The following is a 41,515-nucleotide window of genomic DNA, read 5'->3' on the forward strand; positions in this document are numbered from 1 at the left end:
CGAAGGTCGCGAATCCGGGTGACCTGTCCGAGGACGGGTACACGTTCGGTGGCTGGTACGAGGATCAGGCGTGCACCGACAAGAAGTGGGATTTCGCCAAGAACACGATGCCGGCCGAGAACCTGACGCTGTACGCGAAGTGGACGGCGAACACGAACACCGCGTACAAGGTCGAGCATTACCTGCAGAACGTGGACGACGACCTGTATCCCGCCAAGCCCGATGCCACTGATCCGATGACGGGTACGACGGATCAGGATACGGCCGCGGCGGCGAAGACGACCTATACGGGTTTCACCGCCGGCACGGTCACGCAGCAGAAGATCAGGGGCGACGGCACGACGGTGGTGAAGATCTACTACGAGCGTGACAAGCATGATGTGACCTTCAATGCGAAGGGTCACGGCACTACGCCCGATAAGCAGGAGTCCGTCAAGTACGGTGCGAAGGTTACGAATCCTGGTGATCTGTCCGAGGATGGTTACACGTTTGGTGGCTGGTACACGGATGAGTCGTTCGCTGGCAACACGAAGTGGGATTTCACTAAGAGCACGATGCCGGCCAATGATCTGACCCTGTACGCCAAGTGGACGGCGAATACGGACACGAAGTACACGGTCGAGCATTACCTGCAGAACGTGGACGACGACCTGTACCCGGCCACGCCTAAGGACGTTGTCCCGATGACGGGCACGACGGATACCAAGACGGCCGCGAAGGCGAATGAGTACGAGGGTTTCACCCCCGTTGACTTCGCTCAGGAGAATATCGCCGGTGACGGTAAGACGGTGGTGAAGATTTACTACACGCGTGACAAGCACAATGTGACGTTCGACGCGAAGGGCCACGGCACCACGCCCGATAAGCAGGAGTCCGTCAAGTACGGTGCGAAGGTCGCGAATCCGGGTGACCTGTCCGAGGACGGTTACACGTTCGGCGGCTGGTACACGGATGCTTCGTTTGCCGACGAGAAGAAGTGGGATTTCTCCAAGAGCACGATGCCGGCCAATGATCTGACGCTGTACGCCAAGTGGACCGCGAACACGGATACGAAGTACACGGTTGAGCATTACCTGCAGAACGTGGACGACGACCTGTACCCGGCCACGCCTAAGGACGTTGTCCCGATGACGGGCACGACGGACACCAAGACCGCCGCGAAGGCAAACGAGTACGAGGGTTTCACCCCCGTCGACTTCGCCCAGGAGAATATTTCCGGTGACGGCAAGACGGTGGTGGAGATTTACTACACGCGTGACAAGCACAATGTGACGTTCGACGCGAAGGGTCACGGCACCACGCCCGATAAGCAGGAGTCCGTCAAGTACGGTGCGAAGGTCGCGAACCCTGGTGACCTGTCCGTTGACGGGTACACGTTTGGTGGCTGGTACGAGGATCAGGCGTGCACCGACAAGAAGTGGGATTTCGACGCGTCCACGATGCCGGCCAACAATCTGACCCTGTACGCCAAGTGGACGGCGAACACGGACACGAAGTACACGGTCGAGCATTATTTGCAGAACGTGGACGACGACGAGTACACGCTCCAGTCCGGTGACACGGAGACGAAGCAGGGTACGACGGATACCGAGACGAAGGCTGAGGCGAAGACGACGTATACGGGTTTCACTGCCAAGGAGTTCTCCCAGGAGAATATCGCCGGTGACGGCACGACTGTCGTGAAGATCTATTACGAGCGTGACAAGCATGATGTGACCTTTGACGCGAAGGGTCACGGCACTACGCCTGACAAGCAGGAGGCTGTCAAGTACGGTGCGAAGGTCGCGAACCCTGGTGACCTGTCCCAGGCTGGTTACGCGTTCGGTGGCTGGTATACGGACGCTTCGTTTGCCGACGGCACGAAGTGGGATTTTGACGCGTCCACGATGCCGGCTAATGATCTGACGCTGTTTGCGAAGTGGACCGCGAACACGGACACCGCGTACACGGTCGAGCATTATCTGCAGAACGTGGATAACGACGAGTACACGCTCCAGTCCGGTGACACGGAGACGAAGCAGGGTACGACGGACACCAAGACCGCTGCCGAGGCGAAGTCCTATACGGGTTTCACCCCCGTTGACTTCGCCCAGGGGAATATCGCCGGTGACGGCACGACGGTGGTGAAGATCTATTACGAGCGCGACAAGCACGACGTGACGTTCGACGCGAAGGGTCACGGCACTACGCCTGACAAGCTGACGGGTGTGAAGTATGGTGCCAAGGTTACGAACCCGGGCGCTCTGTCCCAGGCTGGTTACGCGTTCGGTGGCTGGTATACGGACGCTTCGTTTGCCGACGGCACGAAGTGGGATTTTGACGCGTCCACGATGCCGGCCGAGGACGTAACTCTGTATGCGAAGTGGACCGCCAACGAGTACGGCATTACGTACGACCCCAACGACGGCACGCTGCCCGAGGACGCTCCGAAGACCCACACGTATGGCCAGGAGACGAAGCTGCCCACCCCGACGAAGGACGGTTACACCTTCGACGGCTGGTACGACGAGGCCGGTAACAAGGTCGACACCGTCCCCGCCGACGCGCAGGATATGAAGATCACCGCGAAGTGGAAGGGCAACGAGTACAACATCACGTACGGCCCCAATGACGGCACGCTGCCCGAGGACGCTCCGAAGACCCACACGTATGGCCAGGAGACGAAGCTGCCCACCCCGACGAAGGACGGTTACACGTTCGACGGCTGGTACGACGAGAACGGCAATAAGCTCGATACCATTCCCGCCAACGCGCAGGACCTGAAGATCACTGCCAAGTGGACCGCGGACGAGTACGACATCACGTACGACCCGAATGACGGCACGCTTCCCGAGGGCGCTCCGAGGACCCACACGTACGGTGAGGAGACCGAGCTTCCGACTCCGACTCGTGACGGTTACACCTTCGACGGTTGGTATGACGAAAACGGTACCAAGGTCGATACCATCCCTGCCAACGGGAAGGACCTGAAGATTACCGCGAAGTGGACGGGCAACGAGTACGACATCACGTACGACTTGGACGGCGGCACGCTACCGGCTGACGCTCCCAAGACCCACACGTATGGTGAGGAAACGAAGCTGCCTATTCCGACGAAGGACGGTTATACGTTCGACGGTTGGTATGACGAAGACGGCAACAAGGTCGATACCATCCCTGCCAACGGGAAGGACCTGAAGATCACCGCGAAGTGGAAGGGCGACGAGTACGACATTACGTACGACTTGGACGGTGGCACGTTGCCGGCCGATGCTCCGAAGACTCACACGTATGGTGAGGAGACGAAGCTGCCCACCCCGACTCGTGACGGCTACACCTTCGACGGTTGGTATGACGAGGCTGGTAATAAGCTCGACACTATCCCCGCCGACGCGCAGGACATGAAGATCACGGCCAAGTGGACTAAGAACGCCGACAACGGTGGCAACAACACCGACGCCACTGGCGACAACGGTGGCACCAAGTATGATCCGAATGGCGGTTCCATGCCGGAGGGTTGGACTGGTGCGGATGGCAAGTTGCCGGTGCCGACTCGTGAGGGTTACAAGTTCGATGGCTGGTATGACGACGAGGGCAACCTGGTCACCAGCCTGAAGGACGCCGCGGGCAAGACGCTGCACGCCAGGTGGACCAAGCTGAACACTCTGGCCTCCACCGGCGCTACTGGCTTGGCCGCTGGCCTGACCGCACTGGCCTTGGCCGCAGCCGGCCTGACGGTCGGCATCCTGCGCCGCAAGCGCTCGCGCTGATTACGCTCCCGCTGATTTGAACTGCCTCCCATTTTCTTGGACAACGAGAAATGGGAGGCAGCTCATATTTGGGGTGGATATCGGTTTCCTTGTGGAGTGTATTGGAGAGGTGGGTGGCGCTCATATCATTTTTCTGCCAAATAGTATGTGGCGGCTTAAAGAGGAGGGCGGCTATGGAACAGAGGAAACGCAATCCCCAGTTGGGGTTGCGCAGACTTGTCCCGGTGCTCGTCGCCGCCGTCATGATGGTGCCCACGGTGGCCGTGGGTGTGGAAGCGAGTGCTGAGGAGCCAGGGAAAGCGGTTGTTGCGTCGGGGGCTCCGGTGCATAGGAAGTATGTTAAGGACAATGGGGACGGCACCTATGATCTGACGTTGAGCGTGACTGGTGATTCGCCTGATTCGGTGGGCAAGAAGCGTCGTCCTGTGGACGTGGTGTTGGTCTTGGACAGATCCAGTTCAATGCTGGAGCGCGTCGACAAGAACAAAACCCGCTGGGATATGGCGAAAGAGGCGGCGACGTCACTGACGCAACGGCTGTTGACGTCTGAAAACGCGAAGCGGGATCCCTCGGAACAGGCTCGGATGGCTCTGGTCACATTTGACACTTGGGCGCTGACTGCACTTTTGGGAACCTCCCAGTGGACGACTTCGGCTCAAAGTCTCACTGGCTTCATCTCGGCCGATAGCCGTAAACCCAAGCCAGGCAAGGGCTCTAACTGGGAAAGCGCTTTCCAGCGGGCCAATGAGCTGCTGAATGGGACGGGATCTCGGCGCAATGTTGATCAATACATTGTTTTCCTGACCAGCAGTGCGCCCACAATGCGCGTCTCTGCCATGGAATACAGAGGGAAGCCACCTGACAATGCCCCCGACGTCGATAGGGTGTGGACGGGCGAGAATACCGAAAACAGGCCCGTCTATGGTGGCGGCAATTGCGATGTTGGTTTGCGCTGTTATCGAGCGGCTGCCAACGAAGCGAAAAAGCGCGGCGCGACGAAGCTCTTTGCGGTGGGGGCCGGTGGCAAGGAAGCGAACGAGGCTGTGAAGAAGTTGGCAGAAGAGGCGAAGGGCGATTTTTATGACGCAGGTACTCCTGAGAAGCTGTATCAGGCGATTGATGAGATTCTTGTACGACTCCTCGGAATCACCCGCCAGTATTGGAGGGTGAGTCTCAACGACGAGTTGTCCGAATATGTGACGCCCGTCGAAGACAAGGATGGCGATGAGTTCAGCCCACGCTTGGAGTTCGGCGCGTTTGACGCCTCGAACGGCTCCGTTAAGGAAACGGACCCGGCGGGGGCGAACATGGAAGCTCGCTATGACAGGGAACGCAGAACGCTGACCCTTGGCTTCAAAGATGATTCCAAACTCACCCCCGGTGCGACGTATTGGGCGACGCTCACCATCAAGCCGACGCGCAAGGCTCAGGAGGATTACGTCAAGCGCGGCGGCATGTATTCCGATGTGGGCGATCCCAATACCGATGCGGATGGCAGGAGCACCAGTTCGGGCAAGCGGGGCTTGCGCTCCAATGCCGAAGGCAAGGCGAGTCTCACCTACGAGATGATCACCTGGACGAATGGGAACAGGGAGCCTGCCGAGGGGCAGACGGTGCCGTTGCCCCAACCGGTTATCCAACTCAAACCCACGACGCTGACGCTGGTGGCCAGAGTTGATAACACGCATGCGGGCAATCATGGGGCCAGCCCTTCCGATTGGAGTTTGTCGGCGCTGAACAGGGACAACGCGGGCGTCCATCCCACTGTGCCGGCCAAGTCGATGGCGCTGGCACCGGGCGAATCGGGCACTGACAAGATGGCGACGAAGCCCACGCTGGTGGTTCCCGGCACCTACAAGCTTCGGCAGGAAGCGAACCCCTCAAGCCAATACCCGTACTTCCCCGGCTATGCGGTGGGTAAGTGGTTCTGCGTCGATAACAAGGGCAGCAAGCTCAATTCGACGAATCCGTCGGTGAGAGACGAGATTGTTGTCGGAGCGGGGCAGAATGTCACTTGTCTGGTGACCTATACGGCCAAGCCGGGCGGTGTCTCCTGGAGCAAGGTTGATGAGCACGGCGGTCTGCTCGGCGGGTCGAATTGGTCGCTGGCCGGTGCGGATGGGCGGCCCGGCCTTGTGGCCGACAATGGCGGGCATGACACCGATAAGACGCCGGGCGGCTTCGCTGTTACCGGCCTCAAGTGGGGCGGATACAGGCTCGGCGAGACCAAGGCGCCCGACGGCCATCAGCTGTTGCCCACTCCGCTTACGGTCAGTGTGTTCCCGGTGAGTGATGCGGTGCAGGAGCCTTCCTCCTTCATGGTGAAAGCCGGCGACGACGGCAAGATTGTTAATCGCAAGCTCAGTGAGGGGGCGGCAGTGAAAACCGCCCAACAGTCGGCGAAATCGGCGGGGCTGGCCAAGACAGGCGCCCGGATCGCGGCAGTGGTTGCCGTGGTGCTGTTTGGTGCCGTGCTCGCAGGCGGGGTTCAGTTGGCACGCAGGGGATTCATGCGCTGACGGGCATTGTTTTTTTTGAGGAGGCTGGGCCTGACGGCGGGTTTGAGGGGGCAAGGGGCACATGTTGCCGGGTTGACAACGGTTTCAAGCCTTTAGGGGTGCGGTCGGCGTTCTTGTGGAGTGTATGGGCGGCGGCTTTGATGCCCATAGCATCTTGCATGCCCATATAAGTTGTTGGCCTTTATGGCGCAGAAGGAGAATGGATATGGAACGGAGCGGGCATAGCCCTCGCGTGGGGATTGCGCCGGTGCACAAGCTGTGGCCGGTTTGCGTTGCCTTGTTTGCCGTCATCGTGATGGTGGTGCCCTTGGTGGCTGGCGGTGTGCGTGCGGCTGCTGCAGAATCGTCGAGTCGAAGTCGTGAGGTGCCGTCGCCAGTAGGTGTTTCAGGGCTGATAGCGCCCGCGCATCAGAAATATGTCAAGAGCAATGGGGATGGCACCTACGATTTGACCTTGAATGTGAGGGGCGATGTGGCTGAGTCGGCGCGAACAGTGCATCAGCCTGTGGATGTGGTGCTGATTTTGGATAAGTCTGGCTCGATGAGGGAGAACGGAGGCGTCAAGGGGAAGACCCGCTGGGAAGTGGTGAAAGAGGCGGCGACGGTGTTGACACGTCGACTATTGACGCCCGAGAATAGTCGATTGCCTCATGCCTTGCAGACGCGGATGTCGGCGGTGTTCTTCGATAACACCGCTTATTGCGGCAAATTCCCCTTAGGGAGATGGTCTGTCTCCGCTGAAGAGCTTATTAGCACTTTTGGCCAGATTGAGGAGAATAGGAGCACCAACTGGGAAGACGGTTTGAGGCTGGGCAACGAGCAAGTCAAAAAGGGGCGTGCCGGAGTTCCCAAGCATATCGTTCTTCTGACGGATGGGATGCCTACGTTCCGAAATACGCCGATGGGTTATGAAGGCATCGTGCCCACTCTCCAAGAGAAGCCCTCTTCTTTCCCCAACCATCCTGACTATAAGAACAACGATGGCGCGAGAAGATTGCTGAGAGGCGGCCAACTAGTTTACGGCAATGGTGCTCTTGACTATAAAGATCGTTGTTATCGAGCTGCCGTGGATGAAGCGCAGAGGCGCGCTGGCGATGCAAGGCTGTTCGCGGTGAGCGCGGGCGGTGACGTTTCAAACGAAAAGATGCAGCTGTTTGCAGAAGAGGTCGGCGGCCAGTTCTTCGATGGGAGTAATCCTGACAAACTCCGTGAGGCGTTCGATGATATCGTTCGGCAGATTGTCACCACCTCTTGGCGCTATCGGAGGGTTGAGATTTCGGATGAGCTGTCTGAATATGTGATTCATGTTGACGAGGGGAGTGGGGCAAAATACACATGGGGCGCGATTGACAGTCGCGGCAATCATGTCTCAGCGGAAGCCGATTCTGCGCTTAAGTCTATGAATGTGTCGTATGATCCGACATCAAAGAGATTCAAGATCGGCTTTGACGACGGTGTCATGCTCACAGGTGGCACCACATATTGGGCGAAGATTACGGTCAAGCCGACGGATGTGGCTCATAAACATTACGTCACACACGGTGGGAAATATCCGCACACCGGTGAAGATGGCACCGACGCGCCAGGCAGTCGCACCAGTTCAAATCAACCGGGCTTCCATTCCAACAAGGGCCGAGCGACGCTCACCTACATGGTCGTCTCGTTGACCGGCGGCAAAGAACTGGCCGGTGATCAGCAGACCACGGAATATCCGCATCCGGTTGTTCAGATTCGGCCGGCCACGCTGACGCTGGCGGGCAAAGTGGACAACACCTATGCGGGCAAGCGTGGCGCCCGCGCCTCCCACTGGAAGCTGTCTGCGCTGGACAAGAGTGGTGCGGGCATCGCTTTGACGGCGCCGAGTGAATCGGTGGGCGCGTCCGGCATGGATCAGATGGCGACGCGGGGCATGCTGGTGGTTCCCGGCACGTATACGTTGCGTCAGCAAGCCGACTCGGCAAGTAAGTACCAGCATTTCTCGGGCTACTCGGAGGATGGATGGTTATGCGCCGACGACAAGGGCGAGACGTCGGACTTGCTGGAGAACGGCCAAGTCACCGTTGGCGCGGGGCAGAACGTCACTTGCACGGCGAACTTCAGGGCCAAGCCGGGCGGGATTGCATGGAGCAAGGTTGACGAGCGCGATACGACGAAGCTTCTGCGCGGGTCGCAATGGTCGCTGTTCAGCACGGACGTGCCTGGCTTCGAAGGCAGGAAGGTGAGCGACAATGGTGAACATGACGCCGATAGCGCGGACGGCAGGCTTGCAGTTGCAGACCTTGCGTGGGGCGAATACGAACTTACCGAGACCCAGGCGCCTGAGGGCTATCAGCGGCTGGACGGGGCGCTGAAGGTCAAGGTGCTCCCCGAGGCTGGCGAAATGACGCAAGAGTCGTTCACGGTGAAGGCTGGCGATGGCGGCAAGGTGGCCAATCACAAGGTTGCTGTGAAGCCGAAGCCGGCTCCTGCTAAGCCAGTCGTGCCAGTCAAGCCGACTAAGCCCGACGAAGCGCCCAAACCAGCCGAACCTCCCAAGCGGGCTGAGCCGGCCAAGCCGACCGAGCCTGCCAAGCCGGCGGAGGCACTTGCTCCCACCGGCGCATGGGTGACGGGCGGCGTGGCTGTGATTGCGTTTGGCCTCGCGGCCGCCCTCGCCGTGCGGCTGGTGCGTAAGTGGATCATGCTCTGACAGACAGAGGGGTAGGGGCTTGGCTTAGCTGGGCCCGAGATGAGGGCCGGCCGATTGAAGCGATTCGATCGGCCGGCCTTCTGCAAGCTCAAGCGTTTGGCGAAGCGAGCTTTTCTACCTATCGCCAAGAGAGCGAAAGAGGGGCGTCAGCGTTGCAATCGCAACGGTTTTGCCTGAATGGGGGTGAGCCGTGGCTTCCCCGTGGAGTGTACCGATGCCGTTCACAATGCCCATAACATCGGCTCTGCCAATACAGTTCAACTTTTCTGGCGCTCTAGAAGGAGAATGTGATATGGAACATAAGAATTCCATTGCGGGAATCCGAAGACTCCCGCTGGTTGTCGCCATTGTCGTCGCGTTGGCGACAGCGGCGATTGCCGATGTGCATGCGACCGCTCAGGAGGCGCAGCAGCGGGTTGGTGGTACTATGTCAGAAGCTACCCTCTCTCTGCCGGCTCCCGGGCACAGGAAATACGTCACGAGCAATGGGGATGGCACATACGGTTTGACGTTGAGCGTGACGGGCAATTCAGAATCCAAAGCATCCACGGTCATGAGAGATCGCGAGCCTGCGGATATCGTGCTGGTGGTGGATGGCTCCAGGTCAATGCGTAACGGGCATGTAAGCCCGACGCGGACTCGCTGGCAAGAGGTAAGAGACACGGCAAAAACATTTGCTGAAGGTATTCTGTCCGAACCCAGAGTCAATGCGAGACAGTCAAAAACGCAAAAACCGCCAAAACCGCCAAAACCGCCGGAGCGAGTTCAGCTCGCGGCAGTCGTCTTTGGAAGCCAATCCTTGTTTAGCGCGGATCTTGGATCTTCCGCCACAACAATTTACGAATTGTTCTTCAATAAACAGCCTGACGACTCGGGAAACTCCAGCATGGGAGCTGCCTTAAACAAGGCCAACGAAATGCTTAGAGGAGGTCGCTCCGATGCTGCGAAATATATTGTTTTGATAACGGATGGATCTTCCACAACTCCTTCGAATGACGCGGTCTTGGCTGCAGCGAACCAGCGCCCTGAAAAGACGAAGCTGTTTGTGGTGAATATGGGTGATCCGGGCGGTACAGAGGCCACACAACTGAAACAGCTTGCTCAAGGGGCTGGCGGGTTGTTCCATGATGGTAGAGGACTTGGTGGAGTTGATGCAGCATTCCGCAAGATCATACTGGAGGCCACCATTAAGAATCTTTCGTATACCGGTGTGACGGTTACGGATCACCTGTCCGAGTATGTCAAGCCCGTCGGAGACGGATCCAACCCGCAGCTTACTCTCGAGGCGGTCGATGGAAGCGGCAATTCCGTGAAAGGCACCGACAAAGCGGCCAATCGGATGACAGCCAATTATGACACGGTCACGAGAACGTTGACGCTTGGCTTCGAGCCGGGTACTAAGCTCACGAAAGGTGTCACCTATCGAGTGATGACGACGATTGAACCGTCGGATATGGCTCATCAGGAATATGCCAGGACGAATGGGCAATACCCGCATAAGGGTGACAGTGACACTGATGCGCCAAACAAGAATACCAGCTCGGGTAAGGAAGGCTTCTATTCCAACAAGGATGCGGCGACGCTCACTTACAGCACGGTGCTGTGGACCGACGCTAGGGACACGGTCGTTGATTCGCAACAGAGCGTGACCTACGGAAGGCCGGTTATTCAGGTGAAGCCCACCACGCTGACACTGGTGGCCCAAGTGGACAACACCTTTGCCGGCAGGTACGGCGCGAAGCCGTCCCACTGGAATTTGTCTGCGATGAATGGGCAAGGTGCTCGCAATCCGATGACGCCGACCAGGCAGGTGATACCGGCGGGAAGCAACGAACCCGACGCGACCCGGATGGCGACGCAGACCACGCTGATTGCTCCCGGTTCGTATAGCTTGGGATATCAGAAGGGCTTGGCCGATTATCTCTATTACGAGGGTTATGACGCCACTTGGATCTGCGTTGACGCGAGGGCCGGGGGAACCGGTCTAGTCGGTTCGTCGGGTTCGTCGGATCCGGGACAGCACGAGATGCCGCTGCCTGACCCGAGCGGCGAGCCGCCGATTCCGTTCAATCCTGATGACTTCCACTTCCCCAGCCACTCTGACACACTCCCGTTCGATGGCGACTTGTCTCCGGGGCCGTTCAGTCCGCCTCGGCCGGATCCGGTAGCGCCTGATCCAGGTCCAGGCAATAATCTGGTCCTGAACACGGTGGACAACCCGCAAATCACCGTCAAGCCCGGGCAGAACGCCGTCTGCACGGTGACCTTCAAGGCCAAGCCGGGCAAGCTGACTTGGCATAAGGTCGATGAGCACAACGCTCTGCTCGGCGGGTCGCACTGGTCGCTGACCAGCACGAATGTGGATGGCTTCGCCCCGAAGGCCATTGGCGACAACGGCAACGAAGATGAGGACAAGACGGCTGGCAAGTTTGGCGTTAAGGACCTTATCTGGGGCGACTACAGGCTCGTTGAGACCAAGGCGCCTGACGGCTACACCCTGGGTAAGCCGCTTGCAGTCAGCGTGCTGCCGGTGGACGGCGTGATGCAGGAGGGCTCCTTCTTCACGGTGCATGCCGGTAGTGCCGTCAACCACAAGACCACTGCCGCGGATGCGAAGCCCGGCAAGCCCGGCAAGCCTGACAGGCCCAGCAAGCCCGGCAAGCCCGGACTTGCCGCCACCGGTGCTTGGGTGACAGGCGGTGTGACTGTGATGATGCTCACTCTTGCAGCCGCAGGTGCCGTGCTGTTGGTGCGCAGGAAGTTCATGCACTGACGGCACATCTGGGCCTGATTTAGCCCAGAACCACAGTAAGGCCGGCCGGTCGAATCAAACAACTGATTCGATCGGCTGGCCTTTCTTATATCCGCAATAATCCAAACAGCCCAAGGCCGAGTGACTTTCGCGCTCAGGGGGGTGTGCGCACCCAGACCGGCCTCATTATTCTTACTGCTCAACAGGGGTGACATCACACCTGCAAGATGCGCGGCAGACATGTTCCGCGCCAGACCACAAGCACATACAGTAACGACCGAAGGGGGCGATATGGCAAGTGGTGGAGGAATGTTCAGCTTGGAGGAAGTAGCCTACTTGAAGGAACTTCCTGCCGTTGCCGAGGCAACACCAAGACGAATCATCTATGCGGAAGATTTCAAGGTGCGGTGTATGCAACGATACAAGAACGGCGAATCTCCGGTGAAGCTGTTCCGTGAGGCGGGACTTGACCCGGCTCTGATTGGATACAAGCGCATCGAACGGTGCTTTTCCAGGTGGAAGAGTTCCGATTTCTATAGGGATGATCGCCAGAGAACCTATACCAGCACATCACTGTCCGGGGGATTGTCTGAGATAGCGGACAAGTCGAGCTCCCTCTCTGGCGAGATGCACCCGCGTGCGATAGCCTTCCCGACCTCTTCACGAAGCGGAGCCATCGATATGCGTGATCTGCTCATCTATCAGCAGGTGCGGCGCATCGATGAATTGGAACAGCAAGTCGACCGTTTACAGGCGAAAGCGCAGGCATGCGAAAGCCAGACGGCGCAACAGGACGGCGGCAACTACGAAAGCCCCGACCGAATGGCCGATTCTTTTGAAATGAATACGTGAGCGAGCACATAGAGTCGGCATAGAACCGGCCCGGCGCGGCGCGTGAACAGTTGCGCCATTTACAATCTATGGGCAAGCGAGAATTAGACGAAAGTGCGTTCAATCCATTGGAAAGCGAGTTGGGGCCAGGATTGGACGCACTTTTCTATGCCATCGGTTCCGTGCCACGCGGTCTCTTCGGTGCCGAGCGCCAACCCGTGGCCGCCTTGGGGGAAGAGATGCGCCTCCACGCTGACGCCCGCCGCCTTGCAGGCTTGAATGAGCATCAGCGTGTTGTCGACGGGCACGCAATCGTCCGGCATGGTGTGCCAGACGAATACGGGCGGTGTTGCGGCGTCGATGTGCTTCTCGATGGAAACGGCGTCCAAGGCTTGCTGGTCCGCTTTCTTGTCGCCCAGCAGATGATCGAAACTGCCGCGGTGGGCGAGCGGGCCGGAAGTGATGACCGGATAGGCGAGCATCAGGGCGTTGGGGCGCACGGCATCCGGGGCGTAGCCGTGTTCGCGCATCACGTCGTCCGAGGCGCTGGTGGCCAGGTTCGCCGCCAGATGGCCGCCCGCCGAGAAGCCGAGCACGGCGATATGGTTCGGGTTGACATGCCATTGGGCTGCGTTCTGGCGAATCTGCCTCATCGCTTCGGCGGCTTCAAGCAGGGCGGTGGGGAACACGGACGGCCACACCGAATAACGCAGAACGAACGCATTGAAGCCGGCGGAGAGGAACCGTATGGCGATGGGTTCGGCCTCGCGATCCGAGGTCATTTCGTAGCCGCCGCCGGGAATGACGAGCACGGCGGGACGTGTGCGCTCCGGGTCGACTTCCTCACTGTTGTCCAAGCAATATCCCACAAACTTGGCAACACTACCGTCAATACCTTCAATTTCGCGTTCAAAATACTGCATGTTTCCCACCTTACCGTGATGTTCTGTTTTGTAAAAATGTGCGAAATGTCTTGCCGTGACGCGCGTGGCGAACCCTGTTGGGTACGATGGTGCATTGGCAATACAACTTGACATTGGCAATACAACTTGAGATAGCGAGGCGTTCAGACTTATGCCACGTATGTTCGGAACCGACGGTGTCCGCGGATTGGCGAATAGGGACTTAACCGCGCAGTTGGCGCTCGATTTGGGAGACGCCGCCGTGCGCGTGCTGGGGGACAGTCGCACGAAAGACGATCAGCCCGAGGGGCGTCGCCGTGCGCTGGTGGGGCGAGACACCCGCGTGTCCGGCGATTTCCTGGCTTCGGCGTTGGCCGCCGGCATGAGCGCGGGCGGGTTCGATGTGATCGACGCGGGCATCATTCCCACTCCCGGCGTTGCATATCTGACCTCCGTGCTCAACGTGGAGATGGGCGCGGTGATTTCCGCTTCCCACAATCCCATGCCCGACAACGGCATCAAGTTCTTCGCTCGCGGCGGTTTCAAACTGCCGGACGCGAAGGAGGATGAGATTGAAACCGTGCTCGGGGGCGATTGGGAGCGCCCGACTGGCGCGGGTGTGGGGCGCGTGAGCCACGACACCGTGACGGCCACCAATCTGTACATCGACCATCTGGTGTCGTCGATCGCCCCGCTCGATGCCGACAAAACGCAGTCCACGCCGTTGAAAGGCTTGAAAATCGTGGCCGATTGCGCCAATGGTGCCACATCCGTGGTGGCTCCCGAAGCGTTGCGTCGCGCCGGTGCGGACGTGATCGTGATCAACGCCTCGCCGGACGGATACAACATCAACAAGAACGCCGGCTCCACGCACCCCGAGCAGTTGCAGGCCATGGTCAAGGCCTCCGATGCCGCGATGGGCGTGGCCTTCGACGGCGATGCCGACCGGTGTTTGGCGGTGGACGAGGACGGCAACATGGTCAACGGCGATCAGATCATGGGCATTCTGGCGCGCGCCAAGCAGCGCGAAGGCAAGCTCGCCCACAACACGCTCGTCGTCACCGTGATGAGCAATCTCGGCCTGAAACTCGCCCTGAAAGACATGGGCATCACCGCCGTGCAGACAAGCGTGGGCGACCGCTACGTGCTTGAGGAGATGCTCAAGGGCGGCTATTCGCTTGGCGGCGAGCAGTCCGGGCATGTGATCAACCGCGAATTCGCCACCACCGGCGACGGCACGCTGACGGCGCTGACCCTGTGCAACGAGGTGATGCGCTCGGGCAAGAGCCTGAAGGAACTCGCCGCCGACTTCCCGCAGTTGCCGCAGACGCTGGTCAATGTGCCGAACGTCGACAAGATGGCCGCCAAGACGAACGCCGCCGTGCTGAAGGCCGTCGAAAAGGAAGAGGCGCTGTTGGGCGAGACGGGTCGCGTGCTGTTGCGCCCCTCCGGCACCGAGCCGCTGGTGCGCGTGATGGCCGAAGCCGCCACCCAGGAGCAGGCCGACGAAGTGTGCGACCGCCTGGCCAAAGTCGTCGCCAGCGAACTCGCGCTGTAGGGCACGCTGTAGGAGAGACAATGTTCGCGCATAATTCCAAAGTCGATCTTGAACTGAACCGCGCTGTCGAACGGCTCATCAAAACCGGCGGCAAAGACAAACTCCTGCCCATCGTGCAGGCGGGCGAGCCGGTGCTGCGCCAACAGACGGCCCGATACACCGGCCAGCTGTCCAAGCGCACACTGTCCAAACTCATCGATGCCATGCACACCACCATGCTCGAAGCGCCCGGCGTGGGGCTTGCGGCCACCCAAATCGGTCTCGGCCTCGCCTTGGCCGTGCTCGAAGACCACGTGCGCGACGACGCCGACGACCCGCGCGAAATCGCGGAGTTGCCGTTCCATGTCATCATCAACCCCTCCTACAAGCCCGTGGGCGATGAAACCCGCAGCTTCTACGAGGGATGCCTGAGCTTCGACGGCTATCAGGCCGTGCGCCGCCGCTGGCTCGACATCGAGGCCGAATGGGACGACGAAAGCGGCAAGCATCACAAGGAGCGCATGCACGGCTGGCCGGCGCGCATCTTCCAGCATGAGACCGACCACTTAAGCGGCGAACTCTACATCGACAAGGCCGAGATTCGATCCCTGGCCACCTACGAGAACCTCGAAGACTACTGGTGCAACGATCCCGTCCCCACCGAGGCCGCCGCCGAACTCGGGTTCGACCTGTAGGGCGGTTGGGCGAAGCTGTCCGGTTGTGTATGGTGCAGATAGTCAACATGCAGTGAAAGGAACGTCAGGCGTATGGGCTGGCAGGACGAAGCGAAGAACGACATCGAACAGTGGAAACTTGTCATGCCCAAGGACGCCGATAACAACCCCATCGACTGGGATTGGGTGCGCGGGCTGGACTTGGCCGGCGGCATCGGCTCGCTCGCATCGGCTGTGACGACTGCCGAGGCGAGCCACCCGCAATCCGCGCCGGGTGATCCCGCCGCGCTCACCCCGCAGCAACTCCACGACGCCCTCAAAGCCGATTACGCCACCCGCGAGCGGCTTGAAGCCATCATCGCCCAGTGCAACACCGCATTCATGATGGACTTCGACCGTCTCGTCGATTCATATCGCCTCCCGCGCGCGCTCGCCTATGCGAACCGCCGCCTGAACGACGAAATCAGCCTGTTGATCGACGAAGGTCAGGCGCGGGGTTTGTGGAACGTGACGTACAAGCGCCAGGGCAAGGGGACGGCCGCCGTGCTCAGCGCACCGCGGGGTGCTGCTTCTCGCGCCAACCCCGACCAAGGCACGCTGGATGTCGATTCGGATGCCGGCTTGGATGCCTTGGCCAGTGTGAACCTCGACGATCTCAAAGACCGCACCGCCCAGATTCTCGTCGCGCGCGCCGAACGCCGCAAAACCGAGCGTCGTCAGCGCCACGACACCGAGAACCTTGTGGCGCGGGCGAATCTTTCCGGTGCCACCGCGCCCGGCTCCGAGCGGTCGCGTCAACCGGCGGGCGAGGCGGACGGCCCCAAGGCCGATTGGCGCAGCGTCTACCTGCCCGGCCGCGATATCGACACCGTCATGGGCATCGACATCGAAACCAGCGGCACCGACCCGGCGCGCGTCTACATCATCGATGTGGGGTTTGAATATATGAACATGGCCTCGCCCAAGCCGGCCAACGCGCCCGCGAGTTGCGGCTACGAACAGTCGGATTACGAGCCCGGCGACGCTTACGGCCAGTCGCGCCTGAGCTTCGGCGTGCCCGAGGCGAACGCCCGCCACGGCAACCCGTTCATCCTCGACCTGACGGGCATCGACGTGCGCGAACGCGGGCCGCGCAGCGGTTTGAAGCCGTTCGACGAGTGGGCGGAGGCTCAGTCCGGTTTGCTGCAACGCTTGGTGCGCCAGCCGTATGTGGCGCATAATGCCGCTTTCGAGCACGGCTTCTTCATGCTCAACGTGGCCGGATATGCGGAGGCATATCGCGCCGGCAACATCACCATCGTGGACACCATGCCGATGAGCCGCCAGTGGGATTCGGGCTCGAAGTCGAGCGCGGCGCACCCCTTCGGTGACAATACGCTTGACGCCTACGCCAAGCGGCAGGGCGCGTTGGCGCCGTCCCAGTCCGAGCGGCACCTGGGGCTGGAGGACGCGCATATCATGCTGGTGGCGATGAAGCATCACCTGCACACGTTGCGCGAAGAAGGCCGCGGCCCCTGGGGTCCGTCCGGTCAGCCGGGCGTCGGCGGCAAACGCTGCGGGCGGCGATAACCACTTGGCGCCCGCTGCAGACAACCGACCGGCGTACCATAAGTCCCATGAGAGAACAGAGCCGGGAGAAAACAACCGACCGCCCATTGGTGATCGCCCTGGTGGTGGACACCGTGGGCAATCAAGGCAATGGCACCTCGAACTCGGCGTTGCAGTGGGCCGCCGAGCTGCGCAGGCAAGGTCACACGGTGCGGCTGGTGGGCATCGGTTCCGCCGAATACCCGGCGCGCGTGCGCAGGGTGCCGCTCGTCTCGTGGGTGGCGGCCAAACAGCAGATGCAATTCGCCGAGCCCAGCGACACGCTGTTTCGCAAGGCCTTCGAGGGTGCGGACGTGGTGCATATCTACACGCCGTTCGCGTTCGGGCGGCGTGCGGCTCATGTTGCGCGAACGATGGGCGTCCCCGTCACCGCCGGCTACCATGTGCAGCCCGAAAATGTGCTGTATTCGGCAGGTCCCCTGCGTCTCATTCCGGGTGCGCAACGTTTCATCTACTGGCTGTTCAACAGGTGGCTGTATCACGACATCGCGCATATCCACACGCCCACCGAAATGACGGCCAGCCTGTTGCGCGAGCATGGGTATCGGGCGAAACTGCACGTCATCTCGAACGGCTACGCGCCGCGGTTCACCGCCCGCGAGACTTCCGAGCCTCAAGCCGATGTTCAAGCCGAACCGCACGTGCCGTTCCGCATCATCGCCTCTGGCAGGCTCGCCCACGAGAAGGATCACATCACGCTGATCAAGGCCGTTGCGATGAGCCGCCACGCCGGCGATATCCAGCTGATCATCGCGGGCACCGGCCCGCTGAAGCGCTATCTGACGTTCCGCGCGAACCGTCTGCTCGCTCGCAAGGCCGATATCGGTTTCCATCCCAATGCCGAGATGCCGGAGTTGCTGCGTTCGTGCGATTTGTTCGTGCACTGTTCCATCGCCGACATCGAATCGATCAGCGTCATCGAAGCGATGGCGTGCGGCCTGGTGCCGGTGATCGCCACCTCGGAGCTATCCGCCGCCAGCCAGTTCGCGCTGTTGGACGAGTCGCTGTTCGGCGTGCGCGATGTCGCAATGCTCGCCCGCCGCATCGATTGGTGGATTGACCACCCGTGCGAACTCGCCGAATGGGGTGCCCGCTATGCGGCCCACACCCGTGAGCACTATTCCGTTGCCTCCTCTGTCCGCCAATTCGTCCAAATGGAGCGCGAAGCCGCATCTTGAAACAGGCATAAACGAGTCGGGGACTTAGCGCGTGTTGCGGGCGTAGATGGCGGCCATGCCTTTGAAGATGAGGTCGGGGTCGTAGATGTCGATTTCGTCGGTGTCATCCGCGAAGATGCGCCCCAACCCGCCGGTGGCGATCACTTGGAACGGTTCGTCGATTTCCTCCCTGAACTGGCGGATCGAACGCTCCAAACCGCCCAGGAAAGTGTAATACAGCCCCGCCTGCATGGCCGTGCGCGTGTTCGTCGCCAGAATGGAATCAGGCTTGACGATCTCCACTTCCGGCAACTGGGCGGTCTGCCCCCACAAAGCCTCCGCGCCCGTGCGAATGCCGGTGGTGATGTATCCCGAACGAATTGTGCCCGCGCCATCCACGTAATTGAACGTGGTGGCCGTGCCGAAATCCGCCACCAGCACCGGCCCGCCGTAAGTGTGATAGGCGCCCGCGCAATCGGCCAGGCAATCCGAGCCGAGCGTTTTGGGATCGTCGATACGCACGTTGATGCCGGTTTTGACGCCGGGACCGACCACCATCGGCTCCAGCCCCAAAAACTTGATGATTGACGCGCGGAACGAATGCATGACCTTCGGCACCACCGAGCAGACGATCACATCGTCCACGTCGTCGATTGCGTAATGGCTCAAAGCCAGAAACTGTGTGAGCATCAGCCCGTATTCGTCCGAGGTGTGCGCCGCCTTGGTGGTGATGCGGTATGAACCGACGATGCGCTCGCCTTCGAGCAATCCGATGATAATGTTCGTGTTCCCGATATCGACGGCCATCAGCATGGTTCCAGCCCCTCTTCACGCGCTTGCTTGCAATCTTGTTTTCTTGTTTTCCTGCTTTCTTGTAATCCTACAATCATGCTTTCAGACAATCACGCAATCTTGCAATCACGCTCCCTAATAGTCGTGCAATCTTAACACTCATGCTTTCATCTCAACGGCTCATGCGCCCCTCGTAATACTTCGTCTCCTTCAGCGTGCCGGCAATGGTCTGCTTGAAATGCTCCTCATGCGACTGCACGGATGGCGACCCCAAGTCGGAGGCATTCTGATAAGCGGCCTGATGGTATTTCAGCCAGTGGCTGAGCTCGTAGTTTTCGGAAGAGCCCTGCACGGGCGCGGCCTCATAGGTCGGCGTGCTGGATTCCTCTGTTTCATCGGGGCCAGAGGAGACGGTGCCGCGCACGGTGAGCCAGTTTTCGGTGGAGGGGTTCTGCGTGCCGTCGAGCGCCGCCACCAGCTCGTCCTCGATTTCGATGCTGGTCACCCAGGTCTTGGAGGGAATCGGATGGTTGGCCACGGGGGAGCCAGCCGTCACCACATGCTGAATGTTGTATTGCTCCGACTGGTCGGCCGCAATCTCGGCCGCCACAATGCCGCCCTGCGAATGCCCGATAAGAGCCACCGGCTCGTCGGAGGAGATGCCCGCCTGCTTCATCGCCTCGACCACCATGCGCGCGCTGTCGGCTTTCTTGCGTTGCTCGGCGTCGCCACTCATCAGCTCCACGTTCTGCTCCCAGTCGAACGGCGAATCGCTTTGCCCATCCGTGCCGGGGATGGTGACCAGCCACGCATTCGTCCCGTCGTCCCGCTCATAACGCTGTATCGCGATGGTGGCGTAGTTCAACCCGGAGTTGAGCTCGATGGTACCGAGCCGTTCCTCACCCAGCCGCCGCAGATTCTCCAACGACTGCGCAACCGAGGTGGACGAACCCACCACTTCCGTTTTCGATTCGACTTGCCGCACGGTGAGCTTGTTGCCTTGAGTGGCGTTTTTCACCGGCCCCGACACGCCGCTGATGTTGCCCGCCGCCTTGTTCACCTCGTCGGTGCGCAGCGCGCCCAGGCCAAGCGGCAGCCCCGACAGCAGCGAGCCGATGCCCGACATATACCCTTCCTGAAACGGCGCCGTCGCCCGTGAGGCGGCGGCCGGGTTCACCTTGCCTTCTTGCATCCAACTGCCAATCAGACCGCCCACGGCCACCGACCCCAAGAACAGCGTCGCCCAGCCGGGTTTGAACTGCGTGGCGGCCTGCGCCACTTCGTTGAATATTTTGCGGCTGCGCAATTCCGCCTCGCTGTACAGGCCATGCGCGCGAACGAGCAGATCGGACAGGTCGCTAATCTGATTTCCCACGCTTTCGCATGATGCCGCCCTGTCGTTGCATGTGGTGACCAGCTGATCGTAGGGGAGCGTGACGTGTTCGCCGCTCGTCGAATAGGGGAGTCCCGACTGCAACTTGGGGCAGGACGGCACGCTCAAACGGCTCTGTTCCAAGTCGGATACGGACTGCTGCCACAGCTTGCCGCGTGCGCGCAAGGCTCTCCCGATGTCGTTGAGCGTATTGACGGCGGCGCGGTATTCCTCTTGCGTGGCGGGAGACGACTGCTTGCCGCCGTAGACGTGTGCGGTTACTTGCCAACTCATGATGCGCCTCCTTGCGCCAGTCGCGCGGCGGTCGTCGCGTCGCAGTCATAGGCGTCCATTGCCGCCGCGAAGGTTTGCAAACGCTTGCGGTACATGTCCGCCGCGTTGCCGCTCCAATCGATTTGCTGCGCTTGTGCCAGTGAGGTACGCGCGATGTTGTTCAGATCCTTGTCACTGCGCGCCAGTGCGGTGATGGCGACGCGGTCGTTTTCCACGACGGTGTGGCACGCGCAAGCGCTGTAGCTCCCGGTGTCGCAGGTCAAAGCGCTCCCGCCGCTGGCGTTCTGCGGTATGAAAAGCCGTATGCGGCTTCGTGTTTGTAATAGTGATGTAGTGTTCATACCTTTCATTGAACGAAAGGCGGGTGGGACTTGTCCAGCCGAAACGGGGTATGTGGTCGAAGCCCTCCGCGTTCATCACATTTTCATCACATTTGTCTGTGGGCTCACCACGGTTTGGAGGTCTGGTTGTTCTTGGTATCGCTATTGTTCTCGTCGTTCTGTTCGGTCGAATCGGACGGGGTGGATTGCTGATTCGCCTTGAGCAGATCCTCGACCTGCTTCTTCTGCTCATCGCTTAAGGCTCCGCCACTCTTGGCATCGGCGTTCTCGCCGTTGTCGGAGGTGGTTTGCTCCCCATTGCTTTGCGCAAGACCCTTCTGCTCGACTATCTGCTGTCGGGTTCGCTCGGAAAGCTGGCGGGAGACTTCCGCGTTCGTTTCGATGGATTGCCTGAGTTGGGGCAGCAGCAGGAAACCGAAGGTGCCGGCGTTTTGGAATTGCGCGTCCGTCTGTTGCTGGGCCGCGCTCAACGCGTCGAGATCCGCGTCCTCCTTGCTCGCGGAGGCGAGGTTCAAGTTCAATGCCGCCGTTGCCTGATTGAACCGCGTGGCGGCGAGCAGATTCCATCCGGTGACTGCCGCCATGCACAACGCCACCACAGCCAGCACCACCAAGGTGATGCGCACGGCAAGCGAGGCGCGCGGGCGAACGCCTCCGCCATGCGCATTATCGCGGGCATTCCTGATGTTCCTGCCAATAGGAGGATTATCCATAGCACTCATAGCAGCCTCCTGGACAATACAGCCCCCGCGCCAATCTCCCATGCGAGCAGCACTGTCAAGGCGATGGCCAGCGGCCAGATTACCGGGGTCAGACGGGTGCGCTGCTTGGTGGTGACGGTCACCTTCCACTTGTTCGACGCTTGGGCGGAACGCCCGTTCGCCAACGTGTCGCTTTGCGAAACGAACAGCGCAGTGCCGCCCATTTCGTCGGCGAGATCCTTGATGTTGTCCTCGTCCATTGCGGAAACGCCCGGCTGGCCGGTGTCGGGATCGGTGACCCACTGCTCTTCGGTCGTCCCGTCTTTACCGGAAATGCCGTCCTGAATCAGCGGGATCTTGCCGCCCTTGGTGGAGCCGACACCCACCGCGAAAGCGTCGTTCAAGTAGCTGCGCAAGGTGGAGAAGGAACGCCGCGCCTTCGAAGATGTCTGCTCGCCATCGGTAATCAGATACAGCACGATGGCATGCTCGGGGTGCGCCTCTCGAATGGACTTGAGTGTGGTCACCAGCTGGTCGAGCGGCGCGTCCAAGGACGAGCCGGACGATACGCTTGTCGCCTCGGGCGTCAGGGTGCTCGCCCAATTGTTGATGGCCGCCTCGTCGGGCGTCAACGGCACATCCAGCGTGCCGGAAGCGCCGAAACGCAAAGCCGCAAAGCTTGAATCGGCATAGGCTTCAGTCAGGTCTTGCACCGCCTGCTTGGCCGCCTGCAATCGGGTAACCGTTTGCGCGGAACCATATTGCGCATCGGTGACGGCCATCGAGCCGGTGACATCCACGGCCACCACCACGTCGGTGTTGTTCACCGCGCGGCTCGTCGTCGCCGACGCCACGCTGGGAGTCAGTGCCATCGCGCCGATAATCAGGCAGATCAGCGTGCGCCGAACACATGACATCACGGTCTCGTCGCCGCCCTTGCCGCACGCATGGCGAACCACCGACACCACGGCGAACAGCAGCATGACGGCGGCAATCGCGCCGCCGGCCGGCCAACCCAGCGAGGGGGAGAGTGTGAATGAACTCATCGCTTCAACCTCCAAGTCAGCACCAGCCAAACCGCCGCAATCAAAGCCAGGACAGGAACCCACCATGTGGGATCGTCCACCATCGCGGCCCGGGAGGTTTGGTGGCTTTCCTTGTCGCGCCGTTTGTCGATGTTGCGCACCAACTCGCTGACACTGCCGCCGTCCGACTGGGTGAGAAACACGCCCTGATGCGCCTCGATGAGTTCGCGCATATTCGTGGTGGTCTCCTCGCTTTCGCTCACCTTCGGGCCGGAGAACAGGCCGTCCACGGTGATGTCGGCGGCGCTCGTCAGGTCAAGCGCCTGCTCGAGCGTGTAGGTGGGCGTGCCCGACACCACATTGTCGGTGGCGAGCACGATGGACGCCGCGCGGGTGCGCTGCCCGTTCGTCTCGTCCGCGGAGCCGTAGGTGAATCCGGGCAGCATCGCCGCGCAGGACACCGCACCGTCGCCAATCAGCGAAGTGGTGTCCTTGCGATTCTGCGTGCCCTCCAGCCAGTTGGCGATACGCTGGTAATCCTTGTCGCTCATCTTGTCGATGCTGTCCTGCGATTCAACGCCGGCCAGCGCATTGCTCGCCTCTTCAAGCTGCTTGGAGACCAGCTCATAGTCATCGGTCAGCGGGAATATGGTGCGCGAAGTGGAATTGAAGATGCTCATGCCGATGCGCTCGCCTTGGAAGTGGGACACCAAGCTGCGGTACGTGTCGATCACCTGACGGTCATACGGCAGAGTGGAGCCGGAAACATCAAGGCACAGCACGATGTCGCGACTCGTCGAATGTTCCTCGCTCTGATCCACTGTGGCGGGGCGCGCCATCAGTGAAATCGCCAACGCCAGCGCCACCACGAGGAGCGCAACCGCCAGCCGGTTCAGCCAGCGCCAGCGGCGAAACAGATGCGAGGCGTGTTCGGTGCCAAGATCATCATCCAGCGAGAACACGAGCAGCGCATCGTCGGGTTTGCGCCTGTTGGCCAGCGCGAGCGTCAATATGACGATTGCCAGAGCGCCCAGCACGCCGCCCAACGCCGCCCAAGGCCATTGCCAACTCAGTTGCATCAGCGTCCCCACCTTTCCACCAGCGTGGACACCCAGCCGGCCGCGTCTTCGACGCTCGCCTGGCTCGCGTGCGCATTCACCGTGCGATCCGCGAACTCGGGCGGATATAGGGCCTCGATGGTGACACGCAACAGGTCAAGTCCACTGCGAGTCGAGGGGTTTCTTGGTTCCAGGCGAATGTCGGTGAGCGTGTGCGCGCTCATATCCTGCCCGATATTCACGGACGCGAAATCGCGGCAGATGGCGGCCAGTTCGGTGAACGCCTGTTCGCTTGTCAATCCGCTGGCCTTATGGCGCAACAGCACGTCGTCGATGCGGCGTTGCCATCTTGCCCTGTCCTTATTGGGCACATGGGCGGCGTGCAGCTGGGGCTTGCTGCGGCGGGGACGGGCGAGTATGACAGCGCACGCGATCAGCGCCATCGCGGCCAGCACGCAGACGGTTAGCACGATGGTCAGGTCAGTGGTGATGTCAATCTGTTCAACAGGCTTCAGGTCGTCTGATTCCACGGCCAGTGTTGCGATTGTCGTTATGGTCATGCCGCACCTGCCTGGGTTGGAATTGGTGGGGCGGAGGCCGGGCGCACCAGATTGCGGCTTGTTCCAGCCAGTGCGCGCGACACCAGTCGCACGAACGCATCGAACACCGCTTCGGACGAATCGGCATGAATCATATGGCTTCCCGCACGCAACAACTCATGATCCAACGCCGTGGCCATATAGGCGCGATGCGTGGCGACCTCGTCGGCGGCGCGCTTGTTTGCGAAGAATGCCGGCAGACGGCGCGAACTGGTGCCATCGAACACGGCGCGCGAGCGGCATGCCTCGAAGGGATTGACCGTCGCCACGTCGATCAGCACCATCGGATGCGTGCGCGCGATAAGCCGAATCTGTTGCAAATGCTTCTTGTTCAACGCGTGCTCGTCGGTGGCCAGCACAATCAGTGTTTCGTGATCTTTGATGCGTCGAGCATAATCAAGCAATGCGTCGATATTGCGCTTATGTTCCCAGTCGCGATTCAGCGCCTTGTCCAACGTGCGCTCGAACTGGCCGAACCCGCCGTTGAACGGCACACGCGTGATACTCGACTCGTCGGCCAGCACCAGTGAAATCGTGTCGGAACGGCGCAACGACAGCACCGCGAACATGCGCAGCGCATTCGCGGCCACCTGCCACGCCGGCTCACCCGAAACGCACGAGCCGGTCATCTCACGACCCACATCAAGCAACAGCCACACGCGCGAAGTGGCCAAACGCTCACGGCGAACCACCATCGGACGGCCTTGGCGGGCGCTGGTCTTCCATTCGATCAGGCGCGCGTCGTCGCCGGGCTCATAGGCGCTCACGTCCATCAGCTCGTCGGATCCACCGGCGCGACGAGACGTATGTTCGCCCTCGATCACGCCCAGTGCCTTGGCTACAGTCGGAAGGTTCAGGCGGGTGCCCAGCACTTCGATCCTAGCCTTGATCGGATCGTCGATCATGGAACGGGAACCGCCTTGACGATACGATCAATCACTTGATCGGCGGTGACGCCATCGGCCATCGCCTCGAACGTGAGCACCAAACGATGGCGCAGCACATCGCCCACCACGGCCTTCATATCTTCGGGAACGACGTAATCGCGGCCCTTGAGCAACGCATTCGCCTGACCGATGCGCACCAGCGCAATCGAGGCGCGCGGGGAAGCGCCCAAACGCACCAGAGAGCTCAGGCCCTGCACCGGGTGCGAACCCGCACCGCGGGACGTGGCCGCAAGATCCACCGCATAACGCATGATCGCCTCGGAAACATGCACGCGCTTGGCGGCGGCGCGCAGGAACTCCACGTCACGAATCGAAATGCGCCCCTCGTTCAGTTGAGCCGGGTCGAACACGTCCGAGCCGCGGCCGGCGAGCAGGGCCAGCATGCGCTTCTCCTCATCGGCGTTCGGATAGGTCATCACGGCCTTCATCATGAAACGATCCATTTGGGCTTCGGGCAGCGTGAACGTGCCCTCTTCCTCGATGGGGTTCTGGGTGGCGATCACCATGAACGGCTTGGGCAGGGCGATGCGCTCGCCGCCGATGGTGGTGGCGCCTTCGGCCATCGCCTCAAGCATGGCCGACTGTGTTTTCGCATTGGAACGGTTGATCTCGTCGAGCAGCACGAAGTTGGCGTGGATGGGGCCGAGCCGCGTGGCGAATTTCTGCGTGGCGAAATCGAAGACCTGTGTGCCCACCAGATCGGACGGCATCAGGTCGGGCGTGCACTGCACGCGCTTGAACGTGCCGGACACCGAGGTGGCCAGCGTCTGGGCGGCGGTGGTTTTGGCCAGGCCCGGTACGGACTCGATGAGAATATGGCCGCCGGCCACCAGTGTGAGAATCAGTGCCTCGCGCAGATTGTCCTGCCCGACGAGCGTCTGGGCGAAACGCGCACGAATGCGGTCGGCCAGCGCGGCGGCCTGCTTGACGTCCTCTGCGGCCAGCGCACTTGCGGGCACGGTCAGGCGCATCGGCTCGGAAGTCGATTGAGGTTGCGCAGGCTGTTGTGATTGAGGTGGAAAAATAGCCATGCGCCCCACTCTAGCCAATCGCAATGACGCACAGCCCACTGCGCTATGCGAGCCGATGATCGGTTGCGAAACTTATCATGCGAACGCCGATAAATCCTATGGATAACCCTGTTCTTAATTGCGAATCCGCAGATTTCGTTTCCATGATAGACTTGCATTTATGCAAGCCGATGAGATATTGAAGGAATTGATGCGCTCGACGGGGCTGAGCGCCGCCGCCTTGGCGCGTGCCGCGAATCTTGACGAGTCCGTCGTGTCCAGGGCGTTGAACGGCAAGACGGTGCCCTCATTCAATAAAATCAGCCAAGCGGCTCGTTCGCTGGGTTATGAACTCACGCTTTCGCCCGTGGAAGAAGCCACGTTGCGTCTGATCGGTTCGTCCATGCAGGGGCTTGTGGATACGATCAATCGCTATTCCGGTTCCGCCGACCAATGGACCCACATTTCGGCGAGCATGCGGAATCTGCTGGAGTTTCCGGACAAACAGGCTTCTGATTTCGCCATGGTCACCAATGGCATGGATGCCAACTGGAGCGCGTTTCTGGCGGGGCTTTATGACTATCAGCATTGGGACAAGGGGAGGGCATCGGAGCGCGGGTTGCGTCTCGAAGAGCCATGGACGCCACTGCGCAAGATATGTCGTTCCATGACCGAGCCGGCTGAAGAGTTCGCTCGATACAACGTCATTGTGCCTGTCGGGGAGCTGTCATGGAAATGAACCGCACACAAATCATGGAATTGCTGGACGACCTCATCGAGGAGTGCTTGGGGCGCGGCATCACAGGCACGATTGCCATCTATGGCGGGACCGCCATGGCATATCACAGTCCCGGTCTGCGCACCACGCAAGATGTCGATTCCATGTTCAGACCCTACGAGACGATTCGCGATGCGGCACAATGCGTGGCGCAATGTCATCAGGTTCCCGCCGATTGGCTGAATATGCAGATTCATGACATCATGCCGCCGGTAGCGGATGACGATCCGCAGGTTTACTTCGATCGGGATGGGTTGCGTGTCACTTTTGCTTCCAAACCCTATTTGCTGGCTATGAAGGCCATGTCGGATAGGAGATCTCAGAAGGATCTTGACGATGCAGCCGAGCTGTTCAATCTTCTTGGGCTGGATAGTTGGATGGGTATTGACGAGCTTGTCCATCGGTATTATGGAAGGGGTTCAGCCGGGGCGCAGGAGCTGTTCTTTGAGGACATCGAGGATCGCGCCTTGGAAATGAGGAGAGAGGCTTCTTCTGGACGGCAGTGAGGGACTTTGGATTGTTGTGAAACTGAAACCCGTCACCGGCAGTCAATTCCGGTGACGGGTTTCAATCCTTATGTCGGTGGGTTTAAGGGGATTAGCGCTTGGTGTTGTAGATTTCGCGGTTGATTTCGGTGGCGAAGACGCGGTTGACGGCGGGACGCACCACTTTCAGGGAAGGTGTCAGGCATTTGTTGTCCTGTGTGAACTGCTCGGGCAGCACTGCGAACTTGCGCACCGATTCGGCGCGGGACACCGTGGCGTTGGCCTTGCTCACATAAGCCTGGATTTCCAGTAGCACCGCCTCATTCGTCGTCAGCTGCTGCACCGGGGTGTCGGCGGGCAGACCGTGCGCAGGCAGCCACACGGCCAATGCCTCCGGGTCAAGCGTCACCAGCGCGCCGATGAACGGGCGCTGGTCGCCCACCACCACGGCATGTTCGACGATGGGGCACTTGGAGATCTCCTCCTCCAACGGAATGGGCGAAACGTTCTTGCCGCCCGCGGTGATGATGATGTCCTTGCTGCGCCCGGTGATGGTGATGCGACCCGCGTCGTCGATGCTCGCCAGATCTCCGGTTTTGAGCCACCCGTCCTGAGTGAATGCCTCGGCCGTCTGCTCGGGCAGATTGTGATAGCCCCGGAACACGTTCGGCCCCTTGACCTGCAATTCGCCGGCGTCGTCGATGCGCACCGACGAGCCGGGCGCGGGCTGGCCCACGGTGCCGATCACATTGTCCCCCACACGCGTGGCCGCGAACGGGGCGGCGGTTTCCGTCATGCCATACCCCTGAATCATCGGCAGACCGATGCCATTATAGAAATGCGCCAAATCAAGCGACAGCGGGGCGCCGCCACACGCCACAAACCGAATCTTCGGGCCTAAAGCCCCGCGCACCGCGCGATACACCAGAGCATCATATTTCGCATGATCCGCAATCTGCGCGAACGTATGTTTCTTGCCGGCCTGCTCCTCGCGACTCCAAACGCGCGCGGCTTCGGCGGCCTTGAGGAACAAGCGACCCTTGAAGCCCATGCCGGCCTTGTGTGAGGCGGCGTTATAGACCTTCTCGAACACGCGCGGCACGCCCAGCAAATACGTCGGCTCGAAACTGCGCAGATCAGGCAACAGCGACTTGGTGTCGGGCAGATAACCCACCACGCCGTCGTCGGAGGCAATCGAAGCGTATTGGATGAACCGTGCGAAACAATGGGCGAGCGGCAGGAACAGCAGCAAACGAGGGTGATCATCGAGAATCACCTCATGCAGCGCCTGACTGGCCGCGAGAGTGATGCTCACGAAATTGCGGTGGGTGAGCTCCACGCCTTTCGGATTGCCGGTGGAACCAGAAGTATAGACGATGGTGGCCAAATCCTCGATGCCCACCGAAGCGATGCGCTCATGCAACTCCTCGTCCGAGACGACCACGCCAAGCCCTTCGAGCGCGCCCAAAGCGTTGCCGTCGATCATCAGGATTTGCTTGAGCGCGGGGCAACGGTCCTTGACCGAATCAAGGCGGTCGTAGCGTTCGCGGTTGTCGGCGAAGGCGAGTTTGACGGATGCGTCGTTCAGGATGCGTTGCGCCTGGGATGCCGAATCGGTGTCGTAAATCGGCACACTGACGGCACCGATGGCAGCCAGAGCGAAATCGATCACGCCCCATTCGATGCGCGTGGCTGAAAACAGCGTCACCGCTTCGCCTTTGGCGATACCCAGCGCAATCAGACCTTTCGCAGCCACGATGACTTGGCGGTGGAACTGGCCTGCGGTCACGTTCTGCCAACGGCCCGGGCCGAGCTTCTTCGCGGCGATTACCGTATCTTCGCCGGTGCGGGCGATGCGGTCGTTGAGCAGGGAATAAATGGTTTGGCTGCACTCAAGTTCGATGGAGGAGCCGGGCGTGGTGTATTCGGTCAGCATGAGATCCGTATTCTTTCGTTGCGTTTGACTTATTGGGTGGCACCCATCGGGCACGCCGTTTCCAAAATTACGCCAACGCGAGGAAAGGGACATTGTGGGCCGCGTCAAAATCGGAGCCGTGATTTTGTGCGCGGCGCGCAAAACCGGTATTCGCGCGCGTTTGAACCGGTGATAGAGTTTCGCTATTGCCGCCGCGAACTACAATGTGGTCGTGGCGCATGTTGCGGGGTGTCGTGCCCGTAGCATGGTGGAAGGTAATCATTCGCACAGGAATTGTGAGGAACGACAAGTGGCCGAGAATCGTAATGAGCTGAACAAGAATCTTGCCCAGATGCTCAAGGGCGGTGTCATCATGGACGTGACGACACCCGAGCAGGCGCATATCGCCGAAGACGCGGGCGCGTGCGCGGTGATGGCATTGGAGCGTATTCCCGCCGACATTCGTGCGGCCGGCGGCGTCAGCCGCATGAGCGATCCGGCTATGATTCGCGGCATTCAGGAGGCTGTGTCCATTCCGGTGATGGCGAAGGTGCGTATCGGCCATATCGCTGAGGCTCGCATTCTGCAGGCCATCGACATCGACTATATCGACGAATCCGAAGTGCTTTCGCCAGCGGACGATGTGTATCACATCAACAAGAACCAGTTCGACGTGCCGTTCGTGTGCGGCGCGAAGAACCTGGGCGAGGCGCTGCGCCGCATCGCCGAAGGCGCGGCCATGATCCGCACCAAGGGCGAGCCGGGCACTGGTGACGTGATTCAGGCCGTGCGCCACATGCGTACGATGAACAAGCAGATCCGCGAACTTCAGGCCTTGCGCGACGACGAGGTGTATGAGGCGGCCAAGCAGCTGGCCGTGCCTTACGACTTGGCCAAATACGTGCACGACAACGGCCGCTTGCCTGTGGTGAACTTCGCCGCCGGCGGCGTGGCCACCCCGGCCGATGCCGCGTTGATGATGGAACTGGGTGCCGAGGGCGTGTTCGTCGGCTCGGGCATCTTCAAGTCCGGCGACCCGGCCAAGCGCGCCGCCGCCATCGTCAAAGCCACCGCCAACTGGCAGGACGCCGACCTGCTGGCCGAGCTGTCCGCCAACCTGGGCGAGGCCATGGTCGGCATCAACGAGGACGAAATCGAAACCATCATGGCCGCGCGCGGTGAGTGACCTATGGTTGTTGCCGTCCAATACATTTCCAAGGAACATTCCGAGGACGTCGAGGCCGCACGCCATGGCGTGACGGGCATTCTCGCCGTGCAGGGTGCCTTCGCGGAGCATGCCGCCATGCTCGACAAGCTCGGCGCGCCATGGAAGCTGTTGCGCGCCGCCGAGGACTTCGACGAATCCGTCGACCGCGTGATCCTGCCCGGTGGCGAATCCACCACCCAAGGCAAGCTCCTGCGCTCCACTGGCTTGTTCGAGCCGATCACCGCGCATATCGCCGCCGGCAAGCCGGTGCTCGGCACCTGCGCTGGCATGATCCTCTTGGCCAGTAAGCTTGACAACGACCCCAATGTGTATTTCGGCGCGCTCGACGCCGTGGTGCGCCGTAACGCCTATGGCCGCCAGCTCGGCAGTTTCGCCGCCACCGCCGATTTCGGTCAGAGCATCAAAGACTTCCCGCTGGTGTTCATCCGCGGGCCGTTCGTTGTGTCGGTGGGAGCCAAGGCCAGCGTCGAAACCGAGGTGAACGGCCATGCGGTCGGGTTGCGCCAAGGCAACATCCTCGCCACCGCGTTCCACCCCGAACTCACCGACGACTCCCGCATCCACGAGCTGTTTTTGGGTCTATAACCCTACCGCTTATCGATCCCGTTGTGCCCCCACAGTGGTAGGTTTGGCCGTCGGTAACTGTTGAGCCAGCCGAATCGGGAAGGTGTTGTCGTGACAAGCGCAGCAAGCAATGAGCGCAAAGCGTCCACGCGGCGCTTTCGCCACGCCACCATGCGCGATTTGGCGCAGATACAGGCGAATTACCAGCGTGCCCGTGAGCTGATGGCCGCCAATGGCAATCCGACCCAGTGGGGGCATGAGTTCCCGCGTGAAGCGGTGGTGCGCGACGACATCGCCAATCAACGCACCATGCTGCTTGTCGATACCAAGGACGGTCGGGAACGCATCTTGGCCCAATTCGCGGTGTGCCCCGGTGAAGATCCCACATATCAGACCATCGACGGGGCGTGGCTCGACAACGACGGCTACGTGACGATCCACCGCATCGCCTCATCCGGTTTGGTGCGCCACGCCGCGCGCGAATGCATCAAGTGGGCGCTGCAGCATTACGGCAACGTGCGCGCCGACACCCATCCCAACAACAAAGCCATGCAGCATGTGCTCGAATCGAGCGGGTTCGCCCGCTGCGGGCTGATTGAGCTGATCGACCGCCCGACGGACACCACGCGCATCGCCTACCAGCGCCACGAATGGTAGGTTTTTGGCCGCGATTTGCGTCGATGCACGGCGATTCACAGCCCGTTCGTCACAATCGCGCGCGACAATAGGTGCCTATGAGCATGAACGCAGCACCGGACATCGACTTCTCATCCGAACAAGGCAAAGCCAACTATGAGGCCGCGCGTCGCCAATACCCAGCGCAGGCCATCGTCGATTTGAGGGCGCTGCGCGACAACATGCGCCACCTTGTCGACATGGTTGGCGGCTCTGATTCGCCCACCGCTGTGATGGGTGTGGTGAAGGCCGACGCCTATGGGCATGGCTTGTTACCCGCGGCGCTCGCGGCCTTGGCCGGCGGCGCGACTTGGCTGGGCACCGCCCAATCGCATGAGGCGCTGTTGTTGCGCCGCCTTGGCATTGGGGCTGATCGTTGCCGCATACTGACGTGGGTGTACAACGGCACCGCCGCGCCGTTCGACGAGCTGATCGACAACGACATCGATGTGTCAGTCGGCTCCCTGCCTGGCATCGACGCCGTGGCCGCGGCGGCTCGTGAACTGGGCAAGCCGGCGCGCGTGCATGTCAAAGTCGACTCCGGCTTCGGGCGCAACGGTTTCACTCCTGAAGGTTTTGAGGCCGCACTCGCCAAACTCGTTGCGCTGGGGAAGGAGGGCACCATCGAAATCGTCGGCCAATGGAGCCATCTGGCGGTAGCCGACAGCCCCGACGTCCCCGAGTTCGTGGCCTCCACCCAGCGGCAGATCGACAATTTCAATGAATTCACCAAGCGTATGGAACAGGCCGGCATTCCGCCCAAGATTCGCCACCTGGCCAACACCGCCGCCACACTCGACCGCCCCGAAATTCATTTCGACCTCACCCGCCCGGGCATCGGGCTGTATGGATACGAACCGGATCCGGCGATGGGCACGCCGTCCAAATACGGCCTCAAACCGGCCATGCGTCTGGTGGCGCAGTTGGGCACTGTCAAGGGTGTCGAAGTCGGCCACGGCATTTCCTATGGGCGCACCTATCTGACCGAGGAAGGCACCTCCACGGCCATCGTGCCGCTCGGTTACGCCGACGGCATCCACCGCTCCGCCTCCGGCTTCAACATCGACGGCGCCAAGCATGTCAGCAAGCCCGGTGGCCCGGTGCGTGTGATGACCAAGCAGGGACCGAAGGTATTCCATGTGTCGGGGCGCGTGTGCATGGATCAGTTCATTCTCGACCTGCACGGCTCGGCCGCCGAACTTGGCGTTGCTGAAGGCGATACCGTGCTGCTGTTCGGTCCCGGGCGCGGCGAAGAGTTCGGCGAGCCGACCGCCGATGATTGGGCAAGAGCCGCCGGCACCATCAGTTATGAAGTCTTCACCTGTCTGCGCAACCGCATCCCGCGCCTGTACGAGCACGCCCCCGAAGTGCTGGATGCCAGCGACTTGGCCAAACTCGACCCGGCAAGTGTGTTGTAAGGCCGTTGCAGGTAGGTAAGCTGAAAGCATGGAAACCACGCGCGACGGCGAGATCGTATTGAGTTCTCAAGGATATAGTTCCCTCGACGAGGAGCGTTGGGCACCCGAACCTCCCAAATCCAAGACTCGCACCGCGTTCGAGCGTGACCGCGCCCGGCTCATCCACTCGTCGGCGTTGCGCAGGCTCGGTGCCAAAAGCCAAGTGTTGGTCGCCGGCACCGACGATTTTGCGCGAACCCGCCTCACCCACACACTGGAAGTCGCGCAGATCGGCCGTCAGATTGCCGCCATGCTCGGATGCGACCCGGACGTGGTCGACTGCGCCTGCCTCGCCCACGACCTCGGGCACCCGCCGTTCGGGCACAACGGCGAGAAAGCGCTGGCCGGCATCGCCGCCAATATCGGAGGGTTCGAGGGCAATGCGCAAACCCTGCGCATCCTGACCCGTTTGGAACCGAAGGTGTTCTTTTCCGACGGGCGTTCCGCCGGCGTGAACCTCACGCGCGCCTCGCTGGACGCGGCCGTCAAATACCCGTGGACCAAGGCCGAAGCCGTACGGTATCCCAAAGGGGCGAACGGCAAGAAGTTCTGCGTTTATCCGGACGACGAGCCGGTGTTCCGCTGGCTGAAGGTCGGCTGCACCGCCGAGACCAGCGCCACCAAGCCGATGGAATGCCAAATCATGGATCTGTCCGACGACATCGCCTATTCGGTGCATGATGTGGAGGATTCCATCGCCACCGGCGCATTCGATCCGATGGTGCTCGCCGACCCGCGCATCATCGACGGGCTGGTGGAGATAACCCGCCAATGGTATGGCGCGGCATGGGATGCTGACGAACTGGTGTCCACCTATGAGCGCATGCGCCGCGAGCGTCTGTTCCCCGAGCATTTCAACGGTTCGAGGCAAGCGCTGGCACAGTTGAAGAACATCACATCCGATCTGATCGGACGCTTCTGCAGGTCGGTGGAGACCGCCACGCGCGAGCGGTATGGTTCCGGCCCGCTGACGCGATACAGCGCCAGCATTGTCGTTCCCGAGCGGACGGGCTATGAGATCGTGGCGTTGAAGGGCATCGCCACCTATTTCGTCATGGTGCCGCGCGAGCGTGAGCCGCTGCATCAGGAGGAGCTCAAGATCGTCGAGGACTTGGTCGACGTGTTCATGGCCAATAGTCCTGCTCCCTCCGATGCGCTGGAAAGCCAGTTCTTGGCCGATTGGAACGAATGCACCAACGACGACGAGCGTCTGCGCGTCGCCATCGACCAGGTTGCGTCCCTGACCGACGGTTCCGCCTTGGCTCTCCACTCCATCCTGTGCTGATTGATGCTGATTGACCTTGGGGCAATGCCGACATGGTGCCGGTATGCCGTCGGTGCCAAGGTTCGTGCGACCTGTCCATATACTCTGCGTGCGCGGCCGGCGCGAGGCGGCTGAATGTGAACAACATTGTGGACGACACGCCGGGGTGTGCATAACCCACCGGGGCTCTGTACACATTGCCCGTTCCGCCTTGCGCCTTGGTATTACTGCGTTTCATCATGGTGACGAGCCGTTCGACGATGAGCGAATCGCCCCGATTCCCATCCCAAGCAGCAAAGGATATTGATTAAGTATGTATAATAGCAATACAGCAACAACTACAGATGAGATCCGCTTCGCGTGGGATCCATGGAAAGCCGAGAGGAACGTTGCCAAACATTGCATCGACTTCGAGGAATCCAGCACGGTGTTCTACGACCCGCACGCCAAGGTCATCCCAGACCCGGAGCATTCGTGGGACGAGGAGCGGTTCATCATTCTGGGCATGAGCTGGAAGGCGTATCTGTTGGTCGTATGCCACTGCTACCGCGAAAGCGAGGGTGTCATACGCATCATTTCCGCCCGCAAAGCCACGAAAACCGAAAGTCGCATATATAACCAAAGGAGGAATCATGCTTGAGGAATACGATTTCAGCAAGGGCAAGGCCAACCCCTACGAAAAAAAGCTGCGCAAGGCCGTCACCATGCGCCTGGATGTGGACACCATCGACTATTTCAAGGCGTTGGCCGAGCAGACGGGCATTCCATACCAGAACCTGATCAACCTCTATCTTGCGCAATGCGCACGTGAGAAGAAAACATTGGAGTTCGTGTAGATGAAGCTCGGGTGGTCGCGTCGGCGGGCTGATCGGCGCCCGGCCAACCCGCGCGTGTAAGCTGGTGGATTATGCCGGGAATGATTCTGAAAGAGGACGTGGAAAAGGTTCGCGCCGCCGCGGACTTGTATGACATCGTATCCGCGTCCGTCTCTCTCAAGCCCTCCGGCACCGGCACGTTCATGGGACTTTGCCCATTCCACGACGAAAAAACCGGCAGTTTCAACGTGCGCCCGGCACTCGGAGTGTGGCATTGTTTCGGCTGCGGGCTGGGCGGCGACGTGTTCAAATACGTCGAACAGCAGGAGAACATCGACTTTCGCGAGGCCGTGGAACTGCTGGCCGACAAATACCACATCGAGCTGCACTACGAGCAGTCCAGCTCCGGCAAGACAGAGCATTCCGGCTCCAAGCGCGCGCGTCTGCTGGAGGCGAACGAGGAGGCGCAGCGCTTTTTCGTCAGCCAGATCATGACCAAAGAGGCACTTGCCGCACGCAAGCTGCTGGGCGGGCGCACGTTTAGCCAAGCCGATTGCGAACGTTTCGGATGTGGCTACGCACCGCAAGGCTGGGACAATCTGGTGCGCCACTTGGCCTCCAAAGGCTTCACCCAGCAGGAAATGCTCGACGCGGGGCTGGCCCGCCAAGGACAGCGCGGCATTTACGACTATTTCCGCGGGCGCGTGACTTGGCCGATCCGCGATTCGACGGGCCGCACGCTCGGATTCGGCGCGCGAAAGCTCTATGACGACGACCAAATCGCCGCGAAATACATCAACACCCCCGACACGCAGCTGTATCACAAGAACCAGGTGCTCTATGGCATCGACTTGGCCAAAGCCGCCATCGTCAAGAAGCGTCAGGTGGTGATCGTCGAGGGATACACCGACGTGATGGCCATGCACTTGGCCGGCGTTGACACCGCCATTGCGACCTGTGGCACCGCGTTTGGCGCCGAACATGCCAAAATCGTGCGTCGCTTGATTTCCGACGATTCGCTTGGCGCGGTGCAACTGATCGGGCCGCAAAAAGTGAACGGTCAGGCGTTGAGTTCTCGCGTCGTGTTCACATTCGATGGCGATGCCGCCGGTCAAAAGGCCGCGCTCCATGCCTTTGGGCTTGATTCCGCGTTTCTGTCGCAGACCTTCGTCGCCGTGGCGGAAAACAACCTCGACCCGTGCGACTTGAGGATTGAGCGCGGCGATGAGGCGGTGCGTTCGCTGATATTGCGCGCCAAGCCGCTGTATGATTTCGTCATCGACGCGGCGATCAACCGTTTCGACACCTCCTATTCCACCGGCCAGATGGGCGCGGTGAAGGCTGTCGCGCCGCTGATTGCGCAGATCCGCGATCGTTCCCTGTTCGATTTGTACACGCGCAAGGCCACCAGGCGCATCGGCGTCGATCTTGACATCATGCGCCGCGAAGTGAACGCCACGCGCCGCAACCTGCATGTACGTGACGAAGACGCATACGCGCCCAAACGTCGTTTCGCGGTTCCCCAGCACGAAGACAAAGCCGTCGGCCCGGTGGAGCGTCGCGCAATCGAGCGTCGTGACGCCGCCGAACAGACGTATTACAAAATCGACGACGCGGTGTTCATCACCGAGCAGCAGTTCATGGCCACAATGATTCAGATTCCGCGCGCCATCAACCCCGAATGGTACGGGCAACTGGTGCCTGGCCATTTCACGGTACCGGTGTTCCGCACGCTGTTCCAGGCGGTGACGGTTGCCGGGGGCCTGCCTGCCGCCGACACCACGCAGGGGTTGTGGATGCACAACCTCACCAAGGCCGCAGGTCCATTGCTCGAACCCGTGATCAACGAACTCGCCGTCATGCCACTTCCCTTGCCGACTGACGAGCGAAGCAAAGACGACTCCTCGGCGGGCGCCAACGGCAACGGCGGCCAGCCCACGGGCAATCAAAACGCTCAGGTCACCAAGGCCGAGCGGCAATACGCCTCCGAACTGCTCGTCAAACTGCTCGATGTGGGGCTGCTGCGTCGCATCGAGTCCGCCAAACGCCGCATGGCGCAGATGCCGGACGGCGAGGAGAAAATCGCCCAGCTTGGCGAAATCACCAAGATGGAAACCTCGCGCAAGGATTTGCAATCGCGCGTATACGGCAACGCCCTAGGCTGATTGTTGATTGGTTCCGACACAGCGGCGCGCGTGACCCCCCCGTCGCGGCGCGGCCTATCCGCCCTCCACGTAAAATGAAACAGCTGCACAATGAAGAATAACGGTTCGTGGGAGGAGAAGGATGCGACGCTGGCTGCTGAAGCTGCTCAAAAGCGAAACCATCCTTATCGTCGCGTCGGTTCTGGCGCTGGTCTCCTGCTTCATCGTGCCTCCTGACGCCGAATACCGCTCCTACATTCACGTCAACACCATCACCCAGCTATGCTGTCTGATGATCGTGGTGTGCGGTCTGCAACGCATCGGCGTGTTCCGCGTCATCGGCTCGCGCCTGCTACAGCACGCCAGCACGGCGCGCAATCTGGTCATCATTCTGGTGGCGCTCACGTTCTTCTCGGCCATGCTGATCACCAATGACGTGGCGCTGGTCACTTTCGTGCCGTTCGCTGCGGCCGTGCTCATCATGGCGAACATGAGCGAGCGAGTGGTGCTGGTGGTCACGCTGATGACCATCGGTGCGAATGTGGGCAGTATGCTGACCCCCATCGGTAACGCGCACAACCTGTATCTCAAAGCGCTCACCGGCATGTCGAGTCTTGAAATGATTTCCATCATGGCGCCCTACACCACTGCGGCCGCCGTACTGCTGCTGATTGTCATCGCCATTGCATTCGACAAGCGCCCGGTGTCGCAACTTGAGGATTTGGAAGCCGGCGTGCTCGCGCCCGAGCCCGACAAACCCCACCCCGACGAAATCCGCATCACCGGTTACGGCGCGGGCTACGGCGGCTGGCGTACCATCGTCTACGCTTTGCTGTTCATCGTCTGTTTGCTCGCCGTGTCCAATTTCATCCCGCTGTGGGTGATGTGCGTGGTGGTCGTCGTGACGTTCCTGTTCACCGACCGGCGCGTGTTCAAGCATGTCGATTGGGGACTGCCGCTCACGTTCTGCATGTTCTTCATTTTCATCGGCAATATGAAGCGCGTGCCGGAGTTTTACGCGCTCGCCCAGTCGCTGGTCGGCGGACATCCTCTTGAGGTGGCTGTCGCTTCCAGCCAGGTGATCAGCAACGTGCCCACCACGCTTTTGCTGTCCGGTTTTTGCGACCAGTGGAAGCCGCTGATCATCGGCACCAATCTCGGTGGCATGGGCACCCTGATTGCCTCCATGGCCTCGCTGATTTCCTATAAGAACGTCGTGCGTCAGTATCCCGACAAGAAAGGGCGCTATTTGGCCGTATACAGTGCCGTCAACGTGCTGTTCCTCGTGGTGTTGCTGGCGTTGAGCTGGATTATCGGCTGAATCGAGTCGTTTGCGCGGTGTTTGGCAGTCGGTTTGCCTCCTGATCGCCGTTCGCGGGGCTTCTTGTTGTCAGGCGTCCGGGGTATTTTGGTGTATTTGGTTTGCATAGTCGCATTCCTCACATGTCAAGTTTGAGAGAAAGTAGAATCCATCATGACCGCTCCCATGCCTCCTCAGGGTGCCCCTGTTGCGCCTTCCACCGGTGCCGTTGCCGCGGAACCGACCTTGAACCAGCCGTATCTCGGCATTTCCTTCGGCGGCGCAGTCTCCCGTTTCTTCAAGAAGTATGCGACTTTCTCCGGCCGCGCTTCCCGTTCCGAGTTCTGGTGGGCGACGCTGTTCTGCTTCATCGTCGGCGTTGTGCTGAACATCATTATCGGGTTTGCGCCCGCGGTCTCTTTCCTGAGTGGCATTTGGAGTCTTGCGATTCTTATCCCGACGCTTGCGCTGTATGTGCGCCGTCTGCATGATTCCAACAAGTCCGGCGCGCTTATTCTTCTGCCGTACGGCTTGGGCATCGTCAGCAGTATTCTGACCATCGTTGGCGTGATCCAGTTCGCTCAGGGCATCGCGGACGCCTTGGGCGTTGATCTTTCGCAAGTCGTCACGACTACTCGGCAATTGGGCGAGGGAGAGCTGGAAAACATATTGCATAACCTCATTAATTCCGGTCAGTTCACCAGCAGCGTCGTCCTGCTGGTGATTTCCATTCTGCTGGCCATTGTCGCCTGCATCTTCTGGCTCGTGTTCGCACTGCCCGACAGCAAGCCGGAAGGCGCGCGCTTCGACAAGTGAGTGCCGGCGCGGCCATAAACGATGCAAAGGGTGTGGCTCGTTTCGGCGGGTTGCGCCCTTTTTTACCTACCAGCCACTATGATGGTTCAAGTTTGGCCCCGTAGCTCAGCTGGATAGAGCATGTGACTTCTAATTCCAAGTTCTTTCAATTTGCCATCTCTCGGATGAAAGCCGATTACGCTTACTGTTATAAGGGTTTTGGCGTATCGATAAGACTGTTTCATGGCGTGCGTCAAATGTTGTTTGCCACATATCTGTACCATATTTTTCCGCAGATAATCCAAACCGTATGCAATACTGGCCTATTGCGCCCCGGTAGCTCAGCGGATAGAGCAACATCCTTCTAAGTTGGAGGTCGCCGGTTCGATTCCGGCTCGGGGCACCAGCCGCGATGTGACAGCGGGTGCAAGCCCGCATGCCCACTTGCGGGTCTTCCATTGCGGATCGTTTCTCGGAATCCTGAAGTGTTTTCTCTGATTCAGAGAAAACACGCTGAATCCGGAGAAAGCCCCGCCGAAGCGGGGCTGGTGACACGGGGGCGTGTCGGTTTAAGGCATCGCGCTACAGGCGCATGTGTCTGCGCACGTAGGCCTCGACCTCGGCGTTCTCGTCGGGCGTGCCGATGGTCAGCAGCCAGATCGCGTTGTTGCGTTTCTGGGGGCTGCCCTTGCGCAGGCATTTGATGAGGCCGCTTGCTTCGAGTTTTTTCGCCGTCTGGCTGAGGCGTTGTATCGCCGTGGTTTCTTTTCTTGGCACGCGAGGCTCGTTGCCGATGACTTCGATGTCGGCTGGCGTATCGGGCAATGTCATGCCGAGGTCTTGTGCCATCGCCAGCCATCCGTACTGGTAGACGCGGGGTTGTCTGCCGTCCTTTTCGGCTTGCTTGTCGAGCGGCCAATCATACGAGGATGAGGCCATCTTCATGAGCAGCGTGTACTGCATGGGATCAAAGGTCTTGGCGCTGCCCCACGTGGACAGCAGCCTTCCGTCTCTGGCGAGTTGTTCTACGAGTTTGGTGTTGCGGTATCCCACGAATCTCATCGCTTTCCCTCCATGCCTTGACGTAGAATCGATGCGTGGAGAATCTCGCTGGTTTTCCATTTCGCCCCTGAAGCTCTAGCCAGCCTCGGGGGTTTTTCGTTGTTGGTTATAAACTATAGCATACGCATAGATTAAACCTAAGTGTCTATTGTGGATGTTTGTGTTCTCACGTTATAGTTCAATCTATAAATAAACAATAGATATATACATTAGTGTCATTATTTTTCAATAGGGCGAATCGTGAATTTTCCCGGTGGAGGATAATTTTTCGACCCGGATGTAACATCGTGATTTTTCGCGCTCAAAGATTCTTGGTGGAATATTTTGCACCCGAATGCAACACGCATCGGATTAATTTTCGGGTGGCAAACTCAAACTCGGGCTTGAAACTCAAACTCGGGTTTGGAAGTCAACCCGCAGATTCTTCCCAAGCCGGACTCGACACGGCGAGACCATTTTCCTGATGCCGGGAAAAT

Annotated in this window: 33 protein-coding genes and 1 tRNA gene (1 of these 34 running past the window's edge); 22 read left to right on the plus strand and 12 right to left on the minus strand. The window is 60.2% G+C overall.

Going from position 1 to position 41,515, the window contains the following annotated elements; genetic code table 11:
* The 5 genes from G1C94_RS07880 to G1C94_RS04205 form a co-directional block, all read left to right on the plus strand.
* A protein-coding gene (locus G1C94_RS07880) for an InlB B-repeat-containing protein (RefSeq protein WP_301538548.1) crosses the window boundary here: on the plus strand, positions 1-3,749 show its 3' portion. The gene continues 2,122 nt to the left of window position 1, outside the view; the window shows 3,749 of its 5,871 coding nt (coding positions 2,123-5,871); its start codon lies off the left edge, out of view; its stop codon occupies positions 3,747-3,749.
* Positions 3,750-3,922: 173 nt separating this feature from the next.
* The gene (locus tag G1C94_RS04190) at positions 3,923-6,268 is read left to right on the plus strand and encodes a DUF7604 domain-containing protein (protein WP_172145051.1); all 2,346 of its coding nucleotides are present in this window, start codon (positions 3,923-3,925) and stop codon (positions 6,266-6,268) included.
* A 205-nt stretch (positions 6,269-6,473) separates the two neighbouring features.
* Positions 6,474-8,957, plus strand: coding sequence for a DUF7604 domain-containing protein (locus tag G1C94_RS04195; RefSeq protein WP_172145054.1), 2,484 nt, complete (start codon positions 6,474-6,476; stop codon positions 8,955-8,957).
* A 553-nt stretch (positions 8,958-9,510) separates the two neighbouring features.
* On the plus strand, positions 9,511-11,730 hold the full coding sequence (locus G1C94_RS04200) for a DUF7604 domain-containing protein (RefSeq protein WP_301538549.1): 2,220 nt from the start codon (positions 9,511-9,513) through the stop codon (positions 11,728-11,730).
* 270 nt (positions 11,731-12,000) lie between these two features.
* Positions 12,001-12,561 carry a hypothetical protein gene (locus G1C94_RS04205; protein ID WP_253902306.1) on the plus strand — a complete coding sequence of 187 codons (561 nt, stop codon included), beginning with the start codon at positions 12,001-12,003 and terminating at the stop codon, positions 12,559-12,561.
* A gap of 83 nt (positions 12,562-12,644) precedes the next feature.
* On the opposite strand, the gene G1C94_RS04210 is transcribed toward G1C94_RS04205, so the two are convergent.
* On the minus strand, positions 12,645-13,463 hold the full coding sequence (locus tag G1C94_RS04210; RefSeq protein WP_172145060.1) for an alpha/beta hydrolase: 819 nt from the start codon (positions 13,461-13,463) through the stop codon (positions 12,645-12,647).
* A 151-nt stretch (positions 13,464-13,614) separates the two neighbouring features.
* Here G1C94_RS04210 and glmM point away from each other — a divergent pair, with 151 nt between their 5' ends.
* The 4 genes from glmM (at position 13,615) to G1C94_RS04230 (ending at position 18,439) form a co-directional block, all read left to right on the plus strand.
* Positions 13,615-15,000, plus strand: coding sequence for a phosphoglucosamine mutase (gene glmM / locus G1C94_RS04215; RefSeq protein ID WP_172145063.1), 1,386 nt, complete (start codon positions 13,615-13,617; stop codon positions 14,998-15,000).
* A gap of 20 nt (positions 15,001-15,020) precedes the next feature.
* On the plus strand, positions 15,021-15,674 hold the full coding sequence (locus G1C94_RS04220) for a peptide deformylase (RefSeq protein ID WP_172145066.1): 654 nt from the start codon (positions 15,021-15,023) through the stop codon (positions 15,672-15,674).
* 72 nt (positions 15,675-15,746) lie between these two features.
* Positions 15,747-17,222 carry a DNA polymerase III subunit epsilon gene (locus G1C94_RS04225; RefSeq protein WP_172145069.1) on the plus strand — a complete coding sequence of 492 codons (1,476 nt, stop codon included), beginning with the start codon at positions 15,747-15,749 and terminating at the stop codon, positions 17,220-17,222.
* Between the two features lie 47 nt (positions 17,223-17,269).
* Positions 17,270-18,439 carry a glycosyltransferase gene (locus G1C94_RS04230; RefSeq protein WP_172145072.1) on the plus strand — a complete coding sequence of 390 codons (1,170 nt, stop codon included), beginning with the start codon at positions 17,270-17,272 and terminating at the stop codon, positions 18,437-18,439.
* Between the two features lie 24 nt (positions 18,440-18,463).
* Here the strand turns inward: G1C94_RS04230 and G1C94_RS04235 are convergent, their stop codons facing one another.
* The 9 genes from G1C94_RS04235 to G1C94_RS04275 all read right to left on the minus strand — a co-directional run bounded on the left by G1C94_RS04235 (position 18,464) and on the right by G1C94_RS04275 (position 26,578).
* Positions 18,464-19,231 carry a type III pantothenate kinase gene (locus G1C94_RS04235; protein WP_172145075.1) on the minus strand — a complete coding sequence of 256 codons (768 nt, stop codon included), beginning with the start codon at positions 19,229-19,231 and terminating at the stop codon, positions 18,464-18,466.
* Between the two features lie 151 nt (positions 19,232-19,382).
* A complete protein-coding gene (locus G1C94_RS04240) occupies positions 19,383-20,876 on the minus strand; it encodes an alpha/beta fold hydrolase (RefSeq protein WP_172145078.1) in 1,494 nt (497 codons plus the stop codon).
* Entirely contained in the window at positions 20,873-21,139 is a 267-nt protein-coding gene (locus G1C94_RS04245) for a hypothetical protein (RefSeq protein WP_172145081.1), read from the minus strand. The genes G1C94_RS04240 and G1C94_RS04245 overlap by 4 nt, the downstream gene beginning before the upstream one ends.
* A 182-nt stretch (positions 21,140-21,321) precedes the next feature.
* Entirely contained in the window at positions 21,322-21,939 is a 618-nt protein-coding gene (locus G1C94_RS04250; RefSeq protein WP_253902307.1) for a DUF6466 family protein, read from the minus strand.
* Positions 21,936-22,964 (minus strand): VWA domain-containing protein, encoded by a 1,029-nt coding sequence (locus G1C94_RS04255; RefSeq protein ID WP_172145084.1) that lies wholly within the window; start codon positions 22,962-22,964, stop codon positions 21,936-21,938. The genes G1C94_RS04250 and G1C94_RS04255 overlap by 4 nt, the downstream gene beginning before the upstream one ends.
* A complete protein-coding gene (locus tag G1C94_RS04260) occupies positions 22,961-24,022 on the minus strand; it encodes a vWA domain-containing protein (protein WP_172145087.1) in 1,062 nt (353 codons plus the stop codon). Before G1C94_RS04260 ends, G1C94_RS04255 begins: the two co-directional genes overlap by 4 nt.
* Positions 24,022-24,561: a hypothetical protein gene (locus G1C94_RS04265; RefSeq protein ID WP_172145090.1), complete on the minus strand. Its 540-nt coding sequence runs from the start codon at positions 24,559-24,561 to the stop codon at positions 24,022-24,024. The genes G1C94_RS04260 and G1C94_RS04265 overlap by 1 nt, the downstream gene beginning before the upstream one ends.
* Positions 24,558-25,505: a DUF58 domain-containing protein gene (locus tag G1C94_RS04270; protein WP_172145093.1), complete on the minus strand. Its 948-nt coding sequence runs from the start codon at positions 25,503-25,505 to the stop codon at positions 24,558-24,560. The genes G1C94_RS04265 and G1C94_RS04270 overlap by 4 nt, the downstream gene beginning before the upstream one ends.
* Entirely contained in the window at positions 25,502-26,578 is a 1,077-nt protein-coding gene (locus G1C94_RS04275; protein WP_172145096.1) for an AAA family ATPase, read from the minus strand. Before G1C94_RS04275 ends, G1C94_RS04270 begins: the two co-directional genes overlap by 4 nt.
* Positions 26,579-26,768: 190 nt before the next feature.
* Between G1C94_RS04275 and G1C94_RS04280 the strand changes: the two genes are divergently transcribed.
* On the plus strand, positions 26,769-27,296 hold the full coding sequence (locus G1C94_RS04280; RefSeq protein ID WP_172145099.1) for a helix-turn-helix domain-containing protein: 528 nt from the start codon (positions 26,769-26,771) through the stop codon (positions 27,294-27,296).
* A complete protein-coding gene (locus G1C94_RS04285) occupies positions 27,287-27,841 on the plus strand; it encodes a hypothetical protein (protein WP_172145102.1) in 555 nt (184 codons plus the stop codon). The genes G1C94_RS04280 and G1C94_RS04285 overlap by 10 nt, the downstream gene beginning before the upstream one ends.
* A gap of 91 nt (positions 27,842-27,932) precedes the next feature.
* Here G1C94_RS04285 and G1C94_RS04290 read toward each other — a convergent pair whose 3' ends face one another.
* Entirely contained in the window at positions 27,933-29,756 is a 1,824-nt protein-coding gene (locus G1C94_RS04290; RefSeq protein ID WP_172145105.1) for an AMP-dependent synthetase/ligase, read from the minus strand.
* Positions 29,757-30,045: 289 nt separating this feature from the next.
* Between G1C94_RS04290 and pdxS the strand changes: the two genes are divergently transcribed.
* The 11 genes from pdxS (at position 30,046) to G1C94_RS04345 (ending at position 40,383) form a co-directional block, all read left to right on the plus strand.
* A complete protein-coding gene (gene pdxS / locus G1C94_RS04295; RefSeq protein WP_172145108.1) occupies positions 30,046-30,921 on the plus strand; it encodes a pyridoxal 5'-phosphate synthase lyase subunit PdxS in 876 nt (291 codons plus the stop codon).
* A 3-nt stretch (positions 30,922-30,924) separates the two neighbouring features.
* A complete protein-coding gene (gene pdxT / locus G1C94_RS04300) occupies positions 30,925-31,548 on the plus strand; it encodes a pyridoxal 5'-phosphate synthase glutaminase subunit PdxT (RefSeq protein ID WP_172145111.1) in 624 nt (207 codons plus the stop codon).
* Positions 31,549-31,698: 150 nt separating this feature from the next.
* On the plus strand, positions 31,699-32,184 hold the full coding sequence (locus G1C94_RS04305) for a GNAT family N-acetyltransferase (RefSeq protein WP_253902311.1): 486 nt from the start codon (positions 31,699-31,701) through the stop codon (positions 32,182-32,184).
* Between the two features lie 77 nt (positions 32,185-32,261).
* The gene (alr, locus tag G1C94_RS04310) at positions 32,262-33,620 is read left to right on the plus strand and encodes an alanine racemase (RefSeq protein ID WP_172145117.1); all 1,359 of its coding nucleotides are present in this window, start codon (positions 32,262-32,264) and stop codon (positions 33,618-33,620) included.
* 28 nt (positions 33,621-33,648) lie between these two features.
* On the plus strand, positions 33,649-34,944 hold the full coding sequence (locus G1C94_RS04315; protein WP_172145120.1) for a deoxyguanosinetriphosphate triphosphohydrolase: 1,296 nt from the start codon (positions 33,649-33,651) through the stop codon (positions 34,942-34,944).
* Positions 34,945-35,236: 292 nt separating this feature from the next.
* On the plus strand, positions 35,237-35,563 hold the full coding sequence (locus G1C94_RS04320) for a BrnT family toxin (protein WP_172145123.1): 327 nt from the start codon (positions 35,237-35,239) through the stop codon (positions 35,561-35,563).
* Positions 35,556-35,759, plus strand: coding sequence for a CopG family antitoxin (locus G1C94_RS04325; protein ID WP_172145126.1), 204 nt, complete (start codon positions 35,556-35,558; stop codon positions 35,757-35,759). The genes G1C94_RS04320 and G1C94_RS04325 overlap by 8 nt, the downstream gene beginning before the upstream one ends.
* A gap of 71 nt (positions 35,760-35,830) precedes the next feature.
* A complete protein-coding gene (gene dnaG, locus G1C94_RS04330) occupies positions 35,831-37,903 on the plus strand; it encodes a DNA primase (protein ID WP_172145128.1) in 2,073 nt (690 codons plus the stop codon).
* A 121-nt stretch (positions 37,904-38,024) separates the two neighbouring features.
* Entirely contained in the window at positions 38,025-39,203 is a 1,179-nt protein-coding gene (locus tag G1C94_RS04335; RefSeq protein ID WP_172145131.1) for an anion transporter, read from the plus strand.
* A gap of 153 nt (positions 39,204-39,356) precedes the next feature.
* Positions 39,357-39,998 carry a DUF805 domain-containing protein gene (locus G1C94_RS04340; RefSeq protein WP_172145134.1) on the plus strand — a complete coding sequence of 214 codons (642 nt, stop codon included), beginning with the start codon at positions 39,357-39,359 and terminating at the stop codon, positions 39,996-39,998.
* Positions 39,999-40,307: 309 nt separating this feature from the next.
* Positions 40,308-40,383, plus strand: a tRNA-Arg gene (locus G1C94_RS04345).
* Positions 40,384-40,559: 176 nt separating this feature from the next.
* On the opposite strand, the gene G1C94_RS04350 is transcribed toward G1C94_RS04345, so the two are convergent.
* Positions 40,560-41,039, minus strand: a complete 480-nt coding sequence (locus G1C94_RS04350) for a hypothetical protein (RefSeq protein WP_172145137.1) — start codon at positions 41,037-41,039, stop codon at positions 40,560-40,562.
* Between the last annotated feature and the right edge of the window lie 476 nt (positions 41,040-41,515).

Origin of the sequence: Bifidobacterium panos (genome assembly GCF_012932445.1) — a bacterium.
GTDB classification, from domain to species: domain Bacteria; phylum Actinomycetota; class Actinomycetes; order Actinomycetales; family Bifidobacteriaceae; genus Bifidobacterium; species Bifidobacterium panos.

Excerpts from the sequence above, each read along its gene's own strand:
- dnaG (WP_172145128.1), top strand. The coding sequence starts at position 35,831 with ATGCCGGGAATGATTCTGAAAGAGGACGTGGAAAAGGTTCGCGCCGCC.
- G1C94_RS04240 (WP_172145078.1), bottom strand. The coding sequence starts at position 20,876 with ATGAGTTGGCAAGTAACCGCACACGTCTACGGCGGCAAGCAGTCGTCT.
- G1C94_RS04260 (WP_172145087.1), bottom strand. The coding sequence starts at position 24,022 with ATGCAACTGAGTTGGCAATGGCCTTGGGCGGCGTTGGGCGGCGTGCTG.
- G1C94_RS04350 (WP_172145137.1), bottom strand. The coding sequence starts at position 41,039 with ATGAGATTCGTGGGATACCGCAACACCAAACTCGTAGAACAACTCGCC.
- G1C94_RS04325 (WP_172145126.1), top strand. The coding sequence starts at position 35,556 with ATGCTTGAGGAATACGATTTCAGCAAGGGCAAGGCCAACCCCTACGAA.
- G1C94_RS04190 (WP_172145051.1), top strand. The coding sequence starts at position 3,923 with ATGGAACAGAGGAAACGCAATCCCCAGTTGGGGTTGCGCAGACTTGTC.
- G1C94_RS04235 (WP_172145075.1), bottom strand. The coding sequence starts at position 19,231 with ATGCTGATGGCCGTCGATATCGGGAACACGAACATTATCATCGGATTG.
- G1C94_RS04305 (WP_253902311.1), top strand. The coding sequence starts at position 31,699 with ATGCGCGATTTGGCGCAGATACAGGCGAATTACCAGCGTGCCCGTGAG.
- G1C94_RS04250 (WP_253902307.1), bottom strand. The coding sequence starts at position 21,939 with ATGAGTGCTATGGATAATCCTCCTATTGGCAGGAACATCAGGAATGCC.
- G1C94_RS04280 (WP_172145099.1), top strand. The coding sequence starts at position 26,769 with ATGCGCTCGACGGGGCTGAGCGCCGCCGCCTTGGCGCGTGCCGCGAAT.
- G1C94_RS04265 (WP_172145090.1), bottom strand. The coding sequence starts at position 24,561 with ATGACCATAACGACAATCGCAACACTGGCCGTGGAATCAGACGACCTG.
- G1C94_RS04270 (WP_172145093.1), bottom strand. The coding sequence starts at position 25,505 with ATGATCGACGATCCGATCAAGGCTAGGATCGAAGTGCTGGGCACCCGC.
- G1C94_RS04195 (WP_172145054.1), top strand. The coding sequence starts at position 6,474 with ATGGAACGGAGCGGGCATAGCCCTCGCGTGGGGATTGCGCCGGTGCAC.
- G1C94_RS04225 (WP_172145069.1), top strand. The coding sequence starts at position 15,747 with ATGGGCTGGCAGGACGAAGCGAAGAACGACATCGAACAGTGGAAACTT.
- G1C94_RS04275 (WP_172145096.1), bottom strand. The coding sequence starts at position 26,578 with ATGGCTATTTTTCCACCTCAATCACAACAGCCTGCGCAACCTCAATCG.
- pdxT (WP_172145111.1), top strand. The coding sequence starts at position 30,925 with ATGGTTGTTGCCGTCCAATACATTTCCAAGGAACATTCCGAGGACGTC.
- G1C94_RS04285 (WP_172145102.1), top strand. The coding sequence starts at position 27,287 with ATGGAAATGAACCGCACACAAATCATGGAATTGCTGGACGACCTCATC.
- G1C94_RS04255 (WP_172145084.1), bottom strand. The coding sequence starts at position 22,964 with ATGAGTTCATTCACACTCTCCCCCTCGCTGGGTTGGCCGGCCGGCGGC.
- G1C94_RS04220 (WP_172145066.1), top strand. The coding sequence starts at position 15,021 with ATGTTCGCGCATAATTCCAAAGTCGATCTTGAACTGAACCGCGCTGTC.
- G1C94_RS04315 (WP_172145120.1), top strand. The coding sequence starts at position 33,649 with ATGGAAACCACGCGCGACGGCGAGATCGTATTGAGTTCTCAAGGATAT.
- G1C94_RS04340 (WP_172145134.1), top strand. The coding sequence starts at position 39,357 with ATGACCGCTCCCATGCCTCCTCAGGGTGCCCCTGTTGCGCCTTCCACC.
- G1C94_RS04205 (WP_253902306.1), top strand. The coding sequence starts at position 12,001 with ATGGCAAGTGGTGGAGGAATGTTCAGCTTGGAGGAAGTAGCCTACTTG.
- G1C94_RS04320 (WP_172145123.1), top strand. The coding sequence starts at position 35,237 with ATGTATAATAGCAATACAGCAACAACTACAGATGAGATCCGCTTCGCG.
- G1C94_RS04335 (WP_172145131.1), top strand. The coding sequence starts at position 38,025 with ATGCGACGCTGGCTGCTGAAGCTGCTCAAAAGCGAAACCATCCTTATC.
- G1C94_RS04210 (WP_172145060.1), bottom strand. The coding sequence starts at position 13,463 with ATGCAGTATTTTGAACGCGAAATTGAAGGTATTGACGGTAGTGTTGCC.
- alr (WP_172145117.1), top strand. The coding sequence starts at position 32,262 with ATGAGCATGAACGCAGCACCGGACATCGACTTCTCATCCGAACAAGGC.
- G1C94_RS04200 (WP_301538549.1), top strand. The coding sequence starts at position 9,511 with ATGAGAGATCGCGAGCCTGCGGATATCGTGCTGGTGGTGGATGGCTCC.
- G1C94_RS04290 (WP_172145105.1), bottom strand. The coding sequence starts at position 29,756 with ATGCTGACCGAATACACCACGCCCGGCTCCTCCATCGAACTTGAGTGC.
- glmM (WP_172145063.1), top strand. The coding sequence starts at position 13,615 with ATGCCACGTATGTTCGGAACCGACGGTGTCCGCGGATTGGCGAATAGG.
- G1C94_RS04230 (WP_172145072.1), top strand. The coding sequence starts at position 17,270 with ATGAGAGAACAGAGCCGGGAGAAAACAACCGACCGCCCATTGGTGATC.